The 55479-nt window shown below is 53.8% G+C and carries 61 protein-coding genes and 4 tRNA genes (2 of these 65 only partly in view); 52 read left to right on the top strand and 13 right to left on the bottom strand.

Going from position 1 to position 55479, the window contains the following annotated elements; genetic code table 11:
- The 4 genes from ABCS64_RS12265 to ABCS64_RS12250 form a co-directional block, all read right to left on the bottom strand.
- Window positions 1-5972: the 5' portion of a hybrid sensor histidine kinase/response regulator gene (locus tag ABCS64_RS12265; protein WP_418892175.1), read on the bottom strand. Its footprint begins 823 nt before the window's first position; the window shows 5972 of its 6795 coding nt (coding positions 1-5972); it begins with the start codon at window positions 5970-5972; the stop codon falls past the left edge of the window.
- Window positions 5969-6490, bottom strand: a complete 522-nt coding sequence (locus ABCS64_RS12260; RefSeq protein WP_418892174.1) for a chemotaxis protein CheW — start codon at window positions 6488-6490, stop codon at window positions 5969-5971. The genes ABCS64_RS12265 and ABCS64_RS12260 overlap by 4 nt, the downstream gene beginning before the upstream one ends.
- A gap of 31 nt (window positions 6491-6521) precedes the next feature.
- Entirely contained in the window at window positions 6522-6884 is a 363-nt protein-coding gene (locus ABCS64_RS12255) for a response regulator (RefSeq protein ID WP_418892173.1), read from the bottom strand.
- A 123-nt stretch (window positions 6885-7007) separates the two neighbouring features.
- Window positions 7008-7367: a response regulator gene (locus tag ABCS64_RS12250; protein WP_418892222.1), complete on the bottom strand. Its 360-nt coding sequence runs from the start codon at window positions 7365-7367 to the stop codon at window positions 7008-7010.
- 294 nt (window positions 7368-7661) lie between these two features.
- Between ABCS64_RS12250 and hemL the strand changes: the two genes are divergently transcribed.
- Entirely contained in the window at window positions 7662-8963 is a 1302-nt protein-coding gene (gene hemL, locus ABCS64_RS12245) for a glutamate-1-semialdehyde 2,1-aminomutase (RefSeq protein WP_418892172.1), read from the top strand.
- Window positions 8964-8979: 16 nt separating this feature from the next.
- Here hemL and corA read toward each other — a convergent pair whose 3' ends face one another.
- The 7 genes from corA to ABCS64_RS12210 all read right to left on the bottom strand — a co-directional run bounded on the left by corA (window position 8980) and on the right by ABCS64_RS12210 (window position 16441).
- Window positions 8980-10284, bottom strand: a complete 1305-nt coding sequence (corA, locus tag ABCS64_RS12240; RefSeq protein WP_418892171.1) for a magnesium/cobalt transporter CorA — start codon at window positions 10282-10284, stop codon at window positions 8980-8982.
- Window positions 10285-10510: 226 nt separating this feature from the next.
- The gene (mtgA, locus tag ABCS64_RS12235; RefSeq protein ID WP_418892170.1) at window positions 10511-11227 is read right to left on the bottom strand and encodes a monofunctional biosynthetic peptidoglycan transglycosylase; all 717 of its coding nucleotides are present in this window, start codon (window positions 11225-11227) and stop codon (window positions 10511-10513) included.
- Window positions 11224-12042, bottom strand: coding sequence for a shikimate dehydrogenase (gene aroE / locus ABCS64_RS12230; protein ID WP_418892169.1), 819 nt, complete (start codon window positions 12040-12042; stop codon window positions 11224-11226). The genes mtgA and aroE overlap by 4 nt, the downstream gene beginning before the upstream one ends.
- Before the next feature lie 38 nt (window positions 12043-12080).
- Window positions 12081-13001, bottom strand: a complete 921-nt coding sequence (locus ABCS64_RS12225; RefSeq protein WP_418892168.1) for an energy transducer TonB — start codon at window positions 12999-13001, stop codon at window positions 12081-12083.
- A 10-nt stretch (window positions 13002-13011) separates the two neighbouring features.
- Window positions 13012-15036, bottom strand: coding sequence for a ribonuclease catalytic domain-containing protein (locus tag ABCS64_RS12220; RefSeq protein WP_418892167.1), 2025 nt, complete (start codon window positions 15034-15036; stop codon window positions 13012-13014).
- 7 nt (window positions 15037-15043) lie between these two features.
- The gene (locus tag ABCS64_RS12215) at window positions 15044-15619 is read right to left on the bottom strand and encodes a YqiA/YcfP family alpha/beta fold hydrolase (RefSeq protein ID WP_418892166.1); all 576 of its coding nucleotides are present in this window, start codon (window positions 15617-15619) and stop codon (window positions 15044-15046) included.
- Window positions 15620-16441, bottom strand: a complete 822-nt coding sequence (locus tag ABCS64_RS12210; RefSeq protein WP_418892165.1) for an undecaprenyl-diphosphate phosphatase — start codon at window positions 16439-16441, stop codon at window positions 15620-15622.
- Between the two features lie 401 nt (window positions 16442-16842).
- Here ABCS64_RS12210 and ABCS64_RS12205 point away from each other — a divergent pair, with 401 nt between their 5' ends.
- Together ABCS64_RS12205 and ABCS64_RS12200 are read left to right on the top strand one after the other, a co-directional pair.
- Window positions 16843-17466: an acetate uptake transporter gene (locus ABCS64_RS12205; protein ID WP_418892164.1), complete on the top strand. Its 624-nt coding sequence runs from the start codon at window positions 16843-16845 to the stop codon at window positions 17464-17466.
- Between the two features lie 159 nt (window positions 17467-17625).
- Window positions 17626-18264 (top strand): LysE family translocator, encoded by a 639-nt coding sequence (locus ABCS64_RS12200; RefSeq protein ID WP_418892163.1) that lies wholly within the window; start codon window positions 17626-17628, stop codon window positions 18262-18264.
- A gap of 485 nt (window positions 18265-18749) precedes the next feature.
- Here ABCS64_RS12200 and ABCS64_RS12195 read toward each other — a convergent pair whose 3' ends face one another.
- A complete protein-coding gene (locus ABCS64_RS12195; protein ID WP_418892162.1) occupies window positions 18750-20021 on the bottom strand; it encodes an ATP-dependent 6-phosphofructokinase in 1272 nt (423 codons plus the stop codon).
- A 177-nt stretch (window positions 20022-20198) separates the two neighbouring features.
- Here ABCS64_RS12195 and ABCS64_RS12190 point away from each other — a divergent pair, with 177 nt between their 5' ends.
- Both ABCS64_RS12190 and ABCS64_RS12185 read left to right on the top strand, forming a co-directional pair.
- Window positions 20199-20660: a surface-adhesin E family protein gene (locus tag ABCS64_RS12190; RefSeq protein ID WP_418892161.1), complete on the top strand. Its 462-nt coding sequence runs from the start codon at window positions 20199-20201 to the stop codon at window positions 20658-20660.
- Window positions 20645-21082, top strand: a complete 438-nt coding sequence (locus ABCS64_RS12185; RefSeq protein WP_418892160.1) for a thioredoxin family protein — start codon at window positions 20645-20647, stop codon at window positions 21080-21082. Before ABCS64_RS12190 ends, ABCS64_RS12185 begins: the two co-directional genes overlap by 16 nt.
- 154 nt (window positions 21083-21236) lie before the next feature.
- Here ABCS64_RS12185 and ABCS64_RS12180 read toward each other — a convergent pair whose 3' ends face one another.
- Window positions 21237-21527 carry a hypothetical protein gene (locus ABCS64_RS12180; RefSeq protein ID WP_418892159.1) on the bottom strand — a complete coding sequence of 97 codons (291 nt, stop codon included), beginning with the start codon at window positions 21525-21527 and terminating at the stop codon, window positions 21237-21239.
- 181 nt (window positions 21528-21708) lie between these two features.
- Between ABCS64_RS12180 and ABCS64_RS12175 the strand changes: the two genes are divergently transcribed.
- The 47 genes from ABCS64_RS12175 to recG form a co-directional block, all read left to right on the top strand.
- Window positions 21709-21793: transfer RNA gene (locus ABCS64_RS12175), tRNA-Tyr, on the top strand.
- Between the two features lie 64 nt (window positions 21794-21857).
- Window positions 21858-21931, top strand: a tRNA-Gly gene (locus ABCS64_RS12170).
- A 43-nt stretch (window positions 21932-21974) separates the two neighbouring features.
- A tRNA-Thr gene (locus ABCS64_RS12165) sits at window positions 21975-22049 on the top strand.
- 44 nt (window positions 22050-22093) lie between these two features.
- Entirely contained in the window at window positions 22094-23284 is a 1191-nt protein-coding gene (gene tuf / locus ABCS64_RS12160; RefSeq protein ID WP_298048057.1) for an elongation factor Tu, read from the top strand.
- Window positions 23285-23382: 98 nt separating this feature from the next.
- A tRNA-Trp gene (locus tag ABCS64_RS12155) sits at window positions 23383-23458 on the top strand.
- A gap of 25 nt (window positions 23459-23483) precedes the next feature.
- The gene (gene secE / locus ABCS64_RS12150) at window positions 23484-23837 is read left to right on the top strand and encodes a preprotein translocase subunit SecE (RefSeq protein WP_418892158.1); all 354 of its coding nucleotides are present in this window, start codon (window positions 23484-23486) and stop codon (window positions 23835-23837) included.
- A complete protein-coding gene (gene nusG / locus ABCS64_RS12145; RefSeq protein WP_418892157.1) occupies window positions 23834-24367 on the top strand; it encodes a transcription termination/antitermination protein NusG in 534 nt (177 codons plus the stop codon). The genes secE and nusG overlap by 4 nt, the downstream gene beginning before the upstream one ends.
- A 123-nt stretch (window positions 24368-24490) precedes the next feature.
- The gene (gene rplK, locus ABCS64_RS12140; RefSeq protein ID WP_418892156.1) at window positions 24491-24922 is read left to right on the top strand and encodes a 50S ribosomal protein L11; all 432 of its coding nucleotides are present in this window, start codon (window positions 24491-24493) and stop codon (window positions 24920-24922) included.
- Between the two features lies 1 nt (window position 24923).
- On the top strand, window positions 24924-25613 hold the full coding sequence (gene rplA / locus ABCS64_RS12135) for a 50S ribosomal protein L1 (RefSeq protein ID WP_418892155.1): 690 nt from the start codon (window positions 24924-24926) through the stop codon (window positions 25611-25613).
- 288 nt (window positions 25614-25901) lie between these two features.
- Entirely contained in the window at window positions 25902-26399 is a 498-nt protein-coding gene (gene rplJ / locus ABCS64_RS12130) for a 50S ribosomal protein L10 (RefSeq protein ID WP_418892154.1), read from the top strand.
- Between the two features lie 72 nt (window positions 26400-26471).
- On the top strand, window positions 26472-26849 hold the full coding sequence (gene rplL / locus ABCS64_RS12125) for a 50S ribosomal protein L7/L12 (protein WP_418892153.1): 378 nt from the start codon (window positions 26472-26474) through the stop codon (window positions 26847-26849).
- A 291-nt stretch (window positions 26850-27140) separates the two neighbouring features.
- Window positions 27141-31424 carry a DNA-directed RNA polymerase subunit beta gene (rpoB, locus tag ABCS64_RS12120; protein WP_418892152.1) on the top strand — a complete coding sequence of 1428 codons (4284 nt, stop codon included), beginning with the start codon at window positions 27141-27143 and terminating at the stop codon, window positions 31422-31424.
- Window positions 31425-31513: 89 nt separating this feature from the next.
- Entirely contained in the window at window positions 31514-35737 is a 4224-nt protein-coding gene (rpoC, locus tag ABCS64_RS12115; protein ID WP_418892151.1) for a DNA-directed RNA polymerase subunit beta', read from the top strand.
- Window positions 35738-35905: 168 nt separating this feature from the next.
- Entirely contained in the window at window positions 35906-36283 is a 378-nt protein-coding gene (rpsL, locus tag ABCS64_RS12110) for a 30S ribosomal protein S12 (protein ID WP_418892150.1), read from the top strand.
- A 101-nt stretch (window positions 36284-36384) separates the two neighbouring features.
- Window positions 36385-36855, top strand: coding sequence for a 30S ribosomal protein S7 (gene rpsG, locus ABCS64_RS12105; protein ID WP_418892149.1), 471 nt, complete (start codon window positions 36385-36387; stop codon window positions 36853-36855).
- Between the two features lie 69 nt (window positions 36856-36924).
- Window positions 36925-39018, top strand: a complete 2094-nt coding sequence (fusA, locus tag ABCS64_RS12100; RefSeq protein WP_418892148.1) for an elongation factor G — start codon at window positions 36925-36927, stop codon at window positions 39016-39018.
- Between the two features lie 30 nt (window positions 39019-39048).
- The gene (gene tuf / locus ABCS64_RS12095) at window positions 39049-40239 is read left to right on the top strand and encodes an elongation factor Tu (protein ID WP_298048057.1); all 1191 of its coding nucleotides are present in this window, start codon (window positions 39049-39051) and stop codon (window positions 40237-40239) included.
- 53 nt (window positions 40240-40292) lie between these two features.
- Window positions 40293-40604 (top strand): 30S ribosomal protein S10, encoded by a 312-nt coding sequence (gene rpsJ, locus ABCS64_RS12090; RefSeq protein WP_418892147.1) that lies wholly within the window; start codon window positions 40293-40295, stop codon window positions 40602-40604.
- A 99-nt stretch (window positions 40605-40703) separates the two neighbouring features.
- On the top strand, window positions 40704-41348 hold the full coding sequence (gene rplC, locus ABCS64_RS12085; RefSeq protein WP_418892146.1) for a 50S ribosomal protein L3: 645 nt from the start codon (window positions 40704-40706) through the stop codon (window positions 41346-41348).
- Complete coding sequence (gene rplD, locus ABCS64_RS12080; RefSeq protein ID WP_418892145.1) at window positions 41349-41969, top strand: 50S ribosomal protein L4; 621 nt, start codon at window positions 41349-41351, stop codon at window positions 41967-41969.
- A complete protein-coding gene (gene rplW / locus ABCS64_RS12075; RefSeq protein WP_418892144.1) occupies window positions 41966-42268 on the top strand; it encodes a 50S ribosomal protein L23 in 303 nt (100 codons plus the stop codon). Before rplD ends, rplW begins: the two co-directional genes overlap by 4 nt.
- Entirely contained in the window at window positions 42268-43095 is an 828-nt protein-coding gene (gene rplB / locus ABCS64_RS12070) for a 50S ribosomal protein L2 (protein WP_418892143.1), read from the top strand. Before rplW ends, rplB begins: the two co-directional genes overlap by 1 nt.
- A 14-nt stretch (window positions 43096-43109) precedes the next feature.
- Entirely contained in the window at window positions 43110-43385 is a 276-nt protein-coding gene (gene rpsS / locus ABCS64_RS12065; protein ID WP_418892142.1) for a 30S ribosomal protein S19, read from the top strand.
- 9 nt (window positions 43386-43394) lie between these two features.
- Window positions 43395-43724 (top strand): 50S ribosomal protein L22, encoded by a 330-nt coding sequence (rplV, locus tag ABCS64_RS12060; RefSeq protein WP_418892141.1) that lies wholly within the window; start codon window positions 43395-43397, stop codon window positions 43722-43724.
- A 10-nt stretch (window positions 43725-43734) separates the two neighbouring features.
- Window positions 43735-44583 carry a 30S ribosomal protein S3 gene (gene rpsC, locus ABCS64_RS12055; protein WP_418892140.1) on the top strand — a complete coding sequence of 283 codons (849 nt, stop codon included), beginning with the start codon at window positions 43735-43737 and terminating at the stop codon, window positions 44581-44583.
- On the top strand, window positions 44567-44980 hold the full coding sequence (gene rplP / locus ABCS64_RS12050; RefSeq protein WP_418892139.1) for a 50S ribosomal protein L16: 414 nt from the start codon (window positions 44567-44569) through the stop codon (window positions 44978-44980). The genes rpsC and rplP overlap by 17 nt, the downstream gene beginning before the upstream one ends.
- Before the next feature lie 2 nt (window positions 44981-44982).
- A complete protein-coding gene (gene rpmC / locus ABCS64_RS12045) occupies window positions 44983-45171 on the top strand; it encodes a 50S ribosomal protein L29 (RefSeq protein ID WP_418892138.1) in 189 nt (62 codons plus the stop codon).
- Between the two features lie 3 nt (window positions 45172-45174).
- The gene (rpsQ, locus tag ABCS64_RS12040; RefSeq protein WP_418892137.1) at window positions 45175-45441 is read left to right on the top strand and encodes a 30S ribosomal protein S17; all 267 of its coding nucleotides are present in this window, start codon (window positions 45175-45177) and stop codon (window positions 45439-45441) included.
- 142 nt (window positions 45442-45583) lie between these two features.
- Window positions 45584-45952: a 50S ribosomal protein L14 gene (gene rplN, locus ABCS64_RS12035; RefSeq protein WP_418892136.1), complete on the top strand. Its 369-nt coding sequence runs from the start codon at window positions 45584-45586 to the stop codon at window positions 45950-45952.
- Between the two features lie 9 nt (window positions 45953-45961).
- Window positions 45962-46282: a 50S ribosomal protein L24 gene (rplX, locus tag ABCS64_RS12030; RefSeq protein ID WP_418892135.1), complete on the top strand. Its 321-nt coding sequence runs from the start codon at window positions 45962-45964 to the stop codon at window positions 46280-46282.
- 5 nt (window positions 46283-46287) lie between these two features.
- A complete protein-coding gene (gene rplE, locus ABCS64_RS12025; RefSeq protein ID WP_418892134.1) occupies window positions 46288-46827 on the top strand; it encodes a 50S ribosomal protein L5 in 540 nt (179 codons plus the stop codon).
- 7 nt (window positions 46828-46834) lie between these two features.
- The gene (gene rpsN, locus ABCS64_RS12020; protein WP_418892133.1) at window positions 46835-47140 is read left to right on the top strand and encodes a 30S ribosomal protein S14; all 306 of its coding nucleotides are present in this window, start codon (window positions 46835-46837) and stop codon (window positions 47138-47140) included.
- A 14-nt stretch (window positions 47141-47154) separates the two neighbouring features.
- The gene (gene rpsH, locus ABCS64_RS12015) at window positions 47155-47550 is read left to right on the top strand and encodes a 30S ribosomal protein S8 (protein WP_418892132.1); all 396 of its coding nucleotides are present in this window, start codon (window positions 47155-47157) and stop codon (window positions 47548-47550) included.
- A gap of 14 nt (window positions 47551-47564) precedes the next feature.
- Window positions 47565-48098: a 50S ribosomal protein L6 gene (rplF, locus tag ABCS64_RS12010; RefSeq protein WP_418892131.1), complete on the top strand. Its 534-nt coding sequence runs from the start codon at window positions 47565-47567 to the stop codon at window positions 48096-48098.
- Window positions 48099-48109: 11 nt separating this feature from the next.
- Window positions 48110-48466 carry a 50S ribosomal protein L18 gene (rplR, locus tag ABCS64_RS12005; protein ID WP_418892130.1) on the top strand — a complete coding sequence of 119 codons (357 nt, stop codon included), beginning with the start codon at window positions 48110-48112 and terminating at the stop codon, window positions 48464-48466.
- 29 nt (window positions 48467-48495) lie between these two features.
- A complete protein-coding gene (gene rpsE / locus ABCS64_RS12000; RefSeq protein ID WP_418892129.1) occupies window positions 48496-49020 on the top strand; it encodes a 30S ribosomal protein S5 in 525 nt (174 codons plus the stop codon).
- A gap of 2 nt (window positions 49021-49022) precedes the next feature.
- Complete coding sequence (rpmD, locus tag ABCS64_RS11995; RefSeq protein ID WP_418892128.1) at window positions 49023-49211, top strand: 50S ribosomal protein L30; 189 nt, start codon at window positions 49023-49025, stop codon at window positions 49209-49211.
- A complete protein-coding gene (rplO, locus tag ABCS64_RS11990) occupies window positions 49208-49642 on the top strand; it encodes a 50S ribosomal protein L15 (RefSeq protein WP_418892127.1) in 435 nt (144 codons plus the stop codon). Before rpmD ends, rplO begins: the two co-directional genes overlap by 4 nt.
- Before the next feature lie 26 nt (window positions 49643-49668).
- Window positions 49669-50994, top strand: a complete 1326-nt coding sequence (gene secY, locus ABCS64_RS11985; RefSeq protein ID WP_418892126.1) for a preprotein translocase subunit SecY — start codon at window positions 49669-49671, stop codon at window positions 50992-50994.
- A 3-nt stretch (window positions 50995-50997) separates the two neighbouring features.
- Window positions 50998-51216 carry a translation initiation factor IF-1 gene (gene infA / locus ABCS64_RS11980; RefSeq protein WP_418892125.1) on the top strand — a complete coding sequence of 73 codons (219 nt, stop codon included), beginning with the start codon at window positions 50998-51000 and terminating at the stop codon, window positions 51214-51216.
- 73 nt (window positions 51217-51289) lie between these two features.
- Window positions 51290-51403, top strand: a complete 114-nt coding sequence (gene rpmJ / locus ABCS64_RS11975) for a 50S ribosomal protein L36 (RefSeq protein WP_418892124.1) — start codon at window positions 51290-51292, stop codon at window positions 51401-51403.
- A 60-nt stretch (window positions 51404-51463) separates the two neighbouring features.
- Window positions 51464-51826, top strand: a complete 363-nt coding sequence (rpsM, locus tag ABCS64_RS11970; RefSeq protein WP_418892123.1) for a 30S ribosomal protein S13 — start codon at window positions 51464-51466, stop codon at window positions 51824-51826.
- Between the two features lie 20 nt (window positions 51827-51846).
- Complete coding sequence (gene rpsK / locus ABCS64_RS11965) at window positions 51847-52236, top strand: 30S ribosomal protein S11 (protein WP_418892122.1); 390 nt, start codon at window positions 51847-51849, stop codon at window positions 52234-52236.
- Between the two features lie 100 nt (window positions 52237-52336).
- On the top strand, window positions 52337-53311 hold the full coding sequence (locus ABCS64_RS11960) for a DNA-directed RNA polymerase subunit alpha (RefSeq protein WP_418892121.1): 975 nt from the start codon (window positions 52337-52339) through the stop codon (window positions 53309-53311).
- 28 nt (window positions 53312-53339) lie between these two features.
- Window positions 53340-53738: a 50S ribosomal protein L17 gene (gene rplQ, locus ABCS64_RS11955; protein ID WP_418892120.1), complete on the top strand. Its 399-nt coding sequence runs from the start codon at window positions 53340-53342 to the stop codon at window positions 53736-53738.
- Between the two features lie 211 nt (window positions 53739-53949).
- Window positions 53950-54339 carry a RidA family protein gene (locus tag ABCS64_RS11950; protein ID WP_418892119.1) on the top strand — a complete coding sequence of 130 codons (390 nt, stop codon included), beginning with the start codon at window positions 53950-53952 and terminating at the stop codon, window positions 54337-54339.
- 51 nt (window positions 54340-54390) lie between these two features.
- On the top strand, window positions 54391-55479 hold the 5' portion of the coding sequence (gene recG, locus ABCS64_RS11945) for an ATP-dependent DNA helicase RecG (RefSeq protein ID WP_418892118.1). Its footprint extends 972 nt past the window's final position; the window shows 1089 of its 2061 coding nt (coding positions 1-1089); its start codon is at window positions 54391-54393; its stop codon lies beyond the right edge, outside the window.

The raw sequence follows: 55479 nt of genomic DNA, 5'->3' as shown, positions 1-55479 counted from the left end.
CTGCGGTTGCCTACCCGTACCAGCAAGGCTTTGGTGACGGCGAGGGTGAGTGGGATGTAGAGCGTAAATTGTGTACCCTTGCCGCTTTCGCTGGCGATTTCGATGCGGCCGCCCAGACTCGTAATCTCACTCTTGACCACATCCATGCCAACGCCACGGCCGGAAATCTGCGAGACCTGGCGTGCGGTGGAGAAGCCAGGCAGCAGGATCAGTTGCGCCAGCTGGGCATCGTCAGGCGTTTCGTCCTGGCGAATGAGGCCGGATTCGATGGCGCGCGCACGGATGCGTTCAAGGTTCAGGCCAGCGCCGTCATCGGACAGGCTGACGATGACTTCATTGCCTTCCTGCCGGAAAGTTAGCGAGATTTCGCCGGTTTCCGCCTTGCCAGCGGCTTGCCGGACGTCCCGTTTTTCGATGCCGTGAGCAATCGAGTTGCGCAGCATGTGTTCGAGAGGCGCGGCGATTTTCTCCAGCACGCTGCGATCGATCTCGACCTGGCCGCCGGTAATTTCGAGACTGACACGCTTGCCCAGTTCTTTGGAAGTCTGCCGGACGATCCGGTACAGACGGTCGGATAGACTGCCGGCCTGCACCATGCGTACTGACAGCAGTTCCTGATGGAGCATGTGGTTGATGCGCGACTGGGCGAGCAGCGCGGCATTGGCGTTGTCGAGGTTGCGCAGCAAGTTCTGCTGGACGGTGGTGACGTCGTTGACCGACTCGGCCATCATCCGCGTGATTTCCTGGAATTGGGTGAAACGGTCGAATTCGAGCGGGTCGAATTCGGTATGCTGAGATTCGGCCAGCACATGGCGTGACTGCATCTGCGTTTCAGCCTGAATTTCGATGTCGCGCAGCTGGCGGCGCAAACGGATAACGCTTTCCGTCAGGTCGAGCAGCGAACCTTTCAGACTGCGCATTTCGCCTTCGATGCGCGTGCGCGTAATCGACAGCTCGCCGGCTTCGTTGACCAGGCGGTCGAGCAGATTGGCGCGCACGCGTAGAACCGCTTGCCGGCTCTCGGGCTCGGCGGCGGCAGAATGCGGTTCGGGGCGGGGCGCCTGTGTTGATGCAGCAGGTTGCAGCGTCGGTAATACGGGGGCTGTCGACGCCTGATGGATGGGGGTAGACACGGCTGGGGAGCGTGCAGGCGCGGTGGCGCTTTCCGCCTCGGGTGCAGGCGACTCCAGGGTTTCGCCGTGCTGCAGGCGATCAATGATTTGCCGCACATCGTCGAAGACGCTTTCGATTTCGCCAATGACGCTCCGCGCGGCGGGCAGGGTACGGCTGGCCTCTTGTACGCGGGATTCGATGGCATGCGTGATTTCGCCGAGATTCATGGCGCCGGCCATGCGGGCGCTGCCTTTCAGCGTATGGAGCAGGCGCGCCAGCAGTTGCGCGGGCTGGCCATCTTCTGGCGCGTCGTACCAGATGCGCAGCTGTTCGGAGATGCGTTGCGTCAGATCCTGCGCTTCTTCGAGGAAGATCGGCAGCAATTGCATGTCGATCTCATCCTGGCGGCGAGGCAGCGCGGCAATTGCTGCGGGCAGGATGGGCGCTTCAGTCGGCGCTTCGGGCACGGTGAACGCGGATGGCGTGATGTCGGACGCTTTGGCCGTTGCTGCCGATGGTGGCGTCAATGGCGCTGTAAACGTGGCGGGCGATACGGCAGCCGGCGAAACGGTGGATGGCGCAAATGCAGAGTGGGCTGCGAAGGCCTTCGGCGTCGCCGGTTCCGGCGTTTTTTCCGAGACACTGGGAATGTCTTCAATCTCTGGCGCCACGATATCTACGGCTTCGACCGCAAGGTCTTCCACATCGTCGTCAAGTGTCGTCGGGATTTCTTCGACGGTGATTTCCGCTTCGTCCGTATCGGGAGCCAGCGCTGCCGGCGCACCGGAATCGGTCGGATAAAGTGCGTTCAGCGCGGCGATCAGCGCCTCGGCAGGCCGGAAATCACGCTGATTGAACAGGGCATCGAGCATGGCATCGATAACCTGAACCGCCTGACGGATGAAGCCGGGTGCGTCCGGACTATTGCGCAGCGGCGAATCGTCGCGGCGCAGGAGCGTTTTTTCAAGTGCATGGCTCAGCTGGTTGAGCGCGTCGATGCCGACGGTGGCGGCGATACCGGCCAGGGTGTGCGCTGCGCGGTACATTTCGTGCGGTGTCGGCGTCGCGTCTGCGCGCTCGATGTTCGGCAGTTCACGGTAAAGGGTAGCGAGGTGCGTACTCGATTCCTCGCGGAAAATGCTTAACAGGGCGGCGGGAATATCCGGCCGGGTCGTCTTGGGCTGCGCTGCAGCGGGCGTCGGCGTCGCCTGGATTGATGTCGCGGCAGCGTGTTTGTCCGGCGGAACGGCAGGCGTTGGGGCCGCTGTTTTGGACGTTTGCGGCGCTGTAGGCGCCGCATCTTCTGCGGCGGTAGGGGTCGGCACGGCCTTGCCGGTGGCAAGCGCCAGAATGTCAGCGTAGGAAATCGGCTGGACTTTCGGCGTCGCCTGGAACTCGGCGGCGGGTTGTGTTCTTGCTGCGGGAAGGGCGGATTCCGGCGCGGCGGGTTGTTTGCCCGGTAAAGTGATGTCCGGCAGATTTTCCGGAACTGCGCGCGTTTCGGGCGGTTTTGCGGCGCGGGACGAATGCACCCGGGCGAGCGCGCGGGCAATGTTGTCGTCGTATGAGACCGGAGCAATATGTGGCTGCGGGGTGGGGGCCACGTCCGCCTTGGGCGTCGGGGTCGGGCGGATCTCGGGGGGCGTCAGGACGGGCGCCGCCGGCGCTTCGGTAATGTCGAGGTTTTCCTGTTCAGCGGAACGCGCTGGCGTTGCCAGCGTATCCGGGGCTTCCTCGACGGTAATGGCGTCATCGTCGGCAAAGGCGAGTTCGAAATCGGCATCATCTTCCGCTTCGTCGTCTGGCGTCGAAATTTCAATGGTTTCTTCAAAAGCGTCCGAGTCACTGCTTTCACCGACGAGTTCCTGCTGTGCCTCCGGTTCAGGCGGTTGGGCGGCATCCGTCGCTGCCTGCGCAATGGAGGTTTCCGCCGGGGCAAAGGTGAGTGAGGGGAGGACGTCGTCGGCTTCGGCCAAAACATCGGTGGGTTTTGTGGAATCTTCGAGGGCTGCGGACGGCGTCTCTACAGTGGCTTCGGTAATGTCCGCAGCAGTGGGGATCGCGGCCCAATCTTCGGCAGCCCCATCGGTGGGCGACGTCGAATCTTCGAGGATTGTGGGCGGTGTTTCTACGGGAACTTCGGTAACGTCCGCGATAGTGAGGGTCGCAGCCGAATCTTCGACGGACCCGTCGGTGGTCGCTGTGGAATCTTCAGGCGCTGCGGGCGGCGTCTCTACGGCCTCTACGGAGGCTTCGGTAACGTCCGTGGCAGTGAGGGTCGCAGCCTGATCGGCGGCTTCGGCCTCGGCGCGGTGCTGGTCGATAAAGCTGGTGATGGCTGTGGTGCTCAGCTTTGCGGGGGCTTCGTCCGCTTTTGCCGCAGTTGCGGTGCCTGGGGCGGCAGCCGCACCTTCCGGACGGCGCAGCCTTTCGGCCAGTTCGATGAGTGATGCGGTTTCGGGGACGGCTCCTGAATGGCTGGCGAGATGTTCGACCCATTCGTCGAAGCAGCCTTTGGCCTGTTCGAGCAGCGCTATCAGGGCGGGAGTTACTTCCTGTTCCTGGCGTAACCAGAGGTTGAGCGTTTGTTCGATCGCCCAAGCGGTTTCGCCGAGATCCTTGAGGCCGACCATGCGACCGCTGCCTTTGAGTGTGTGGAAGGCGCGGCGCACCGTCGTGAGCGCCTCGGTGTCATGTGGATGCTGGCGAACGCGCTGTGTATTTTCTCCGACGGTGGCGAGGACTTCGTGGGCTTCTTCGATGAAGATTTCCAGCAGTTCAGCGTCGATTTCCTCGGCGCTGGCCTGGGAAAGCTGCAAGGTGGCTTCCGAGGGCTGCGGTGTTTTCTCGCCCGGCGTTTGCAGCGAAGCGATCGCTTCCTGGATTTGCGGCGCGGCCGCCTGGCCTTCGTCGAGCGCGGTCAGCGCTGCATCAGCCTGACGGCTAAGCGCCGCATCGGCGACGAGTTCGGCGTCATCCTTGAGTGCGGTGAGGTTATGGCGCAGCTCCTCGCGTAATCCGGCGTCGTCGGGCTGTTCGAGCAACGCGCCGAGCAGGTTTTGTGCTTCGCGTTTTTGTTGGGCGACTTCCTGTTCGACCGTGAGGCTGTCCAGATCAAGCACCTCGTCATGTTCTTCATAAACGTCATCGTGTGCCGCTTCGCCGGGTTTTTTCTGCATCTGCTCGACGAAGGCGGCAAAATCGTTCGCACCGCTGGGAATGGCGTCGACGTAGAAACCAAGTAGCGACAGTTCGTTGGCGATACGCTGGAAGTCGCTGTCCTGCGGCTCGTAGTCGGGCTGTGCAAAACGTTCGGCTTCCTGGCGGCAGGCGCGCAGTACGTTAACGGCGCCGTCGTGGCCCAAGAGCGTGAGTGCGTTCTCTGTCTGGTGAAAAATGGCGTCCAGCGGAGGTAGACCGTCGCGTACTTCCGCGTTGCGGAAGAAGGTGTCAAGCGCCTGTTCGATCTGGCCGAGATTGCCCTGAATTTCGCGCGCGACCTGGGCGATCAGCAGGCGTTCCTGAGCCTTGCGTGACATTTCGTCAAGCAGCGGGATTTCTGCGTCCGCTTTAGGCGGCGCGCCGGCAAGGCAACCGTGAATGCGCGCAACGGTGATGTCGACCTGGTGGGCGAAGTCGTTGCCCAGGTGTGTGAAATTTTCCTGCGCATTCTGCGCCAGCAGCAGGCCGGTGGCGACTTCCATGGCCAGCGCGTCGGAATGACGCGAAGCGTCTTCGCGTAAGTTGTTGGCGGTGATGGCGAGCGCTTGCGCAAGTCGCTGGTAATCGGCGCGTCCGAGCTGATTGACCAGGTTGGCAATGGTCAGCGCGTATTCCCGGAAGGGCGGCAGTGCCTGCGGTGCACCGGCGCAGAATTTGTTCCATGCATCTTCCGCAGCGGCAATGGTTTCGTGCAGATGGCGAAGAATCGATTCTTGCGCCGCTGAGGTGACAGGCGCTTTTTCAATTTGCAGGGCTTCGCGCAACCGATAGGCACGCCGGATCTGCTCGATGGCCGGATGTGTGCTCTGGCAGATGGCGACGAGATAAAGCAGGTCGCGCATCAGGCGTTCGGCAACGTTTTTCGAGCCTTCGATCATGCGCCGGATTTGCAGGTCGATGCGTGCGCAAACTTGTTTTGCATCGATTTGCTGAGGCAGCGCGCCTTCGGAGAGCGCCGTCAGCAACGCCGTGGCGACCCACCAGAAGGCGCGTGCGGAGGCGCTTTCCTGCACGGCGTCGATATTTTTGACGGCATCCAGCATATCGGCGATGCCGTCCCGTTGCTGCGGGGCGCGTAGCCAGGCAAGCAGGCCGCGCTGAAAACGGCCGCGTTCCTGCCGCAGGTGTTCCTGGAAAGCGGTTTCCGGCATTTTCGCCGCAGTGGATGCCCGATGTGGTGGCCGAACACTAAGATCGGGGAAGAAAAGATCGGCCGGCGAGGGATGTTCGATACCGCGTGCTTTCTGGGTGGCTGCGTAGAGCGGGAACAGGCGCAGTGGCTGGTTGTTTTGTCCGGCAAGAAGGGTGTCAAGGTAACTGCCGATGCCTTGCAGCCCTTGGTAGATCAAGGCAATGTTTGCGCCATTGGCGGCCACCGTGCCGGTTTCCATGGCCTCTAGCAGGGCTTCCATCGCTTCCGTCAGTTGTCTGACGCCGTCCAGACCGACGATGACGAGCGCGCCTTGCACCTGATGCAGGTGGGTGCGGCAGTACTGGATATGCGAGAGATCGGCGTTGCCGGCGGCAGCGCTTTCCGCATAGGCATTCAGAGCGTTGGCGGCGCGTTCCAGAGACAGGTCGATTTCATTCTTGACCCAGCTCAGCGGGCCGGTATCAAATTCAGTCGAGGCATTCATGATGGGATGCCGATATCCATAAAGCGTTCGTCGGCCAGCAGGGCTTCTACCTTGAGCTGCTTCCAGTAACGCCCTTCGCGGTCGGTGTAGGCCTGCTGCGCCCAGTCTGGCGGGGTGCCGTAGTCTTGCTGCGGGGCGGGAGACAGGTCGTCAATATTGCGCAGGCCGACGATGCGGTTGACAAGCAGCGCGGCGTTGCTGCCGTGATTTGTGCCGATCAGCAGCAGACGCGCACTGGCGTTATGCGGTGTTGCTTCCTGCCCCTGAAAAACCGAGAAATCGATAACCGAATACAGGTTACCGCGAATGTTGGCCAGACCCAAAAACCAGGGTTGCGTCAGCGGCACGCCGGTCAGTTCAGGGAGCGCCACCACTTCGCCGGAATCGGAAAGATCGAGCAGCCAGTATTCCGAGCCGGAGAGAACGCCAAGCAAACTGGCCACCCCGCGCTCGCTGGAGGCGGCCAGCCGGTTGGCCAGATAAGACTGAAATTCGCTGAGGGTTCCGCGGTTGGGCATGTGCAAAAATCGATAAAAAGCGTTGGACGGTTCAGAGGGCGGCGATCTTGCTGAGCAGTTCGGTGCCGTCGACCGGTTTGGTCAGATAGATCAGTGCGCCTTGGCGCAGCCCCCAAATTTTGTCGGTTTCCTGGTTTTTCGAAGAACAAATGATGATAGGAATGTGCTTCGTCTGTTCGTTTCTGCTCAGCGTACGCGTGGCTTGATAACCATTAAGGCCAGGCATGACGACGTCCATCAGAATCAGGTCGGGAAGTTCGCTGTATGCCCGGGCGACGCCTTCTTCACCGTTTTCTGCCGTGATGACCTGATAACCGCTGCGATTGAGAATTTCCGTAAGGATGTAGCGCTCAGTGGGCGAGTCGTCGATGATCAAAATTTTTTTTACGGGCATACGTGACTCCAGAAACGTGCTTGTGTACTTGTGCCGGTGAGATGGGTCAAGAAATACGGGACTGTACGGATCTTTTTTTCAATGCGCTTGGGCGGATGATTAAATTGAATGCGTTCGATAAGCTTAGGTGGCCTGGGCAGTAAATGCGGCGACCGATTGCAGAAGACTATCTTTCGTGAAGGGTTTGGTCAGATATTGGTCGGAGCCGACCATGCGCCCGCGTGCCCGGTCAAACAGGCCGTCCTTGGAAGACAACATGATGACGGGCGTATTTCTGAAACGCGGGTTTTTCTTGATCAGCGCACACGTCTGATAGCCATCGAGGCGCGGCATCATGATGTCGCAGAAAATGACATGGGGGCGGTGATCGGCAATTTTTGCCAGTGCGTCGAAACCATCTTCTGCAAGTACGACCTGATAACCCGACTGCACTAGAAAAATTTCAGCGCTGCGACGAATCGTATTGCTATCGTCAACAATCATGACTTTGACGTCACCTGGGTTCAAGGCTTCTGCCAATTTTGTGCTCCAAGATTTCCTCGCGCTGCCCAATACGGACGCGCAGCATTGTTTTATGTGCGGATACTGGTTTATGACACTATACAACACAACGCGGGTAGATAAAACAGTGTATGCCTATCGGTTGATTGCAGGCGATGAGCGGATTGACGTTATTCGGCATCTCTTGGGCGCAGCGGGCCGCTTCCGGCCGAGCATCCGCCCGTTTCGGGTAGAATCGTTGCAATGGATTTCTGGATTTTTTGATGGAGCGCCGCCATGTCCGACCGTAATACAACCTTGTTTGAGCGCGCCCGCCGACATATTCCCGGCGGTGTCAATTCACCCGTGCGCGCTTTTCGCTCGGTGGGCGGGGCGCCGCGTTTTTTCGTCAGCGGAAACGGCGCGCGCGCCACGGATGTCAATGGTGACGAATATCTCGATTACGTCGGCTCGTGGGGGCCGCTGATTCTCGGCCATGCCCATCCGGAAGTCGTTGCCGCCGTACAGGCCGCTGCCGCCGATGGTTTGTCGTTCGGCGCGCCGACCGAAGGTGAGGTCGAACTGGCTGACCTGCTGTGCCGCCTCGTCCCATCGATGGACATGGTGCGCCTCGTCAGCTCCGGTACCGAGGCGACGATGAGCGCCATCCGGCTGGCGCGCGGCTATACGGGGCGCGACCTCCTGGTCAAGTTTGAAGGCTGTTACCACGGCCATTCCGACAGCCTGCTGGTCAAGGCCGGCTCGGGGCTGTTGACCTTCGGCAATCCCAGTTCCGGCGGCGTGCCGGCCGATGTCGCCAAGCATACGATGGTGCTTGATTACAACGACGCGGCCCAGGTCGAGCAGGCTTTTGCCGCGCATGGCAACAAGATTGCCGCCGTGATTGTCGAGCCGGTTGCGGGCAATATGAATCTCATCGCCCCCGATCCTGCATTTCTGACGACGCTGCGCGCGTGTTGTACGCAGTATGGCGCCGTGCTGATTTTCGACGAGGTGATGACCGGGTTCCGTGTCGGGCTGGAATGTGCGCAAGGCCGCTATGGCGTAACGCCGGACATGACCACCCTCGCCAAGGTCATCGGTGGCGGTATGCCGTTGGGCGCATTTGGCGGCCGACGTGACATTATGGAAAAAATCGCGCCGCTGGGGCCGGTTTATCAGGCGGGCACCTTGTCCGGCAATCCCTTGGCCGTGGCGGCAGGTTTGGTGACGCTGCGCCTGATCCAGGCGCCCGGTTTTTATGCCGATCTGAGCCGGAAAACGGCGGATTTATGTTCGGGGCTAAGCCAGCTTGCCCGGAAGCACGGTCAGGTATTTTCGGCACAGTCGGTCGGCGGCATGTTCGGCCTCTATTTCCGCGCCGAGTGCCCGCAAAATTACGCCGACGTGCTCGAATGCGATACTGCGGCCTTCAGCCGTTTCTTCCACGCCATGCTGGCGGCAGGCTATTATTTTGCGCCGTCTGCCTATGAGGCGGGCTTCGTTTCGGCGGCGCATACAGATGCCGATATTGCCGCCACGCTGGCGGCGGCCGACGCGGCGTTCGGCAGGTTATCCAGCGCGGGGTGCTCTGCCTGAGCCGGCACGGACAGGCTTAACGCAGCCAGCCTTTCCGGTTAAAAAACCAGAAGGGAATGGCGATGGAGCAGATCATCAGCAACAGGGCGAAGGGATAGCCGTACTCCCATTCCAGTTCGGGAAACCAACCCTTGAAGTTCATGCCGTAGATGCTGGCGATCAGCGTCGGCGGCAGCATGGCGACCGAGGCGACGGAAAAGATTTTGATGACCTTGTTCTGGTTGATGTTGATAAAACCGACCAGCGCATCCATCAGAAAGTTGATTTTTCCGAACAGGAATGAGGTATGGCCGTCCACTGATTCGATGTCACGCAAAATCTGGCGGGCGTCCTCGACCTGGTCGGCGTTCAGGATTTTGCCGCGCATCAGAAAGGAAACGGCGCGCCGAGTATCGTGCACATTGCGCCGAATGCGGCCATTGAGATCTTCTTCTCCGGCGATATCGGCGAGAATCTTGGCGGCGTCGGCATCGCTCAGTTCGTTGCCCAGCACGTGCTGGCCGGCCTCACCGAGCGAGGCGTAAATGTCTTCGAGTGCATCGGCGGAATATTCGACATCGGCCGCATAGAGATCGAGCAGCACATCCTTGCCGTCGGTGACGTAGCCGGGCTGGGTGCGCGCGCGCAGCCGTTGCAGGCGGAAGACCGGCAGTTCTTCGGGGCGAACGGTGAAGAGCACATCCTGATGCAGAATCAGCGCAACGGCGACGTTGCGCGATTCTTCTTTGGTGTCGAGCAGGAAATCCGAGTGCAGGTGGATTTCGCCGCTGTCCATGACGTAGAAACGCGCGCTGGCTTCCAGGTCGGTCAGATTGCTCGGATTGGGCAGAACCACACCGAAGAAGCGACCGACCCAGGCGCGGATTTCCGGCGTTGGCGCGACCAGATCGACCCAGATCGGCTTGAGCGACTTCAAGTCATACGGCGTGTTGACGTTGATCTGGTTGAGGCGGCCGTTACGCAGCTCGAATGCCGTGACGGAGGTCTTTTCATTGCGCAGGTGGCTCTCGCAGATCAGGTCTTCGCGGATGTCGTCGGAGAGAATTTCGAGAATGGCCTCGCCGCGTTCGGCGCGCACTTCGTTCCATACCAGCAGCCGGTCTTCGGGCGCCAGAGCCTCAATGGCGGCAGCGATATCGGCCAGTGACATCCGTTCGAGCAAGGCATGCAGGCGTTCGGCGTATTGTCCGTATTCCGGGGTTTCGGAGGGTTCCGGCGAATACGGATCCTGTCGCGGTTCAGAGTTTTCGGCGAGCTTTTGCTGGGCCAGCAGTTCCGAAATGGCCTCCAGATCATTGATCGACAGTTTTTCTTCGCTCATCGGAGCCTCCTCTATCGCCAAGTCGCCAAAGGCGAAGTGGAATCCATGAAGCGGCGTTTCTGCGCCCGCCCCTGTGCGGTGGGCTGCCCGCAGCGTTATTTCAGGTTCCACGGTAGTTGGATCGGCGGCGATTTTAGCATGTATGTAGGGCGCATACGCTGGGCCCTGTTGACCGGCGGTGGCCTGAAACGCCCGTAAATCGCGGGCTTCCGCGCGGCCGCCGCGCCTAAGGAATCGGCGCGGCGGACATATGCCGGCGGATGGATTCGCTGCGTGCGGCCAGCATCGGCGATGTGCGGTGTGTGTTGAAATAGCGTGGTCGCGGCACCATGGCGGCCAGCCGCGCCGCCTGTTCCGCCGAAAGTTGCGTGGCGGAAACGCCAAAGTAGTGCCAGGCGGCCGCTTCCGCGCCGAAGATGCCGTTGCCCCATTCGATAACGTTGAGATAAACCTCCAGGATGCGGCGCTTGCTCCACGTCGTCTCGATCATCAGCGTGATGACGGCTTCCTGGGCCTTCCGCCACAGCGTCTTATCCGGCGTCAGCAGCAGATTCTTGGCCAACTGCTGGCTGATCGTCGAGCCGCCGGCGACGATTTTCCCCCGCCGCCGGTTGCGCGCCAGCGCCTTTTCGATGCCGTCCCAGTCGAAGCCGTCGTGCTGCATGAAGCGGCTGTCCTCGGCGGCGATCAGCGCGCGTTTGAGGTGCGGCGAAATACGTTCGTAATCAACCCAGCCTTGCTGCAATGTCGCCTTGGGATCGTTGGCGCGCAGCGCGTCGAGTCGGAGTTCCATGAAGCGCGTCATGTCAGGGTTGATCGTGCGCCACCAGAGCACCCAGCCGAACAGCCAGCCTTCGTAGAGCAGCACGAGCGTCAACACGGCGAGCAGCGCGCGTTTGAACCAGCGGACAAGGGTAAGCAGGCGTGTCGTGCCGCGGCTCATTGCGCCGCCAGCAGCTGTGTCATGACGGGACGGCAGTCCGGGCGCACGCCGCGCCAGACAAAGAAAGATTCCGCCGCCTGACTGACCAGCATGCCCAGGCCGTCGGCATAGCGCGCCGCGCCCTGCTGTTCGGCAAAGGCGCGAAACGGCGTTTGCGCCAGCCCGTACATCATCGCGTAAGCCAGACTGCCGGCGGCGAACAGCCCGATGGGCAACGGCGGCATGAGGGCGTTCAGACTCGCCGACGTCGCGTCGATGACCAGGTCGAACGAGTGCCCGTCCAGTTCGTCGTAGCCGCAGCCGGTGATGGCGCCCTGCGCGGCAAAACGTTCGGCCAGCGCCTTGGCGTTGGCGACGGTGCGATTGGCGATGGTCAGGGCGCGCGGGCGCTGCTCAAGCAGCGGGCCGCAGACGCCGCGCGCCGCGCCGCCAGCACCGAGCATCAGGATGCGCGAGCCGGCGAGGAAGACGCCGAGGTGGTCGATGAGATCGCGCACGAGACCGGCGCCGTCCGTGTTGTCGCCGAGAATTTCGCCGTTGCAAAAGCTCAGCGTATTGACTGCGCCGGCCAGCGCCGCGCGCGGCGTCAGGCGCGTGGCAAGCCGCCAGGCCGCCTGCTTGAACGGTACGGTGACGTTGGCGCCCTTGCCGCCGGCGGCGATGAATGCCCGTACAGCGCCCGCGAAATCGTCGAGCGGCGCGAGAATGGCCTCATACCGGAGATCCTGCCCGGTCTGTTGGGCAAAGGCGGTATGGATGCGCGGCGATTGGCTGTGGCGGATGGGGTTGCCGAAAACACAGTATCGATCGGTCATGGCAGTCTGGAGCCGGCGCCTGGCGGCAAGCTTCCGCGTTATTGGGCTTCCCGCGACTCGAGCTGGTTGCCGCGGGTAAAGGTCAGCGTGCGGGCGAAGCCAAAGTTATCGAAGCGCTCGTCTGCGCCTTGCGGAATCGGGCCGTAGGGGGCGCCCATGGTGACAATGCGCTGGGCGGCTTTGTCCAGGACGGGGCTGCCCGAAGATTTGCGGATTTCAACCTCTTGGTAGAGCGCGCCGTCTTCCCGCTTGAGAACGACCCAGACAGTGACCGAGCCATAGACTTTGCCCTTGGCGGCCGAGGGGTAGTTCAGCGTGCCGATGCGTTCGACCTTGCGCTTCCAGGCGTCGAGGAAAGCGGCCTGCGGATAGTAGCTGGCGCGCGTGCCGACGGTTTTTAAGCGTGGGCGTTTGTTGTAGGCGTCGACGCTGCGGGCGATCTCGCCTTGCAGTTTGGCCATTTCCAGCGCGCGGTTAGCCAGGTCGCGGCCGCTGATCGGCGCGGCGGCCGGCGTCGAAGGCGCTTCCGCTTCTTTTTCCGTCTTGGCCGGCGGCGCAATCGGCTTGCTGCGTGTGCGCGTCAGCAAACGTTGCTGGCGCGCTTCCAGTTCCTGGACTCGTTGCTGGGCCTGCTCCATGTCGTCGCCGGTTTTTTCTTCGCTTGAGGCGGGGAGCGGCGTTTTAGCGCGGCGGTCCTGGTCGGTATCGCCGCCACCATCAAGGTTGGTCTGCGCCAGTGCCTGGGCGTCGGTCGGCCGCCGTGCGGATTTGCTGTTGACCAGAATGATTTCCAGCGCATTGTTGCGGAAGGCGCGTGAAGCTTCCGGGTAGGTGAAGTTGACCGCCAGCGCCAGGGCGTGCAGGACAAATGATGCGCCAATGCCAAACCATAGGTACGGGTTGGCGCCTGGCTGCTGCCAGGGCGGTGTGAACGTGGGTTCTTGAGGCGCGGTTTTCATATCGTTCACTTCAGACGTCTGCGGTTTCCATGAGGAGTACGGGAGGTTTTTGCTGCTCCCATGTCGTTTGTTCGGGTGACGGTGGGTCGTCTATCGTACTACCCGTGTCGTGTTCGTCTTGTCTCGCGCCGTTGGATGGCGTTTCCAGGGTCTCGCGGTAGCGGCAGGTCAGCGCCAGCGTTAGCAGGTCACTGGAGTCGATGTCGAGGCGAACGCGGCTGCCGGGCGGAAGCGCCGGTAGCGAAGCGATGCGCTGGAGCAGCGGCAGGCCGTCGAGTTTGACGAGTTCGTCGCGGCGCACGGTGGCGTCGATCGTCGTGCGCGCTTCCTGATGCAGCCAGCGTAGGCACCAGTAGCGTTCCATAGTGCGCTGGAAATCGGCATAGGCGGCATAGGTCAGTTCGAAATCGCGCAAGGCGGCATAGAGGAGATCGGATTTGGGCTTGAACGGCGGCGGATCGCCGCGCAGGCAGGCGATCAGCTGCCACTGGTTGAGCAGATCGACGTAGCGGCGCAGCGGCGAGGATGACCAGGCGTATTGTGCGACGCCAAGTCCTTCGTGCGCCTGTGGCGCCGTGGTCAAGCGGACTTTGCCGGCGCTTTGCGCGCGGTAGATGGCGGCAATGCCATTGTCTGCGAACAGGTTTCCCCATAGGCTGTTAGCGACGATCATCAGTTCGGAAACCAGCGTGTCGAGCGGGCTGCCGCGCGGCCGCTCGGTGATTGTGACGCGGCAGGCCTGCGCATCGGCGAGGTCGCCTTCGATGTGGAACGAATAATCGCGATCTCCCTGTGCGGCGGCGGTTTTTCCGCGCCGCGCCAGACAAGCCTGCGCCAGTTGCCAGAGTATGCTCAGCTCGCTGGCGAAAGGAAAGTCGTCCAGCCCGGTGGCGAGCATCTGCGCATTGAACAGGGGTTCCAGATCGTGATGCCGCAGATTGGCGACGACAGGTACGCGCTCGATGCGCGATTCGTGCGCCGTAATCGAGAAATCCTGTGCAACGGTGAGATACAACGAGAGCGTCGGGCAGTCGTGCCCCTGGCGCAACGTAAAGCGTTCAACCAGCGCATTGGGCAGCATGGTGATCTTGTCGCCCGGCATATAGACGGTGGAGAGGCGTTCGCGCGCCAGCGCGCCGAGCGGCGAATCGGGCGCGAACCCCAGACCCGGCGCGGCGATGTGAATGCCGACGCGCCAGCCGCCTTCCGCCAAGGGCGTCAGCGAGAACGCATCGTCGATTTCGGTGGTCGCCGCATCGTCGATGGAAAAGGCGCGCACATCCGCGCGCGGCAGCGTTTCCGCCAGGGCGGCAAGTGAGGCATCGACGGCCTCAATTTCGGGCTGTGCCGCAGGGAAGCCGACGCCGCGCGGGAAATATTCACGAAGAAAACGGCGCAGATGGTAGGCGTATGGCGAGGGAATTGCGCCGCAACGCGCCAGCAAGCATGTCGGTGACAGTCCGGTCCGGGCGCAGGCGGCTTCGAGTGCCTTGGTTTCGCTGCGGTTGCGGTCGGGCTGGTAGAGCAGCATATCGAGCAGCGGCGGGAATTCGGGAGGCAAGGTGAAGGCGGTGAGCTCGTCCGCCATGCGTTCGATGGCCAGCGCCTGCTGGCGTTTCTTTTCCAGACCGGCAAGCGCGGCGGCCAGGATGTCCGGTGGCGCCTTGCGGAAGCGTCCTTTGCCTTTGCGGTGGAAATAGATCGGCGCGGCATGCAGGGCAAACAATAATGCCGCGGCTTCGGTGGCGCTGGCCTTGCTGCCGTTATCACCAAAGTATTCGTCGGCCAGTTCGGCAAAGGTAAATTCGCCTTCGCCCGCGCATTCCCAGAGAAAGGGCGTATCGATGTCGGCGGCCAGCGCCTCGGCTTGGCCCAGCAGTTCGCCCGGCGCGGGCGTCTGGAAGCGCAGCAGAACGTTGGCCGCTTTGACCTTGAGGCGCTTGCCGGATACCGCTTCGACCTGCAACGAAGTGTCGTTGTCGGTCATGACGGTGGCGGTCTTGAAACTGCCGTCCTCTTCGAACAATACGTACATCGGAAAATTATAACCCGCAGAATTCAAGGAGTTGCGGCACCATTTCAGGGAAACGGGTGAAGCTGTGGTCGCCGCCTTCAAAGACGGCCTGCTTGCATCCCTCGTAGCGTTGGACGGCTTTACGGTAGTCGAGCACCTCATCGCCGGTTTCGACCATCAGGAAGTAGCGTCCGGGCGTAATTTTAGGTGCTTCGAGCGCGCGAAGCTGGGCAAGATGCGCTTCGGTGAATTCAAAGGGGGCGCCGGTGTGCAGGTTGGTTTGCGGGCCGAGGTATTTTTCCAGCGAAGCCGGCGCGGCGACGGCCGGATTGATCAGCGCAGCGCGCAGCAGATGTTTTTCCGCCAGCCAGGTGGCGTAATAGCCGCCGAGCGAGCTGCCGATCAGCGTTAAGGGGCCGACGCGGCTTTCGATGATCGCTTCGGCCTGCGCGATGGCTTCGTTGGGTACGGTCGAAAGCGCCGGGCATATCAGCCGGTAGCCCTGACCGCGTGCCTTGAGAGCGTTGGACAGTTCGCGGACTTTCCAGGATGCGGGGGAGGAAGCGAAGCCATGCAGGTAGAGAATCGAAGACATTGAGGACATTTAGGCGCTCCAGGCAATCAGGTCGAGTTGCCAGGTCAGCAGCACGATGCAGCCAAACGCGATGCGATACCAGGCAAACGGAGTGAAGTCGTGGCTGGAGATAAAGCGTAATAACCAGCGCACACAAAGAAAAGCGGAAACAAAGGCGCTGATAAAGCCAACGCTCCACAAGCCAATGTCGTCCAGGCGCACCAGCGCCCAGTCCTTGTAAAGTTTGTACAGCGTCGCGGCGAACAGCGTCGGAATGGCGAGAAAAAAAGAGAATTCGGCGGCGGCGCGGCGCGATAGCCCCAGAAACAGGCCGCCGATAATCGTCGCTCCCGATCGTGACGTCCCAGGGATCAGCGCCAACGCCTGCATGCAGCCCAGCTTGAGGGCGTCAGTGGGCGAGAGGTCGTCGACCGATTCGATGCGTACGCGATGCGGGCGGCGTTCTGCCCACAGGATGATGAATGCCCCGATGATAAACGCCAGTGCCACCGGCAGCGGCTGGAAGAGATAAGCCTCGATCGTTTTCTTGAAGAGCAGGCCGAGAATGGCGAGCGGCAGAAAGGCGATGAACAGGTTGAGCGCAAAGCGCTGGGCGGCGCGTTCGCGCGGCAGGCCGGTAAGCACCTGGGCGATTTTTACGCGGTATTCCCAGCAGACGGCAAGAATGGCGCCCGACTGGATGACGACCTCAAATAGTTTGCCGCGCGCGTCGTTGAAACCGAGCAGATCGCCGGCAAGGATCAGATGGCCGGTCGAGGAGACCGGCAGGAATTCGGTCAAACCTTCGACAATGCCAAGAATCAGCGCTTGAATGAGCGAGACAAGTTCCACAAAAAATCCACGAAAGATCCGGAAAATCCGGCGGCGCCCGAGAAAACGGCTGCGGGCTTGGAGAGAATTCCCCCATTGCTTTAGCTGTCTTGCCGGCACAAGGTGATATGCAGCGCCGGCGGCAGGCTTCGGGGAATTCGGGAAGGTGAGAATTCTAGCAGGCGGGTGCTTTCCCGTGGCCTTTCCCGCGCCCCTTTCTGACTGCGGAAAACCGAGATTGAAACGGGCATTTTCACTATGTGAGAATGCGCGGCCGTTCTTTATCTCGACGGAATTTGGAAAGATGCCCTCCGCCCGTCAATCCGCAACCGGCCGTGTCTGATATCTGCGCATGACCGTGAGTGGAGCGCCCATGGGCGGTTCGACAATATTGCTTGACACTTATGCTTAGGAGAGTGCCAATGAGTACCGCAGGTTCCGCAGAAACACAGCATGTCAAAATCGCCGTTGCTAACCCGACGGCATTGGGGCTGTTCGGCCTGGCGATGGTGACATTCGTCGCCGCGTCGCAAAAGCTGGAAATTACCACCGGCTTGTCTTTCGTGATCGTCTACGCCATTTTCCTCGGCGCGACCGCGCAGTTAATCGCCTGCATTCTCGACTTTCTGCATGAGAACATCTGGGGCGGCACGGTGTTTGGCGCGTATGCCTTCTTTTGGTATGCCGTGGCGACGGCCTGGATGATGAAAATGGGCGTGTTCGGCCCGGAACTGGCGGCAGCGTGTGATACCAAGCAGCTGGGCTTTGCCTTCCTCGGCTACCTGATTTTCTCGGTGATGATGACGCTAGGTGCGATGGAGGTCAGCAAGCTGATTTTCATTACGATGGTCATGATCGACATTCTGCTGGCGGCGCTGGCGCTGAATGCCTTCGGCGTGGCCCCGCATACGACCCACGTGATCGGCGCATACGCGGAGCTGGCGACTTCGCTGCTCTCGTTCTACGGCGCCTCGGCGGTGGTGCTCAATACGTTCTTTGGCCGGCCGTTCTTGCCTGTCGGCAAGCCGTTCGGGATTTTCAAGTAAGCAGCCAATCGGTTTTTGACGAAGCGATGTCTTGCAATCTGCAAGACCGTGGAGTGCCGTGAATTGATGCGGCGCAGCGGGGTTTTTGACGGCGGGCGGAAGCGTCCGCCGTTTGTTTTTTGCCGTAAGGCCGTAATTTTCAGCGAGGAGCGCCGGGAGATGCTTGTCAGCATGGATCAATGTGCGGCGTTTCTGGCGGCGGCGGTGTTGATTACGCTTTCGCCCGGTCCGGATAACCTGATGGTCATCAGCCTGGGCATGTCGCGCGGGCGAGCGCAGGGTACGGCATTCGGCCTGGGCTGCGCGCTGGGGTGCCTGAGCCATACGCTGCTGGCGGCGCTCGGCGTTAGCGCACTGATCGCCGCATCCCCTGCCGCTTTTGGCGCATTGAAACTGTGCGGCGGCGGGTATCTGGTCTGGCTGGGCATTCAGGCGTTGCGCCATCGCGGTAGCGTGGGTGCCGCGCAAACCCAATCATTATCGGGCGCGGCGGATTCCGTCGCGCGCTTTTTTGCCAAAGGCGCGCTGGTCAATGCGATCAACCCGAAGGTGGTGATCTTTTTTCTTTCGTTTCTGCCGCAATTTGTCGACGCCGGGCGCGGTCAGGTTGCCGCCCAGACGGCCGTGCTGGGCGGGCTGTTTACCGCGCAGGCCTGCGTGATTTTCGGCTTGCTCGGCTATTTTTCCGGCGCATTTGGGCAGTGGCTTGGTCGCCATGCGCGCGCCGGCGTCTGGCTGCACCGCGTCTCGGGCGTGATTTTTCTCGGCCTGGGCGCGCGTTTGTTATTGCTGCCTTGACGGGACGCCCGCAGCCCCTGGAAACAAGGAAGAAAACATAAAATGCCCTGAGGTCCTTTAAATACAAGGGACTCAGGGCATCAAAAAACATAAACTGGAAAAATAGCGGCTTTCTTTGCAAAAATAGGCGTGCCGTACGGGATGTCCTGTCTGCGGCGCGCCGCCTTGTTTTTTGGCAAAGTCGCGCCGCTATTGAGGTATCTCAGAAGCGCTGCCCGGAAACCCGCGTCAATAGGGCATCTCAGAAGGGGCGCTCTGAAGTCCTTATAAACAGGGCGTCTCCGGGCAGGGCGCCTGCCAGCCCTTTATTGATACGGGTTTTAGAGGCGCCTGCCCGGAGTGCCTCCGAAGCGCCTTTATCCACGCGGGTTTCCGGGCGGGCGCCTGGAGATGCCCTGTTTACGCGGGCTCCGGAGGGGCTTGTGGGAAAGCATTCAGCGCTGTTCGCTGATCCGCCGTTTTATCAACGCGCCCACGCGAACGGCTCAGCCGGGGAAGGCGGCAAAGTTTTGTCCCGTCGTTGCCAGCACAGCGTGCCATTCCGGGCTGTTTAAGTCCATCTGCTTTTTCTGGCTGGTCAACAGTTCGGTGGGGACATGTGTGAATACGTCGTGCTGATGGCCGATGACCAGTCCGGTTTTGCCCGCCATGGCGGCGTGAACGGCGTTGCGCGCAAAGAAGTCGCAGAGAACGCCGTCTTCCGGGCAGGCAGGGACGCTGCGGATGAGGTAGCTGGGGTCGATATAGCGCAGGGTGAACGGGATGCCTTTCTGTTTGAAATAGGCATCAATGCGTTCGCGCAGGAACAGGCCGATATCCTTGGATTTGAGGTTGCCGGAGGCATCGTATTCGTCCTTGCCGCCGGTGATGAGGTGCTGCCCGGCGCCTTCGGCAACGAGAATGACCGCGTGCGCGCGCTTGAGAATCCGCTTTCTGAGCGCTTCCAGAAAGCCGTTTTCGCCGTCAAGGACGAACGGCACTTCCGGCACCAGCGTGAAATTGACTTCCTGGCTGGCGATGGTGGCGCCGGCAGCGATGAACCCGGCGTGGCGCCCCATGATTTTGACCAGTGAAATGCCGTTATGTACGCTGTGCGCTTCAGTGTGCGCGCCCATCAGCGCCTGTGTGGCCTCCTGGACGGCGGTGACGTAGCCGAAGGTGCGCGAGACGAAGGCAACGTCGTTGTCGATGGTTTTCGGTACGCCGACAACGGAAAGCGCGTAGCCGCGCTGGCGGGCTTCGTTGAGCAGCGCAAGTCCGCCGCGTTGTGTGCCGTCGCCGCCGACGACGAAGAGAATATTGATCTTGCGCCGAATCAAGTTGTCGACAGCAATGCTGGTGTCGACCGGGCCACGCGAGGTTTTCAGCGCCGAACCACCATCTTTGTGGATGTCGTCAACAAACTCTGGTGTTAATGGAATAGGCTCAGCACCGCGCCACGGATCGAGGCCCTGATAGCCGCCGACAAAGCCGAGAATTTCGCGCACACCGTAGCCGTGGTACAGCTGTCGAACCAGTGAGCGGATCACATTGTTCAACCCCGGACAAAGGCCGCCGCAGGTGACGATAGCAGCACGAGTGGTTCGTGCGTCGAAGAACAGTTTTTCGCGCGGACCGGCGATTTCGAGGCGGATATCCTCGGCCGGCGGTGCGTTGGGCGTGATGATGGGTGAGGAGAGCACGCGCGCTTGATCGCTGACGAAATACGTGAGCGGTGAGGGAAAGCGTGCGGTTCCGAGGACGGGAATGTCGTTCATTATCGTGTCGGTGGGTCGGGCTGTCGAAGTGGGAGGAGTGAAGAGTGACAAAATAGACAAAGCCAATGCTGCGGCTGTTATGAAGGCGCTTAGTATCTCCTGGCGGCGTTCGCTGGGTCAAACATCCGCTGTTCTGGTTGCCGAAGAGGGCTTGAACGTTCGGCTAAAATAGTGCGCATGAAGCCATTGCCCGTCATTTTGATGTATCCGGTTCGCCAGGCGTCGTGCGGCTTTTTGGCGGCGGCGCTGGCCTTGCCAGCACACGCGGCGTGGCGGGAGATCGAACGCTTTGAGGATGGCGTGCGCATCTATGTCGATGATGCGGCCGCCGTGCAGCGTGATGACAATCAGGCGATTTTGCGACATCTGGTTCGCTGGAATGAGCCGCAAAACGATGAGGCATCTGATGCGGAGATTCGAGAGGGCGTAGCGTTGCCGGTTTATCTGTCGACGCTTGTGCAGACGCAGTACGATTGCCGCAGCAGGCTGTTCAAATACCTGTCGTCATGGTCTTTCGCCGGAGCAATGGGCGATGGTGTCCGGGTCACAGCTGATGAAGATGCTGCTGGGCGCTGGGAGCCGGTATCTGACGGGTCGATGGAAGAAAAGTTGTGGAAAATCGCTTGCGCTATCAGGTAGAAGAAGATCAGGCGGCGCGTGAGGATGGGCTTGCGGCGCCAGGGGCGTCTGCGCAGGTGGATACGGAGTTCCGGGTGATTTGCCTGTGCGCGGAATGGTGCGGGACATGCCGCGAGTATCGGCCGGTGTTTACCGAGGTCGGTCAGGCGTTCCCGCATATGTTTTTCCGCTGGCTGGATATTGAAGACGAGGCTGACGCCGTGGGCGATCTGGATGTCGAAAATTTTCCGACGCTGTTGATTGCCCGTAAACAATGGGTGTTGTACTTTGGCGCGATGCTGCCGCAACCCGGTCATTTGCGGCATTTACTGGAAGTATTTGGCAGACAGTCTTTGGCGGATAGTCAGGAATATGCGCTTTTCAGCTCCAGTGCGCGCGCTTGGCAAAATGACGCCGATTTGCAACGGTTATGCGTCATTTAAATACACGCCGAGAATGCTGTGAAATTTGGATGGGTGTAGCTGTCTGGATGAAATCAGGCGCTTGTACAATTCGGTCCCTTTGTTCCGTTCGTACCGCCGTCTGCCGCTATGCGGATATCCGGGCTACCTGCTTGTGCGGATCTGTTCGCCGTTTTCAGTAAATAAGCCAGAGCAGAGGGAGGAATGCGGCATGAATAAATTGCCAAATGAGTCTTTGCCTGCTTATGTGCGCAAAAAGAAAAGCGGTGAATCCGATGGCCAGTGCGGTTTCGGGCCAGGGTAGCGGCTCGTTGCGCAGGCCAAAATAGGGCCACGCAAGAGACAGTACAGCGATAACGGCTGCGCTCTGTAGGGCCAGTTGGCGGAATAAAAAAGAAGTGTTAGCGCCAGTGCCGGTCGTTTCTGGCAGTTCATCGTTACGAAAGGGCGACTTGTGTGCGGTCAATGAAATTCCTTGATGAAGTCAATGTGCGGCAGGTTGCAGAATACAGGAGAACCGCTATTCGGCAGAAGCCAAAAGATATGCATTAAATATTTTGATACGAAATCAATTGTTCATAATGTGCTTGTGAGTATAAGTGTTTGACAAACTCTGACTCTTGTCCCAAAATAAGCGATTCCGGATAGGAGGGATACCCAAGCGGTCAACGGGAACAGACTGTAAATCTGTCGGCTCTGCCTTCGAAGGTTCGAATCCTTCTCCCTCCACCAAAGATGCTGTCTCAATATAGCGGCAAAGGCAACGGTTTTAGCGGGTTGATGGTTTTTTGTTTTTGCGGGTGTAGCTCAATGGTAGAGCCGAAGCCTTCCAAGCTTAAGACGAGGGTTCGATTCCCTTCACCCGCTCCAGGCGATCAGCGGTGTTGAAGGCAATGGGTTAGTGGTGTTAGTTGCCCATGTAGCTCAGTGGTAGAGCACTCCCTTGGTAAGGGAGAGGTCGGCAGTTCAATCCTGCCCATGGGCACCACAGTTTTGCATTGTGGTTTCTTATTTTTTAGTGAGGTATCGGCTATGGCAAAGGCGAAATTTGAGCGGACGAAGCCGCACGTGAATGTTGGGACGATTGGTCACGTGGATCATGGTAAGACGACGTTGACGGCGGCGATCACGACGATTCTGTCGAAGAAATTTGGAGGAGAGGCCAAGGGCTACGATCAGATTGACAACGCGCCGGAAGAAAAGGCGCGCGGGATCACCATCAACACTTCACACGTTGAATACGAAACCGAAAATCGTCACTACGCCCACGTTGACTGCCCGGGGCACGCCGACTACATCAAAAACATGATCACGGGCGCGGCCCAGATGGACGGCGCCATCCTCGTAGTTTCTGCAGCGGACGGACCCATGCCGCAAACACGGGAACACATCCTGCTTGCCCGTCAAGTCGGCGTTCCCTGTATCATCGTTTTTCTCAACAAGTGCGACATGGTCGATGACGCCGAGCTCCTTGAACTCGTCGAAATGGAAGTGCGCGAGCTACTCTCCAAATACGAATTCCCGGGCGACGACATCCCCATCATCAAAGGCAGCGCACTGAAAGCCATAGAAGGCGACACCAGCGATCTCGGGGAAGGCGCCATTCTAGCCTTGGCTGCAGCACTCGACAGCTACATCCCCGCGCCTGAACGCACCATTGACAAACCCTTCCTGCTCCCGATCGAAGACGTATTCTCCATTTCCGGACGAGGCACCGTCGTGACCGGGCGTGTCGAACGCGGCATCATCAAAGTTGGCGAAGAAATCGAAATTGTCGGCATCAAACCCACCCAGAAAACCACCTGTACCGGTGTTGAAATGTTCCGCAAACTGCTCGATCAAGGCCAGGCGGGCGATAACGTGGGCGTTCTTCTGCGTGGCACCAAGCGAGAAGAAGTTGAACGCGGGCAAGTGCTTGCCAAGCCGGGCACCATCACCCCGCATACGCACTTTACGGGCGAAGTCTATGTCCTCTCCAAGGAAGAAGGTGGCCGTCACACCCCCTTCTTCAACAACTACCGTCCGCAGTTCTACTTCCGGACTACAGATGTTACGGGTGCCATCACCCTGCCGGAGGGCACTGAAATGGTGATGCCGGGCGACAATGTTGCCATGACGGTCAAGCTGATCGTGCCGATCGCCATGGAAGAAGGCTTGCGCTTTGCTATCCGCGAAGGCGGTCGTACCGTTGGCGCCGGCGTAGTAACCAAGATTATCGAATAACAGTCATCGGGGCGGTCGCTGGTGCTACCGCCCCTTCGTTCTTTGGGAAAAATATGCAAAAAAGCGTTTCGGAGTTGAAACGCTTTTATCTCTGTTGCAGGGGCATAGCTCAATTGGCAGAGCGTCGGTCTCCAAAACCGAAGGTTGGGGGTTCGAGACCCTCTGCCCCTGCCATTTTTATATCTGTGGCTGACTATTGATGGCCGATAAAATCAAGTTTGTTTTAGCGCTTCTCCTCTTGGTTGCTGGCATTGCAGGTTTTTACCTGCTATCGGATCAGGCAATGATTTTGCGTGTGCTGGCTGTTTTGGTAGGTTTGGGCGCTTCCATAGTCGTTGCTTGGCAAACTGTGCCCGGGCGCCAGTTTTTTGATTTTGCCAAAGAGTCGGTTAATGAGGCAAAAAAAGTTGTTTGGCCGACACGAAAAGAGACTCTGCAGATGACGGGGCTGGTTTTCGCCTTTGCTGTTGTCATGGCCACTTTTTTGTGGATGGCCGATAAGGGAATCGAATGGGTGCTGTATGACCTCATTCTTCAGTGGAGGAAGGTATGAACAAACGTTGGTATGTCGTTCATGCCTATTCCGGTTTTGAGAAGAGTGTCCAGCGCGCTTTGTCTGAACGAGTTGCTAGACATGGAATGCAGGCCTCTTTTGGACGTATTTTGGTGCCGGTTGAAGAGGTTGTTGAATTGCGCTTAGGGCAAAAAAGCATTACTGAGCGTAAATTTTTTCCAGGTTATGTGCTTGTCGAAATGGAGATGAATGACGAAACCTGGCATTTGGTGAAAAGTACGCCAAAAGTGACAGGTTTTGTTGGGGGGAGTGCGAATAAGCCGACGCCAATTTCTGAAAAAGAAGTCGAAAAAATTCTGCAGCAGATGCAGGATGGTGTTGAAAGGCCGCGTCCCAAGGTATTGTTTGAACCGGGTGAAGTTGTGCGTATCAAAGAGGGGCCGTTTGCGGACTTTAATGGTTCGGTTGAGCAGGTTAATTATGAAAAAAATCGCTTGCGCGTCTCCGTCACAATTTTTGGTCGTGCAACCCCGGTGGAATTGGAGTTTGGCCAAGTCGAAAAGGGCTGATTTTTGAAAAATGTTTTCTGCTGCTTGTATATGGCGGCAGAGCATCAAAGTGTGGCCGCGGCCGCAAATTTTTTAGTGGGGAGCGTTTTTTAGCGCGTTTTACCCAAATTTTGGAGTTATATCGTGGCAAAAAAAATTGCTGGATTTATCAAATTACAAGTGCCGGCGGGTAAGGCGAATCCTTCTCCGCCTATTGGTCCTGCGCTTGGTTCGCGCGGTCTCAATATTATGGAATTCTGTAAAGCTTTTAATGCGCAAACGCAGGGTGTCGAGCCGGGTTTGCCGATCCCTGTGGTCATTACGGCTTATGCGGATAAAAGTTTTACCTTCATTATGAAAACGCCGCCGGCGACGATTTTGATTAAAAAGGCCGCCGGTATCCAGAAGGGGAGTTCCAAACCACATACCGATGTGGTTGGTAAGTTGACGCGTGCGCAATGCGAAGCAATCGCTACCCAGAAAATGCCCGATCTGACGGCGGCCGATATGGATGCGGCTGTTCGCACGATTGCAGGCAGTGCCCGCTCAATGGGTATTACCGTGGAAGGACTGTAATATGGCCGCGTTGACAAAAAAACAAAAAGTGCTGCAGAGCAAGATTGACCGCAGCAAAATTTATTCAGTGGCCGAAGCGCTGAATCTGGCTAAGGAATGCGCGACTGCCAAATTTGATGAGTCAGTTGATATTGCCGTAAGCCTTGGTATTGATCCGCGCAAGTCCGATCAGGCGGTACGCGGTTCTGTTCTTCTTCCCGCAGGAACGGGCAAGACTGTGCGCGTTGCGGTATTTGCTCAAGGGGACAAGGCAGAAGACGCGAAAACGGCGGGCGCAGATATTGTCGGTTTTGATGACTTAGCCGCCGAAGTTAAGGCAGGCAATATTAATTTTGATGTGGTGATTGCAACGCCCGATACGATGCGTGTCGTCGGGCAGCTCGGCCAAATCCTTGGCCCGCGCGGTCTCATGCCAAACCCAAAAGTTGGAACTGTCACTATGGATGTGACAAGTGCAGTGCGCAATGCCAAAGCTGGCCAAGTCCAATATCGTGCGGATAAAGGAGGCATCGTCCATGGCACGATTGGTCGCGCCTCGTTCAGTGTCGAGCAGCTCGAGCAAAATCTTAAAGCTTTGGTCGATGCGCTAATCAAGGCGAAGCCCGCGTCATCCAAAGGGCAGTATTTGAAGAAAATTTCTGTGTCGAGCACGATGGGACCGGGTGTTCGTGTCGATACGGGTTCGTTGTAAGCAATAAGACGGTGGAGTTTGTTATGCAAGCAAGCTTCACCCAGGACTTTGGGCCGTCCGCTAGTGATCATTACTTCTGATGGTTGGCAGACGGATCGTCAAAGACCGCAGGTGTCCAAGGTTTTTCCAAGAACTTAAGCGTGTAAGCGGCCTGCGTAGACGGTGTATCCCGAACAAGATGGTTTGACGGCAGTTTGTATGTTGCTGGCGCCTCTGGTTCAGGTCGCCGTGGGGGCGGCGGATATCGTTGATATTCGCCGTAAATTGACTTGAAAGGAGGAAAGACCCGTGGGTCTCAATCTTGATGATAAAAAAGCTGTCGTGGCAGAGGTGTCGGCGCAGGTGTCCAATGCGCAGACGATCGTTGTCGCCGAGTACAGTGGAATCGCGGTGGGTAGTCTTACCAAGTTGCGTGCGCAGGCCCGTAAGTCTGACGTTTATCTGCGTGTGCTGAAAAATACCTTGGTACGCCGTGCCGTCGAAGGCAGCCCTTTTGCCGATCTTGCCGCACATCTGACGGGGCCGTTGATTTACAGTATTTCTGCTGATCCCGTGGCGGCGGCCAAGGTACTCAACGAGTACGCAAAAGCTGATCCCAAGCTGGTATTAAAAGCCGGGTGCTATGCGGGCAAAGTGCTCGATAAAGCTGGCGTACAGGCGTTGGCGTCAATCCCAAGCCGCGACGAACTGCTGGCCAAACTGCTGGGCGTGATGAAAGCGCCGGTTGCAGGGTTTGCTGTTGCGCTTGGCGCGTTGGCCAAGCAACGCGAGGGTGCTGCGGCTTAATGTGCAGTTAGATTGGCAAGTTTGAAAACATCTCAAATTGCTTTTTTGTATCCGATTTAGGAGTGTCTGATTATGGCAATTAGTAAGGAAGAAATTCTGGAAGCCGTTGGTAATATGACGGTTATGGAACTGAACGACCTGGTCAAGGCGTTCGAAGAAAAATTTGGTGTTTCTGCCGCCGCGATGGCTGTTGCGGCGCCGGGCGCTGGCGGTGGTGCGGCTGCTGCGGCAGAAGAACAGACCGAGTTCACTGTTGTTCTAGCGGCGGTGGGTGACAAGAAAGTCGAAGTCATCAAGGTTGTGCGTGCAGCGACCGGATTGGGGCTGAAGGAAGCTAAAGATCTTGTTGACGGCGCGCCGAAACCCGTTAAGGAAGGTGTTGCCAAGGCAGATGCTGAAGCGCTCAAGAAGCAACTTGAAGACGCTGGTGCCAAGGTCGAAATCAAGTAATCGCCAGGTTTTTTTGGCTGGGCTGACTGCTCTTGAGGCGGTCGGCCCTTTTGTGCTTTTCCGGAAATAGAATTTTTACCCCCTCGTTTCTGGCCATTCCAAGACTTGGCCACATTGTTATCAGCGTATAAATACAAGCATGGGATATTGTTTTGATGGATGCCGTCTAGGTTGCTGATAACCTGGTCGATCGTGCGTCTGCTTATATTTATTTGTTGCCAAACTTTCCGGATTACCTCGCTCCGGAATGTCGATTGCTAGAGGAATTTGTTCTTGAAGCTCGGAGCTACCATGACCTACTCCTATACCGAGAAAAAACGTATTCGCAAGAGTTTTGCCAAGCGCGCCAACGTGCTGGATGTACCCTTCTTATTAGCGACACAGCTGGAGTCTTTTACTGACTTCCTGCAAGCTGCAGTACCTTCGGAGCGACGCAAAAATCAGGGTTTGCAGGCAGCATTCACTTCGATTTTTCCCATCGTTAGCCACAGCGGAAATGCACGGCTTGAGTTTGTCAGTTATACGCTGGCCGAACCGGCCTTCGATGTCAAAGAATGTCAGCAGCGCGGCCTGACTTTTGCCTCGGCGCTGCGTGCCCGGGTGCGTCTGGTCATCATGGATCGCGAAGCGCCCGATACGATTAAAGAAGTCAAAGAGCAAGAAGTGTACATGGGTGAAATTCCGCTCATGACGACGACGGGCTCTTTCGTTATCAATGGTACGGAGCGTGTAATTGTTTCGCAATTGCACCGTTCGCCAGGGGCCTTTTTTGAACATGATCGCGGCAAAACGCATAGTTCGGGCAAGTTGCTCTTTTCGGCGCGCGTCATTCCTTATCGCGGTTCCTGGCTGGATTTTGAGTTCGATCCGAAAGATATCCTGTTTTTCCGTGTTGACCGCCGTCGCAAAATGCCCGTCACCGTGCTGCTCAAAGCAATTGGGCTGACGCCGGAGCAAATTTTGCGCGAGTTTTTTGAATTCGATACTTTCTATCTGAGCCAGAAAGGTATCGAGTTTTCTTTGGTGCCTGAGCGGTTGCGTGGTGAAGTGGCGCGTTTCGATTTCAACGACAAATCGGGTAAAACTATTGTCGCCAAGGATAAGCGTATTACCGCCAAACATATTCGCGAGCTTGATGCCGCCAATATTCACCAGATTGCCGTGCCGGAAGATTTCATTATCGGCCGTGTCGTTGCGCAGAATGTCATCGACCGAGAAACCGGCGAAATTCTTGCCAATGCAAACGATGAGATTACGGAGACACTGCTTGCTACGCTGATCGATGCGGGTGTCGACCAGTTGCAGACCCTGTACATCAATGATCTCGACCGCGGCGCCTTTATCTCGCAGACACTGCGTTCAGACGAGATTTCATCGAAACAGGCGGCGCGCGTTGCTATCTATCGCATGATGCGTCCGGGTGAGCCGCCCACTGAGGATGCTGTTGAAAATCTGTTCAATGGCTTGTTCTATTCCGACGAGCGCTATGACTTGTCTAGTGTAGGGCGCATGAAATTCAACCGCCGCGTTGGGCGCCAGGATGTCATTGAATACAAAGTGATGGTCAAGAGTGTCCCGGCTAAACACGATGCCGTGGTGCAGGCGATTGTCGATGTGGCAGGCGGATCAACAGAGGCCGTCGAACAGTGGCTGGGTGAGCTGGTTTATGGCATGCGCGCCGTTGCCGAAAACCTGACGTTGGAAGAAGCGACCTCATTGCTGACGCAGCTCAAATCACTGGGCGTGGTTGGGGGGGTGAGCGAACAGCTGACGTTGTCGCCGCGCGATATTGTCGAAGTCATCAAGATCCTGGTCGAACTGCGTAATGGTCGCGGCGAGATCGACGATATTGATCATTTGGGCAATCGCCGCGTGCGTTCGGTTGGTGAACTGGCCGAAAACCAGTTCCGCGCTGGCTTGGTTCGCGTCGAGCGCGCGGTGAAAGAGCGTTTATCGCAGGCCGAGTCGGATAACCTGATGCCACATGATCTGATCAATGCCAAGCCGATCAGCGCAGCCGTGCGCGAGTTTTTTGGGTCGAGCCAGCTTTCGCAGTTTATGGATCAGACCAATCCGCTGTCCGAAATTACGCACAAACGCCGGATTTCAGCGCTGGGCCCAGGCGGCCTGACCCGGGAACGGGCAGGTTTCGAGGTGCGTGACGTACACCCGACACATTATGGTCGCGTTTGCCCGATCGAAACACCGGAAGGGCCGAACATTGGCCTCATCAACTCCCTGGCACTCTATGCGCGCACCAATGCCTACGGTTTTCTGGAAACAGCCTATCGTAAGGTGATTGATGGCAAGGTGACTGACCAGATCGAGTACCTGTCGGCGATCGAGGAGGGTAATTTTATCGTTGCACAGGCCAACGCTGCGCTGGATGCGGAAGGCCGTCTGGTGGATGAACTCGTCACCTGTCGTGAGAAGGACGAAACCATCCTGGCCGAACCTTCGCGCGTAGACTATATGGACGTTGCGCCGGAACAAATCGTTTCTGTGGCGGCGTCGTTGATTCCTTTTCTTGAACATGACGATGCGAACCGCGCCTTGATGGGCGCCAACATGCAGCGTCAGGCGGTGCCATGCCTGCGCCCGGAAAAGCCGGTGGTCGGTACGGGTATTGAACGTACTGTCGCCGTTGACTCTGGCACGGCCGTGCAAGCTTTGCGCGGCGGCCAGGTCGATTATGTCGATGCCTCACGGATCGTTGTGCGTGTTAATGATGAGGAAACGGTGCCGGGCGAAGTCGGCGTCGATATTTATAACCTCGTCAAATACACACGTTCAAACCAGAATACCAACATCAACCAACGACCGCTGGTGCGCGTGGGCGATGTAATTACGCAGGGCGACGTCGTGGCCGACGGCGCGTCGACCGACAAAGGCGAACTGGCGCTTGGCCAGAACATGCTGATTGCCTTTATGCCCTGGAATGGCTACAACTTTGAGGATTCGATCCTGATTTCCGAGCGCGTCGTGGCGGAAGATCGCTTTACGTCGATTCATATCGAAGAGCTGACCGTCGTTTCCCGCGATACCAAGCTCGGACCTGAAGAAATTACCCGCGATATCGCCTCTCTGGGCGAGGCGCAGCTGTCCCGCCTGGACGATTCCGGCATTGTCTATATCGGCGCCGAGGTTAACGCGGGCGATGTTCTGGTTGGCAAGGTGACGCCCAAGGGCGAAACGCAGTTGACGCCGGAAGAAAAACTACTGCGCGCCATTTTCGGCGAAAAGGCTTCGGATGTAAAAGATACCTCACTGCGAGTACCGTCCGGCATTTCCGGCACAGTCATCGACGTACAAGTTTTCACTCGAGAAGGCATCGAGCGCGACAAGCGTGCGCAATCGATCATCGATGATCATCTGCGCGGCTACAAGCTTGATCTGGCCGACCAGTTGCGTATCGTCGAACGCGATGCCTTTGCGCGTGTCGAGCGCTTGCTCATCGGCAAGGCAGCCAATGGCGGCCCGAAGCGTTTGGCTAAAGGAACGCTCATTACCAAAGAGTATCTTGATGGCATCGAGATGCATCATTGGTTTGATATCCGCATGGTGGATGAAGAGGTCGCGCAGCAGCTTGAGTCTTTGCGCGATGGCCTGGAGCAGACACGCAAGGACTTCGATATCGCTTTTGAGGAAAAACGCAAGAAGCTGACGCAGGGTGACGAACTGCCGCCGGGCGTGCAGAAAATGGTCAAAGTGTATGTGGCCGTTAAACGCCGTTTGCAGGCCGGCGACAAGATGGCTGGGCGCCATGGTAATAAAGGCGTCGTTTCTCATATCGTGCCAGTCGAGGATATGCCCTATATGGCCGATGGCCGTCCGGTTGATGTGGTGCTCAATCCGCTGGGGGTTCCTTCGCGGATGAATATCGGTCAGGTTCTGGAAGTACATTTAGGGCTGGCCGCCAAAGGCTTGGGGTTCCGGATTGGCGAAATGCTGCGCCGTCAGGCGAGCGCCAAAGAACTCCGTGAATTCCTCGATAAGGTGTATAACACCAACGGCAAACCAGAAGATCTGACGCAGTTGAGTGATGACGAGATTGTCGAAATGGCCGGCAACCTGGAAGCGGGGGTGCCGTTCGCAACCCCGGTGTTTGACGGCGCTCACGAGAAAGAGATCAAGGAAATGCTGCGTCTCGCCGGTATGCCGGAATCTGGTCAAATGACGTTGTTCGACGGGCGCACGGGCGAGCAGTTCGATCGTCCGGTGACTGTAGGCTATATGCACGTTCTCAAGCTTCACCACCTTGTCGATGACAAGATGCATGCGCGCTCGACCGGGCCATATTCCTTGGTGACGCAGCAGCCGTTGGGCGGCAAAGCCCAATTCGGCGGTCAGCGTTTCGGCGAAATGGAAGTTTGGGCGCTCGAAGCTTATGGCGCCTCGTATGTCCTACAAGAAATGCTGACTGTCAAGTCGGACGATGTTAACGGGCGCACCAAAGTCTATGAAAACATTGTCAAAGGCGACCACAAGATCGATGCCGGCATGCCGGAATCATTCAATGTACTGGTCAAGGAAATCCGCTCGCTGGCAATCGACATTGATCTGGATCGCTATTGATTGAGTGAATCGTAAATTGTGGGAAAAAACCGACCACGTTCCCTTTTTCAGATTTCGTATTTCACTCAAAACCGGAGGTTTGGGAAAAAATGAAAGCACTGCTTGATTTATTCAAACAGGTTACACAGGAAGAACAGTTCGACGCAATTACCATTGGTCTGGCTTCGCCGGAAAAAATTCGTTCCTGGTCTTACGGCGAAGTCAAGAAGCCGGAAACCATCAATTACCGGACGTTCAAGCCGGAGCGCGATGGCCTGTTCTGCTCCAAGATTTTTGGTCCAACCAAGGATTACGAATGTTTGTGCGGCAAGTACAAGCGCTTAAAACATCGCGGCGTCATTTGTGAGAAATGTGGCGTCGAGGTGACGCTGTCCAAAGTGCGCCGGGAGCGTATGGCGCATATCGAGCTGGCATCGCCCGTTGCGCATATCTGGTTCCTCAAGAGCCTGCCTTCGCGGCTTGGCATGGTGCTGGATATGACCCTGCGCGATATCGAGCGCGTACTGTATTTCGAGGCCTTTGTCGTTTGCGACCCGGGGCTGGTGCCCAATTTGCAGCGTGGGCAACTGCTGACTGAAGAGCAGTACCTCGAAATGATGGAAGAATATGGCGATGAGTTTCAAGCCATGATGGGCGCCGAAGGCATCCGTGAGTTGTTGTGCTCGATCGATCTTACCGGTGAAATCGAACGCTTGCGCGCCGAACTAGAAACAACATCGTCGGAAACCAAGAGCAAAAAATTTTCCAAGCGCCTGAAAGTTCTTGAAGGATTCAAGAAATCCGGGATCAAGCCCGAATGGATGATTCTTGAAGTGTTGCCGGTGCTACCGCCGGATCTGCGTCCGCTCGTGCCACTGGATGGCGGCCGCTTCGCAACCTCCGATCTCAATGATCTCTACCGTCGTGTCATCAACCGTAATAATCGCCTGAAGCGGTTGCTTGAACTGAAAGCGCCGGAGATCATCGTGCGCAACGAAAAGCGCATGCTGCAGGAAGCCGTTGATTCGCTGCTTGATAACGGGCGGCGCGGTAAGGCCATGACGGGCGCCAACAAACGGCCGCTAAAATCGCTGGCGGATATGATCAAGGGTAAAGGCGGGCGTTTCCGCCAGAATCTGCTTGGCAAACGCGTTGACTATTCTGGCCGTTCGGTGATCGTCGTCGGCCCACAGCTCAAACTGCACCAGTGTGGCCTGCCCAAATTGATGGCACTTGAGCTATTCAAACCATTTATCTTCAACAAGCTTGAATTGATGGGGCTGGCGACGACGATCAAACAGGCGAGAAAAATGGTTGACATGCAAGAGCCAATCGTTTGGGACATTCTTGAAGAAGTGATCCGCGAGCACCCGATTCTGCTCAACCGTGCGCCGACGCTGCACCGCTTGGGGATTCAGGCGTTTGAGCCTACTTTGATCGAAGGCAAAGCCATTCAGTTGCATCCATTAGTTTGTGCGGCGTTTAACGCCGACTTTGATGGCGACCAAATGGCTGTACACGTGCCGCTTTCCCTTGAGGCGCAGATGGAAGCCCGGACGCTGATGCTGGCCTCAAACAACGTGTTGTCGCCCGCGAACGGCGACCCGATCATCGTACCGTCGCAGGATATCGTGTTGGGCTTGTACTACGCCACGCGCGAATGTATCAACGCCAATGGCGAAGGAATGGCCTTTGTCGACCTCGCCGAGGTATCGCGTGCGCTTCAAACGGGTGTACTGGATTTGCATGCAAGGATTTCGGTACGCATCAAAGAGTATGAGAAAGACGCCGATGGTAATTGGCAGGAGAAGCTGACCCGTTATCAGACGACGGCTGGGCGTGCATTGCTCTCAGAGATTTTGCCCAAAGGCTTGCCGTTCAGTGTGATCGACAAGCCGCTTAAAAAGAAGGAAATTTCGAAGCTGATCAATGCTGCTTTTCGGCGCTGCGGCCTTAAGGAGACGGTAGTTTTTGCCGACAAGCTGATGCAAAACGGGTATCGTTTGGCGACCCGTGCCGGAATTTCGATCTGCTCGGACGACATGCTCGTACCGCCCCAAAAATACGAAATCATTGCAGCGGCCGAGAAGGAGGTAAAGGAGATCGAAGGGCAGTACACCAACGGCTTGGTCACTGATGGAGAGCGTTACAACAAGGTGGTCGACATCTGGGGGCAAACCGGGGATCGTGTTGCCAAGGTGATGATGGAGCAGCTGGGCAGTGAAGAGGTCGTCGATTATCAGGGCAAAAAGGTCAAGCAAGAGTCCTTCAACTCGATTTACATGATGGCGGACTCCGGTGCGCGCGGCTCGGCGGCACAAATCCGCCAGTTGGCGGGGATGCGCGGTCTGATGGCCAAACCGGACGGCTCCATCATCGAAACACCGATTACGACCAACTTCCGTGAAGGGCTGAACGTACTTCAATACTTCATTTCGACGCACGGCGCCCGTAAAGGGCTGGCCGATACGGCGCTAAAAACTGCGAATTCGGGTTATTTGACCCGCCGTCTGGTGGATGTCACCCAGGATCTGGTGGTGACGGAAGAAGACTGTGGTACCGAAAGGGGCGTGACCATGCGTGCCTTGCTCGAAGGCGGAGAGGTGGTCGAGTCGCTGGGTGACCGGGTCCTTGGCCGTGTGACCTTGCATGATATTGCCCATCCAGAAACCGGTGAAACCGTGATCGAGGCGGGCACGCTGATTACTGAGGACTTATGCGAACTGATCGGTAAGTTGGGGATTGATGAAATCAAGGTGCGGACACCCCTGACCTGTGATACGCGCTATGGCTTATGTGCCAAGTGTTATGGTCGCGATCTTGGACGCGGTACGTTGGTCAATGTTGGTGAATCAGTGGGCGTCATTGCCGCGCAGTCGATTGGCGAACCGGGAACACAGTTGACCATGCGGACGTTCCATGTGGGCGGTGCAGCATCGCGTGCAGCCGCAGCTAGCCAGGTCGAATCCAAGAGTGCTGGTATCGTGCGTTTCATGGCTTCGATGCGCTATGTGACCAGTGATAAGAACGAAAAAATCGTCATTACCCGTTCCGGTGAAATCGCGATTACTGATGACAATGGGCGCGAGCGCGAGCGACATAAAGTGCCCTATGGTTCCACCTTGCAGGTAACCGATGGTCAGCAGATCAAAGCAGGTACCAAGCTGGCGACCTGGGATCCGCATACGCGCCCAATTATTGCCGAATATGCCGGACAGGTTCGCTTTGAGAATGTCGAGGAAGGGGTGACGGTTGCCAAGCAGATCGATGAGGTCACAGGGCTTTCGACGCTTGTAGTCATTGATTCTAAGAGTGGAGGTAAAGGCCAAAGTAAAGGGCTGCGGCCACAGGTCAAGCTGTTTGATGCCCAAGGTGAAGAAGTCCGTATGCATGGCAGCGAGCAGCCGGTCACAATCACATTCCAAGTTGGTGCGATCATTACGGTGGCCGACGGGCAACAAATTTCAGTGGGCGATGTGATGGCGCGTCTGCCACAGGAATCGGCTAAAACCCGTGATATTACGGGCGGTCTGCCACGTGTTGCTGAGCTGTTCGAGGCGCGCACCCCCAAGGATGCTGGCATTCTGGCGGAGAATACCGGGACGGTTTCCTTCGGTAAGGATACGAAAGGTAAGCAGCGTCTGATCATCACCGATTTTGAGGGTGTGCCGCACGAGTACCTGATTCCGAAGGACAAGAACGTCATGGTGCACGACGGTCAAATCGTCAATAAGGGTGAGATGATTGTCGATGGTGCGCCTGATCCGCATGACATCCTTCGTCTGCAAGGGCCGGAGGCGCTTGCTGTCTACATTACCGATGAGGTGCAGGACGTTTACCGTTTGCAGGGCGTCAAGATCAATGACAAACATATCGAGGTCATCGTGCGGCAAATGTTGCGCCGTGCACTGGTTGTCGATCCGGGTGATACTAAGTTTATCCGTGGTGAGCAAGTCGAGAAGGCGCATCTGTTTGACGAGAATGACGCACTGCCGCCAGGTAAGTTGCCCGCAACCTATGAACCCATATTGCTGGGGATTACTAAAGCTTCGCTATCGACCGATTCGTTTATTTCCGCAGCTTCGTTCCAGGAGACGACACGCGTACTGACCGAAGCGGCAATCATGGGTAAACGTGATGAATTACGCGGTCTCAAGGAGAATGTCATCGTCGGCCGCCTGATTCCTGCGGGTACTGGGCTTGCCTACCATCGGATGCGCAAGAATCAGGCTTTAGCAGAGTCGTCATTGAGTGATGTCGTCGAAAGTCATATCGCTTCTGAATCTTCTGAAAAAGAAGCGCCACTGGATGTTGCAGGTGCTTCTGTTGGTTGACTTGGCAAGGCTTAGCTCATAGAATGCGCTTCTTTTTTCATAGTGCAAACATAGCGTGTGTTGTATGCACTGTTTTTGAGTATATCAATGCGGGCTCTACCCTGCGTTGGGCTGTGTAACGCTTAGTTTTTTGTCATGGCGTTACGGTTTGGATAGGAATCAAAAGGTATGCCAACCATCAATCAACTGGTTCGTAAGCCGCGGATGGCTGTGATCAGCAAGAATAAAGTACCGGCGTTGGAATGTTGCCCACAAAAACGTGGCGTATGTACGCGTGTTTATACGACGACGCCGAAAAAACCGAATTCAGCCTTGCGCAAGGTGTGCAAGGTGCGTCTGACCAATAGTTTTGAAGTGATTTCATATATTGGCGGCGAAGGGCACAATCTTCAGGAACACTCGGTGGTCTTGATTCGTGGTGGTCGTGTTAAAGATTTGCCGGGTGTGCGGTATCACACGGTTCGTGGCTCCCTGGATACCCAGGGTGTAAAGGATCGTAAACAGGCTCGTTCTAAGTACGGAACGAAACGTCCAAAAGCGGCGTAACCGCCGTTTAGTAAGTAGCTGCTCTATTGGGTAGCTGTGAGGGCTGGTGTCAACATTAATTTTGCGCCGGTCTTCAGCTGAATTTATAGTGAAAGGTCAATATGCCTCGTCGTCGTGAAGTTCCTAAGCGCGATATTTTGCCGGATCCTAAATTCGGTAATGTCGAAGTTTCTAAGTTCATCAATACCATTATGCTAAGTGGCAAGAAGTCGGTTGCCGAGCGTATCGTTTATGGTGCATTCGATATTATTGCTTCTAAGGCCGGTAAAGACCCCATTGAAGTGTTTGGTTTGGCAATGAATAACGTCAAGCCGCTGGTTGAGGTCAAGAGTCGTCGCGTTGGTGGTGCTAACTATCAGGTTCCGGTGGAAGTGCGTCCGAGTCGCCGTATGGCGCTAGCTATGCGCTGGTTGCGCGAGTTTGCCCGTAAACGTTCGGAAAAATCCATGGATCAGCGCTTGGCGGCAGAAATGCTGGAGGCTGCAGAAAATCGTGGTGGTGCGGTGAAAAAGCGCGATGAAGTGCATCGAATGGCGGATGCTAACAAAGCATTTGCACACTTCCGTTTTTAATATTTTTATAGCTAATAGCTGGTGGCAGATGGCTGCCAGTAAACGTTCTTTATCAATGAAGGCTTAAACGTGGCACGTAAAACCCCTATTGAGCGCTATCGTAATATTGGTATCAGCGCGCATATTGACGCCGGCAAAACAACGACAACCGAGCGAATTCTTTATTACACCGGCGTAAACCATAAACTTGGCGAAGTGCATGATGGCGCGGCAACCATGGATTGGATGGAGCAGGAACAGGAGCGGGGTATCACCATTACCTCTGCCGCGACGACCTGTTTCTGGAAGGGTATGGATATGCAATACCCTGAACATCGGTTCAATATCATTGATACGCCGGGGCACGTTGACTTTACGATCGAGGTTGAGCGTTCGATGCGTGTGCTTGATGGCGCTTGCATGGTGTACTGTGCGGTGGGGGGGGTGCAGCCTCAGTCAGAAACTGTATGGAGACAGGCTAATAAATACAAAGTGCCCCGTTTGGCCTTTGTCAATAAGATGGATCGGCAAGGGGCTGACTTTTTTAAGGTTGTCGAGCAGATGATTTCACGTCTGAAGGCAACCCCTGTGCCTATCGTTATTCCAATTGGTAAAGAAGATTCTTTTGCTGGCGTTGTCGATCTAATTAAGATGAAAGCGATCATCTGGGATGAGTCATCCCAGGGGATGAAGTTCGAACACCGTGATATTCCTGCCGATTTGCAAGGCTTGGCGGAAGAATGGCGCAGCAAGATGGTCGAGTCGGCGGCCGAGGCCTCTGAGGATTTGATGGATAAATACCTCGAGAGTGGCGACTTGACTGAAGCGGAAATCCTGCAAGGGCTTCGTGCGCGCACCATCAATTGCGAAATTCAGCCGATGCTATGTGGTACAGCATTCAAGAACAAAGGTGTGCAGCGGATGCTTGATGCGGTTATTGAGTTGTTGCCTTCTCCGGTCGATATTCCACCCGTGGTAGGTGAAGATGAGAATGGACAGCTAGTATCGCGTAATGCGGATGATAATGCGCAATTTTCTGCGCTGGCTTTCAAGTTGATGACTGACCCATATGTAGGGCAGTTGACGTTTATCCGTGTTTACTCAGGGGTGCTCAAGTCGGGAGATACGATTCTTAATCCGGTAAAGGGGCGCAAGGAACGTATCGGGCGTTTACTGCAGATGCATGCCAATAATCGTGAAGAGGTTAAGGAAGTTTTGGCCGGTGACATTGCTGCCTGTGTTGGCTTGAAAGAAGTAACGACGGGCGACACGCTTTCTGAACCGAGTGCGCCAGTTACGCTCGAACGCATGGAATTCCCTGAGCCAGTAATTCATATTGCTGTTGAGCCAAAGACCAAAGTCGATCAAGAAAAAATGGGAGTTGCGTTAGGTCGGTTGGCGCAAGAAGACCCGTCGTTTCGCGTGCGTAGTGACGAAGAGTCGGGGCAGACTATTATTTCTGGCATGGGCGAATTGCATCTTGAGATTATCGTTGATCGCATGAAGCGTGAGTTTGGTGTAGATGCGAATGTGGGGGCGCCACAAGTCGCTTATCGTGAGTGCATCAAGAAAGCAGTTGAACAAGAGGGTAAGTTCGTCAAGCAGTCTGGTGGTCGCGGGCAGTATGGTCACGTTTGGATCAAACTGGAACCGAATGAAGCAGGTAAAGGCTACGAATTTGTCGATGCCATCAAAGGTGGTACAGTGCCGCGTGAATATATTCCTGCTGTCGATAAAGGCTTGCAGGATGCGATTAAGGGTGGCGTGCTGGCGGGTTTCCCTGTCGTTGATATTAAATTTACCTTGTTTGATGGCTCATATCATGATGTCGACTCAAACGAAAATGCTTTCCGTATGGCCGCTTCTGCGGCCTTTAAAGAGGGGATGAAAAAGGCTCAGCCGGCTTTGCTTGAGCCAATGATGTCGGTCGAAGTGGAAACGCCTGAAGAGTATATGGGTAATATTATGGGCGACCTTTCTGGACGGCGTGGTATCGTGCAAGGAATGGAAGACCTGCCAGGCGGCATTAAGGCAATTAAAGCGGAAGTCCCATTGGCTGAGATGTTTGGTTATGCAACGACGGTACGCTCGCTTTCACAAGGGCGGGCAACGTATTCTATGGAATTCAAACATTATGTTGAGGCGCCAAAAAATGTCGCCGAGGCTGTGATTAACAAGAAGTAATAGTAACTTTGATTATTGAGGATATAGAAAATGGCAAAGGCGAAATTTGAGCGGACGAAGCCGCACGTGAATGTTGGGACGATTGGTCACGTGGATCATGGTAAGACGACGTTGACGGCGGCGATCACGACGATTCTGTCGAAGAAATTTGGAGGAGAGGCCAAGGGCTACGATCAGATTGACAACGCGCCGGAAGAAAAGGCGCGCGGGATCACCATCAACACTTCACACGTTGAATACGAAACCGAAAATCGTCACTACGCCCACGTTGACTGCCCGGGGCACGCCGACTACATCAAAAACATGATCACGGGCGCGGCCCAGATGGACGGCGCCATCCTCGTAGTTTCTGCAGCGGACGGACCCATGCCGCAAACACGGGAACACATCCTGCTTGCCCGTCAAGTCGGCGTTCCCTGTATCATCGTTTTTCTCAACAAGTGCGACATGGTCGATGACGCCGAGCTCCTTGAACTCGTCGAAATGGAAGTGCGCGAGCTACTCTCCAAATACGAATTCCCGGGCGACGACATCCCCATCATCAAAGGCAGCGCACTGAAAGCCATAGAAGGCGACACCAGCGATCTCGGGGAAGGCGCCATTCTAGCCTTGGCTGCAGCACTCGACAGCTACATCCCCGCGCCTGAACGCACCATTGACAAACCCTTCCTGCTCCCGATCGAAGACGTATTCTCCATTTCCGGACGAGGCACCGTCGTGACCGGGCGTGTCGAACGCGGCATCATCAAAGTTGGCGAAGAAATCGAAATTGTCGGCATCAAACCCACCCAGAAAACCACCTGTACCGGTGTTGAAATGTTCCGCAAACTGCTCGATCAAGGCCAGGCGGGCGATAACGTGGGCGTTCTTCTGCGTGGCACCAAGCGAGAAGAAGTTGAACGCGGGCAAGTGCTTGCCAAGCCGGGCACCATCACCCCGCATACGCACTTTACGGGCGAAGTCTATGTCCTCTCCAAGGAAGAAGGTGGCCGTCACACCCCCTTCTTCAACAACTACCGTCCGCAGTTCTACTTCCGGACTACAGATGTTACGGGTGCCATCACCCTGCCGGAGGGCACTGAAATGGTGATGCCGGGCGACAATGTTGCCATGACGGTCAAGCTGATCGTGCCGATCGCCATGGAAGAAGGCTTGCGCTTTGCTATCCGCGAAGGCGGTCGTACCGTTGGCGCCGGCGTAGTAACCAAGATTATCGAATAACAGTCATCGGGGCGGTCGCTGGTGCTACCGCCCCTTCGTTCTTTGGGAAAAATATGCAAAACCAGAAAATTCGCCTGCGTTTGAAGGCTTTTGACTATCGACTGATTGATCAGTCGGCGCAAGAAATTGTTGAAACTGCTAAGCGTACAGGGGCTGTTGTTCGAGGGCCTGTGCCTTTGCCGACAAGGACCCAGCGTTTTGATATTCTGCGTTCGCCGCATGTGAATAAAACTTCGCGTGATCAGTTCGAAATTCGTACACACATGCGTTTGATGGATATCATTGATCCGACAGATAAAACAGTTGATGCATTGATGAAACTTGATCTCCCCGCAGGGGTGGATGTTGAAATTAGATTGCAGTGAGTGGGATTTGTAGTTATAATCCCACCCCTTCGGTTGGGGTAATTCCCTTGTGTTTGTAGTACTTACCGGCCAATCGCAGCCGGGAAGAGGAGAATAATCATGAGTTTAGGCCTTGTTGGGCGCAAGGTCGGCATGACGCGTATTTTTACCGATGATGGCTTGTCCATTCCGGTGACAGTGCTTGATGTGTCGAATAATCGTATTGCCCAAGTTAAAACACCTGAAAATGATGGTTATGCCGCGATTCAAGTAGTGCATGGTAAGCGCCGTCCTTCTCGAGTAGGCAAACCGTTGGCAGGGCATTTTGCTAAGGCTGGGGTTGAGGCGGGTAGTGTGCTCAAGGAGTTTATTGTTGGTACTGATGACCTTGGCCGCTTTAAGCCAGGTAACCAAGTCAGCGTCGATATTTTTAGTGTTGGACAGAAAATTGATGTGACGGGTCGTTCAGTCGGTAAAGGTTTTCAAGGTGGTATCAAGCGTCATAATTTTGGTTCTCAGCGCGCCTCTCATGGTAACTCGGTATCGCATAATGCTCCTGGATCTATTGGTATGAATCAAGATCCTGGGCGCGTTTTCCCGGGTAAAAAAATGTCTGGTCATATGGGTGATGCCAAGCGAACGCAACAAAATCTTGAAGTGATTCGTATTGATGTTGATCGCCAATTGTTGTTAGTTAAGGGTGCTGTTCCCGGCTCAAAAGGCTCGAGTCTGATCGTGCGCCCTGCGGTTAAAGCGGGGGCATAAATGGAGCTCAGGTTGATTGATGATCTGGGTCAGGAGTCTGGTCGTATGCAGGCTTCCGATGACTTGTTTGCTCGTGAATATAACGAAGCGCTGGTGCACCAAGTGGTTGTGGCCTATCAGGCCAATGCGCGCAGTGGCAATCGAGCACAAAAGGATCGTGGTCAGGTTAGGCACACCACGACCAAACCTTTTCGTCAAAAAGGTACTGGCCGCGCGCGCGCCGGTATGTCTTCTTCGCCTTTATGGCGTGGCGGCGGGCGAATTTTTCCGAATTCTCCGGATGAAAATTTTAGTCAGAAATTAAATAAAAAAATGTATCGTGCTGGAATGGCGTCAATTCTTTCTCAGCTGGTACGTGAGGATCGTTTGTCAGTAGTTGATTCTTTTGTTATTGGTGTGCCCAAAACTAAGGTTTTTGCACAAAAAGTTAAGAATATGGGTTATGGTCCGGTGTTGGTCGTAACTGATAGTCTTGACGAGAATATCTACTTGGCGTCGCGTAATTTGCCGAATGTGTTAGTGCTGGGTGTCAATGAGGCAGACCCTGTGTCGTTAATTCGTTTTCCAAAAGTGCTGGTAACTAAAAAGGCGGTGGCCAAGTTTGAGGAGATGTGGGGATGAATCAACAGCGTTTGATGCAAGTATTGCTAGCGCCCCAGATTTCTGAGAAGGCGACTTATATTGCTGATAAGAATGGACAGATAATTTTCCGCGTTATTGCTGATGCAAGTAAGCCTGAAGTTAAGGCGGCGGTTGAGTTACTGTTTAAAGTAGTTGTTAAATCAGTGCAGATTGCCAATATAAAAGGTAAGCAAAAGCGTTTTGGTCGTGGCACAGGTGTGCGTAGAAATTGGAAAAAAGCTTATGTTAATCTGATGCCTGGCCAAGAGATCAATTTTGTCGATGGGGGGGCTGCATAATGGCGCTCGTCAAGGTTAAACCGACATCGCCAGGGCGTCGCGCTGTCGTCAGGGTTGTTACGCCAGGTTTGCATAAGGGGAAAGGGTACGCACCTTTGCTTGAATCGCAGTCAAAGAAAGCGGGGCGTAACAATAATGGGCATATTACGACGCGTCATCAAGGTGGTGGGCATAAGCAACATTACCGGATTATTGATTTTAAGCGAAATAAAGATGGCATTCCTGCTGAAGTTGAGCGTTTAGAGTACGACCCAAATCGTACGGCAAATATTGCTTTGCTACTTTATGCGGACGGGGAGCGGCGATATGTGATTGCCGCTAAGGGGTTGGTTGTTGGTCAGCAGATTCTGAGTGGCGCTGATGCTCCAATTAGACCTGGCAATGCATTGCCTATTCGTAATATTCCCGTTGGTACAACGATTCATTGCGTGGAAATGATTCCTGGTAAAGGTGCCCAGCTGGCACGTTCTGCGGGAGCGTCTGTGCAGTTGTTGGCGCGCGAAGGTGTGTATGCCCAACTTCGTTTACGATCAGGAGAAGTGCGTCGTGTACATGTGGAATGCCGTGCGACAGTGGGTGAGGTTGGTAACGAAGAGCATAGTCTGCGCTCAGTTGGTAAGGCTGGCGCTAATCGCTGGCGTGGTATTCGCCCGACCGTTCGTGGTGTGGTGATGAACCCAATTGATCACCCGCATGGTGGTGGGGAAGGAAAGACTTCTGCTGGTAGGGATCCGGTAAGTCCATGGGGTGTTAAAACTAAGGGTTATCGTACGCGTAGTAATAAGCGTACGAATTCGATGATCGTGCAGCGTCGTCACAAACGTTAAGAGGTAAAAATACTATGGGACGTTCTGTCAAAAAAGGCCCGTTTGTCGATGCTCATTTGATCAAAAAGGTCGACGCTGTGCGTGCGACCAGCGATAAGCGGCCGATTAAAACGTGGTCACGCCGGTCAACGATTTTGCCGGATTTCGTAGGCCTGACTATTGCTGTTCATAACGGCAAGCAACATATTCCGGTTTATGTTACGGAAAATATGGTGGGCCATAAACTTGGTGAGTTCTCTTTGACTCGTACTTTTAAGGGTCATACTGCCGGAAAAAAGGCGAAGAAGTAGGGGATATATATGGAAACTCGTGCTATTTTGCGCGGCGTCCGCTTGTCCGACCAAAAAGGGCGTTTGGTGGCTGACCAGATTCGTGGTTTGTCGGTAAGTAAGGCGCTGGATATTCTTACTTTTAGTTCGAAAAAAAGTGCTGGTATTATCAAAAAAGTTTTAGAGTCGGCGATTGCTAATGCTGAACATAATGACGGCGCTGATATTGATGAACTGAAGATTAAATCAATTTATGTTGAAAAAGGTATGGTTCTTAAGCGTTTTACCGCTCGTGCTAAAGGGCGTGGCAATCGGATCAGTAAACCGACCTGTCATATTTTCCTGACCGTTGGGAGCTAAAGGAAGAATAATGGGACAAAAAATACACCCGACTGGTTTTCGTTTGGCGGCAACGCATGACTGGTCTTCGCGTTGGTATGCAAATAGTAAAGAGTTTGCCAGCATGCTGAATCAGGACGTACAGGTTCGTGATTTTCTTAAAGAAAAACTAAAACACGCTTCTGTTGGCCGAGTTCTAATCGAACGTCCAGCAAAAAATGCTCGTGTAACGATTTTCTCCGCGCGTCCAGGTGTTGTGATTGGTAAAAAAGGCGAAGAGATTGAAAATCTTCGTTCGGCTTTGCAAAAAATTATGGGCGTACCAGTACATATTAGTATTGAAGAAATACGCAAACCAGAGCTTAGTGCCCAATTGATTGCTGATTCGATTACACAGCAGCTCGAAAAGCGGATTATGTTTCGTCGGGCTATGAAGCGCGCAATGCAAAATGCGATGCGTCTTGGCGCTCAGGGTATAAAGATTATGAGTTCTGGGCGTCTTAATGGTGCGGAAATTGCTCGATGCGAGTGGTATCGCGAAGGCCGAGTTCCACTTCATACTTTACGTGCAGATATTGATTATGCGACTTCGGAAGCGCTGACAACATACGGAATTATTGGTGTTAAGGTTTGGGTTTATAAAGGTGAAACACTTGACCGAAATGAACGTTCAGCGTTGGTGCCGGAAGTAGCTGAAGAATCTGCGCGAAAAGCACGTCGTGCTGTGAAGTTGCCAGGCGATGGCGATGCAAAACCGCGGACGCAAACTATAAAAATGAAATCTGGTACAAAGAAAGAGGATGTTTCACCATACGATGAGACAAAACTGCCGGCAAGGCGCGTAAGAAAGGCGGGAACCGAAGATGCTGCAGCCAACTAGAAGAAAATATCGCAAGGAGCAGAAGGGGCGTAATACTGGTTTAGCGACGCGTGGCGTCAAAGTCAGTTTCGGAGATTTTGGTCTTAAGGCCACTGAACGTGGTCGTCTTACGGCGCGCCAAATCGAGGCAGCGCGTCGTGCTATGACGCGCCATATTAAGCGTGGTGGTCGTATCTGGATTCGCATTTTCCCAGACAAGCCGATTTCAAAAAAACCTGCAGAGGTGCGTATGGGTAACGGCAAAGGTAACCCTGAGTATTATGTTGCCGAAATCCAGCCCGGTAAGGTTCTTTATGAAATGGATGGTGTTGACGAGGCTTTGGCGCGCGAGGCGTTTGCGCTAGCGGCCGCCAAATTACCTATTTCGACGACTTTCGTCACACGCATGGTAGGGTAAATATGAAAGCTAGCGAACTCAGGGTAAAAAATATTGATGAGTTGCACAAAGAGTTACTTGATTTGCTCAAAATGCAATTTAATCTGCGTATGCAATCAGCGACTCAGCAGCTAAATAATCACAGTCAGCTCGCTAAGGTGCGCCGCGATATTGCGCGTGTTCGCACTCTGATCCATGAAAAGGCGGAATAAGTCATGAGTGAAAAAAAAATGATTAAGCGCATGCTGATCGGGCGCGTAGTAAGTGACAAGATGGAAAAAACAGTAACGGTACTGGTCGAGCGTCGTGTCAAACATCCAATGTATGACAAAATTATTGTGCGCTCTAGTAAGTATCATGCGCACAATGATGCCAATATGGCAAAAATTGGCGATCTTGTTGAAATTCAAGAGAGTCGCCCTTTGTCGAAAACAAAAGCTTGGTTTGTAGTCAGATTAGTAGAAAAGGCCGTTATGATTTAGGCCTTGCTATTTTTTATTATTAGAGATAAAATCTACTTTTCAGACTTTCCCTTTGAGAAGGGGTAGGCCTTCTCTCAACACGGGATCCAAGACTGGCCGCAAATTGCTAAAAAGTGTGCGGCACAAGTTGGAGAGTTAAATAATGATTCAAATGCAAACGATTTTAGACGTCGCGGATAACACCGGCGCGCGTTCAGTAATGTGCATTAAAGTGCTTGGCGGTTCCAAGCGCCGGTATGCTGGCATTGGAGATGTTATCAAGGTTAGTGTTAAGGATGCTGCTCCACGTGGCCGTGTCAAAAAAGGTGATGTTTATAGTGCCGTTGTTGTGCGTACAGCTAAGGGCGTTCGTCGTCAAGATGGTTCGCTGGTTAAGTTTGATGGTAATGCGGCTGTGCTTCTCAATAATAAACTAGAACCGATTGGTACGCGTATTTTTGGGCCTGTGACACGCGAGTTGAGGAGTGAGCGGTTTATGAAAATCGTATCGCTGGCGCCGGAAGTTTTGTAAGGAGCGGCCATGGAAAAAATTCGTAAAGGCGATGAGGTAGTGGTTATTGCCGGTAAAGATAAGGGTAAGCGGGGCATAGTGCTTCGCTATGTCAAGGTTGGGTATGTTGTGGTAGAAGGGGTCAATCGTGTTAAAAAGCATACCAAGCCAAATCCGGTTAAAGGAGTTGTTGGCGGTCTTTTAGAAAAAGATATGCCAATACATGTCTCAAATATTGCTATTTATAATCCTTTGACTAAAAAAGCAGATCGGGTTGGATTTAAGTGGATTGATGATGGCAAAAAGAAAGTGCGTATTTTTAAATCCGGTGGTGAAGTTTTGGGGGCGTAAGGATTATGGCGCGTTTACTAGATCACTATAAAAATCATATAGTGCAAGATCTAATAAAAAAATTTGGGTACAAATCGGTTATGGAAGTGCCTCGCATTACCAAAATAACCTTGAATATGGGTGTTGGTGAGGCTGTGGCGGATAAAAAAATTCTTGAATTTGCCGTAAATGATATGGCTAAAATTTCAGGGCAAAAGCCAGTTATTACTAAGGCGCGTAAATCAATTGCCGGTTTTAAAATCCGCGATGGCTATCCTATTGGTTGTATGGTGACGCTGCGTAGTTTGCGTATGTACGAGTTTATTGATCGCTTGGTAACAATTGCTTTGCCCAGGGTGCGTGATTTTCGCGGTATTTCAGGTAAGGGTTTTGACGGGCGTGGTAATTATAATATGGGCATTAAAGAGCAAATTATTTTCCCTGAAATTGAATACGATAAAATTGATGCGTTGCGTGGAATGAATATTAGTGTAACAACGACTGCGAAAACTGATGAAGAAGCAAAGGCTTTATTGGTTGCGTTTAAATTTCCGTTTAGAAATTGAGGAAAAGATGGCGAAACTTGCATTAATCAATCGAGAAGCTAAGCGCCGTAAGATGGTTGAAAAATTTAAGATTAAGCGAGCGGCCTTAGATGCGGTGATTCATGATAACAGTCGTAGTGAGGAAGAGCGTGATAATGCGCGCTTAAAATTACAGAATTTACCCCGTAACTCCAGTCCAGTTCGTTTGCGTAATCGTTGTCAGCTAACAGGTCGTCCGCGTGGCGTTTTTCGTAAGTTTGGTTTGGGGCGCGGTAAATTGCGCGATTTTGTGATGCGCGGTGAAGTCCCGGGTGTAACTAAGGCCAGCTGGTAGGTGGGAGGAAGGTTATGAGTATGAGCGATCCGATCAGTGATATGCTGACACGTATCCGCAATGCCCAGATGGCAAATAAGGCATCTGTTGTTATGCCGTCTTCGAAACTCAAATTAGCCATCGTCAAAGTATTAGAGGAAGAAGGATATATAGATGGCTATTCAGTTCGTGAGCAAGATAAAAAATCAATTCTCGAAATTGGCTTGAAATATTATGCAGGTCATCCAGTGATTGAGCGTATTGACCGTGTTTCAAAGCCTGGCTTGCGAATTTATAGAGGGGTTAACGATATTCCTCGTGTAATGAATGGTTTGGGAGTTGCAATTGTGTCAACTCCTAAAGGGGTAATGACTGATCGCAAAGCCCGCGCTGCTAATGTTGGTGGCGAAGTGTTGTGTGTTGTTGCTTAAGCTGAGGGGAAATTATGTCCCGCGTTGCTAAAAATCCAATAATTTTACCGTCGGGAGTAGAAGTTACTTTGGGACGGGAAAAAATTTTTGTTAAAGGGCCGTTGGGTTTTATTGAAATGGATGCTAATCCTGCGGTCAAAATTGAGAAAGAAGGCACATCGTTGTTGTGTAGCCCTAGTGATGGGTCTGTAAGCGCTAATACTTTGTCTGGAACGATACGGGCAATTCTCGCTAATATGGTGACAGGTGTTAGTCAAGGATTTGAGCGTAAATTAGTTTTGCATGGTACGGGGTACCGTGCTCAGGTACAGGGTGATACGTTAAATTTGATGTTAGGGTTTTCTCATCCCGTGGTATATAAGATGCCTGTTGGTATTAAATGTGAAACGCCTTCGCAAACTGAAATCCTTATTAAGGGAGTTGACAAACAGTTGGTCGGTCAGGTGGCAGCAGATGTTCGGGCATATCGAAAACCTGAGCCATATAAAGGTAAGGGTGTTCGCTATTTTGACGAAGTTATTATTCTTAAAGAAACCAAGAAGAAGTAAAGGTGCGTTAAATGGTTAAAAAAAATCAAGCGCGCTTGCGTAGAGCTCGCCAAACTCGGCTTAAAATTGCAGAGCTAAGGGTGTTGCGTTTGTCGGTGCATAGAACAAATCTTCATATTTATGCCCAAATTTTTTCGTCCTGTGGTTCTAAGGTTTTAGCTTCAGCATCAACCCTTGATTCAGAAGTTCGTAAAAATATTGCGAATGGTGGAAATGCAAAAGCGGCAACGGTTGTTGGTAAATTGATTGCCGAGCGCGCAAAAAAAATAGGAGTTGAGCATGTGGCCTTTGATAGAGGAGGATTTCAATATCATGGGCGAATTAAAGCGCTAGCTGAGGCTGCGCGTGAAGCTGGGCTTAAATTCTAAGCCAGTCAAAAAGATCGGAGTAAAGCTTTATGGCAAAACCACAAAGTAAAAAAACGCAACAGGTCGATAAGCCGGATGATGGCCTGCGTGAGAAGATGGTTTCGATTAATCGAGTGACCAAAGTTGTGAAAGGTGGGCGGATTCTTGGTTTTGCGGCACTGACTGTTGTCGGTGATGGCGATGGGCGTGTTGGCATGGGTAAAGGTAAGTCGCGTGAAGTTCCTGTAGCTGTGCAAAAGGCAATGGAAGAGGCTCGTCGTCGTATGGTCCGAATCAGTCTTAAGGGGGGGACTTTACATCATGCGCTTGTTGGTCGTCATGGTGCTTCAGTTGTTATGATGCAACCTGCTCCTGAAGGGACAGGGATTATTGCAGGAGGGGCTATGCGTGCGGTGTTTGATGTTTTGGGAATGACCAATGTTGTTGCTAAAGCGCATGGCTCGACGAATCCTTATAATATAGTCCGCGCTACGATCAATGGTTTAATGACGATGAATACCCCCGCTGAGATTGCCGCAAAACGTGGCAAGTCCATAGAAGAAATTATGGAATAGAAATGGCTGAAAAAAAAATCAAAGTAACTCTTGTTAAGAGTCTAATCGGTACGAAACAATCGCATCGTGCTACCGTGCGTGGTTTAGGATTGCGTCGCCTAAATAGTAGCGCTGAGTTACAAGATACACCGGCGATTCGTGGTATGGTTTATAAAGTCGCTTATCTCGTAAAGTGTGAGGTTGTAAGATGAAACTCAATACTATTCAGCCCGCAAATGGTGCAACTCATGCCAAACGGCGTCTTGGCCGGGGCATTGGTTCTGGTTTGGGGAAAACTGGTGGGCGTGGCCATAAAGGTCAGAAATCTCGTGCAGGAGGTTTCCATAAGGTAGGGTTTGAAGGTGGTCAGATGCCATTGCAGCGTCGTCTGCCGAAACGTGGTTTTATTTCTTTGACTAACTCGCGTAATGCTGAAATTCGTTTGTCAGAAATTGATGCTTTACCTATTGATGAAATTGACTTGTTGGCGCTTATGCAAGCCAACCTAGTTTCACAGCATACATTATCAGCTAAAGTAATATTGTCTGGAAAGATTATGCGCAAGGTGACACTCAAAGGTATTGGTGTGACTAAGGGCGCAAAGGCCGCGATTGAAGCGGCTGGTGGTTGTATTGTGGAATAGATTTTATTTTTTAATAGTGATATCTCTTGGCTACTAATTTTCCGCAAATCAACAAAGGAAGTAAATACGGCGATCTTAAGCGCCGTCTTTTCTTCCTACTTGGCGCTTTAATCGTATATCGTATTGGCGCGCATATTCCTGTGCCTGGAATTAATCCTCAGGTACTCAGTGAATTGTTTGGTAATCAGCAAGGCGGTATTTTGGGAATGTTCAATATGTTTTCGGGCGGCGCCTTACGGCGTTTTACGATTTTTGCGCTCGGAATCATGCCGTATATTTCTTCTTCAATTATCATGCAGTTAATGACGCATGCTAGCCCGCATCTTGAAGCGCTCAAAAAAGAAGGGGAGGCAGGTCGGCGTAAGATTACTCAATATACTCGTTATGGTACGGTTGTATTGGCCTTGTTTCAAGGTATTGGTATTGCCGTTGCGGTCGAATCACAACCGAATTTGGTGCTTAACCCGGGATTAATGTTTCGCTTTGTTACTGTAACAACTTTGCTAACAGGCACAATGTTTTTGATGTGGTTAGGAGAACAGATTACGGAACGTGGTTTAGGAAACGGAATTTCTATCATTATTTTTTGTGGGATTGCAGCAGGGTTGCCCAGTGCAATTGTTGGGATGCTTGAGTTGGTTAAGAATGGAGCCATGCATCCCCTCTCAGCTTTATTTATTTGCGTTTTAGTTGTTGTTGTGACTGGCTTTGTTGTTTTTATTGAACGTGGTCAGCGAAAAATTTTAGTGAATTATGCTAAGCGACAAATTGGAAATAAACTATATGGTGGCCAGGCATCTCACTTGCCGCTTAAATTAAATATGTCTGGTGTTATTCCGCCAATTTTTGCTTCATCTATTATTCTCTTTCCTGCAACGTTGGCTGGGTGGTTTGGTTCTGGCGATTCGATGCGCTGGCTTAGAGACTTGGCGGCTGGCTTATCTCCAGGACAGCCTGTTTATGTAATTTTATATGCAGTGGCAATTATATTTTTCTGTTTTTTCTATACTGCATTGGTGTTTAATCCTAAAGAAACTGCAGACAATTTGAAAAAAAGTGGTGCATTTGTACCAGGCATTCGCCCAGGTGAACAGACGGCCCGATATATCGATAAAATTTTGATGCGTTTGACCTTGCTTGGTGCAACTTATATTACGATTGTGTGTTTGTTGCCAGAGTTTTTGATTCTTAAATGGAATGTGCCATTTTATTTTGGCGGAACTTCGTTGCTAATTATTGTTGTGATTACGATGGATTTTATGACGCAAGTTCAGTCATATCTTATGTCACAGCAGTACGAGAGTCTTCTTAAAAAAGCAAATTTTAAAGGGACTGGCTTGTCAGCCAGATAACACATGGCAAAAGAAGATCTGATTGAAATGCAGGGGGAAATAATTGAGAACCTGCCGAATGCAACATTTAAGGTAAAGCTAGAAAATGGTCATATTGTTTTAGGATTTATTTCGGGGAAAATGCGCATGCATTACATTCGGATTTTACCTGGCGATAAAGTTACGGTTCAGTTGACGCCTTATGATTTAACTCGAGCTAGAATTGTTTTTCGAGCTAAATAAAGAATTTGTACGTAATTAATTATGCAGGGCCGAGATCCACTGTATGTCTCAACACTAAGAATAGGAGTAAATTATGAAAGTATTGGCCTCTGTTAAACGTATTTGCCGTAAATGCAGAATTATTAGACGACACGGTGTTGTGCGAGTGATTTGTTCTGATCCGAGACACAAACAGCGTCAGGGGTAATCATTCTGCTTGAATGATTAAGAATGTATTTGTTAGTTTTGTTTATTTTGGGGTAAATCAATGGCCCGGATTGCAGGAGTAAATATTCCCAACCACCAACATGCTGAAATTGCATTAACTGCAGTTTATGGTATTGGCCGTAGTCGTGCACGACAAATTTGTGATGCTATAGGTATTGTGCGCTCGACCAAAGTCAAGGACTTGACGGATGCAGAAATGGATCGTTTGCGTGAGCAAGTTGCAAAATATACCGTTGAAGGCGATTTGCGGCGTGAAGTAACGATGAGTGTCAAGCGTCTAATGGATCTTGGATGTTACCGTGGTCTTCGGCATCGCAAAGGTTTGCCTGTTCGCGGCCAACGGACGCGCACTAATGCACGGACGCGCAAAGGCCCGCGTAAAGCTATTGCTGGCAAAAAATAGGAATAGGGACTTGATATATCATGGCTAAAACGGCAACGAAGGTTCGTAAAAAAGTAAAAAAGAACATCGCTGAAGGTGTGGCTCATATTCATGCATCGTTTAATAATACGATTATTACGATTACTGATCGTCAAGGTAATGCTTTGGCATGGGCAACCTCTGGAGGAGCAGGATTTAAAGGTTCGCGCAAAAGTACACCATTTGCAGCACAGGTAGCTGCTGAAGCTGCTGGAAAAATAGCTGTTGAATATGGCGTTAAGAATCTGGAGGTTCGTATTAAAGGCCCTGGACCAGGACGCGAATCTTCTGTTCGGGCGCTTAATGCGCTTGGGATGAAGATTTCTATGATTACTGACGTGACGCCAATTCCACACAATGGTTGTCGGCCTCCTAAAAAACGTCGAATCTAGAGAGAAATCGCAGTGGCTTGGACTGCTAAAAAGTTTCAATCTGAGATTTTTAATCAGAAGTGATTGCGAGCCATTTGGGCGGTTAGTTAAAGGATGAGACATGCAAGATAGTGGACTTTTAAAACCACGTATTATTGATGTGCAGAGTTTGTCTCCAGTGCACGCTAAAGTAGTCATGGAGCCTTTTGAACGGGGGTATGGTTATACACTGGGTAATGCTTTGCGCCGTATTCTGCTTTCATCAATGCCTGGATATGCCGCAACAGAGGTTGTGATTGATGGTGTACTACATGAATATTCGACCATTGATGGTGTTCAGGAAGATGTGGTCGATATTCTTTTAAACCTCAAAGGAGTCGTTTTTAAGCTGCATCATCGTGATGAAGTTGTTTTGCAGCTTACAAAAGAAGGTGAAGGCGTTGTTCATGCTGGCGATATTGTGCTTTCTCATGATGTTGAAATTATTAACCCTGATCATGTCATTGCACATATTTCACCAGGCGGAAAGTTGTCTCTTGAGCTGAAAGTAGAAAAAGGCCGTGGTTATGTGCCGGGAAATATTCGTCGTATTGGTGATGGTGGTAGAAATATTGGCAAACTGATTCTTGATGCCTCATTTAGTCCTATACGTCGTGTTAGCTATTCAGTAGAAAATGCACGTGTTGAACAACGTACCGATCTTGATAAGCTGATTATGGAAATTGAAACCAATGGTGTACTTGAGCCTGAGGAATCAGTTCGTATAGCAGCACGCGTATTGATGGAGCAATTGTCTGTTTTCGCTGATCTGGAAGGTACTGCGTTGCCAGTTGAGCATCAAAAATCTATTCAGATTGATCCTTTGCTACTGCGCCCGGTGGATGATCTTGAGTTGACAGTTCGTTCAGCAAATTGCCTAAAAGCCGAGAATATTTACTATATTGGCGACTTGATTCAGCGTACTGAAAATGAGCTTTTGAAAACACCGAACCTGGGTCGTAAATCACTTAATGAAATTAAAGAAGTACTAGCTGCCCGTGATTTGTCATTGGGTATGAAACTCGAAAATTGGCCGCCGGCGGGCCTTGACAAATAACCGCCCAGGCAAAAAGGAAGGAATCGATATGCGTCACCGTTTGGGGCTTCGTAAACTTAATCGCACCAGCTCGCATCGCTTGGCCATGCTGAGAAACATGACTGTTTCTTTGCTTCGCCATGAAACAATCAGAACAACTTTACCTAAAGCAAAAGAACTGCGTCGTGTTGCCGAGCCGATTATTACTTTGGGTAAAAAACCAAGTCTGGCAAATCGACGCCTGGCTTTTGATCGTCTGCGTGATCGTGAGATTGTGGTCAAACTGTTCGATGAATTGGGACCGCGCTATGCTGCACGCAATGGCGGCTACCTGCGTATTCTTAAGTGTGGTTTTCGCGATGGCGACAATGCGCCGATGGCTTTGGTGTCTTTGCTGGATCAACCCGAAGTTGTTAGTGAGGATACCGCTGAATCACAAGCCGACTAATCTTTAAATGCTTTTAAAGCCCCGGCAGGAGAGATCTTCCCGGGGCTTTTTTATACGCATAGAAAACGACACAGGCCGACGATATTGTCAGTAAAATCTTTAAAAATTTTCGCATTCCCGGCTGAAATAGCGTGCCTTCTTTGACTCGTTTCTTCGATGCCTGACTAATGTATTTTAATGGTAATTTCCGTGACCAGAAATGGAAGAGACAATGGAAAAAACAATAGTTTCTACCGCTTGCGCCCCTTCGGCTATTGGCGCCTATTCACAAGCCGTCAAAGTCGGTGATACCGTGTATCTGTCCGGCCAGATTGGTTTGGATCCGGCAAGCATGGAAATGGTTGAAGGTATTGATGCGCAAATTGTCCGTGTCTTCGAGAACTTGAAAGCCGTTGCTGAGGCAGCGGGAGGATCGTTGTCCGATATCGTCAAGGTCAATGTCTATTTGACCGATATGGAATATTTTGCCAAGGTTAACGAGACGATGTCCCGTTACTTTGCTGTTCCTTTTCCGGCGCGGGCGGCCGTGGGGGTGGCCGCGTTGCCACTAAAGGCGCTGGTTGAGGCGGATGCCGTAATGGTGCTCCCGATGCGCGCGTAATAACGGCAAAGCGTTGGTGTCTGCGCTGGCGCATGATCTGCGCAGCGACGCATGACCGACCCTGTTCAAATTACGATGGCGGCTGATGAAATCATTGCCTCGCCGGCAATCAAGGCCAAGCTGCGTAAGCTTGGACTGATCCGGCGCGATGATCTCATCCTGCATTTGCCGGCGCGTTATGAAGATGAAACTGTAATCACGCAGATTGCGGCGGCATCCAATGGCATGACAGTTCAGGTCGAGGCCATCGTGCTTGATGTTTCCGTGCAATTTCGCCCGCGCCGTCAGTTGGTTGCGCGTGTTGCCGATGCCAGTGGCGAACTGTACATACGTTTCCTAAATTTTTATGGGAACCAAGTTAAACAACTCGAGAAAGCGCGCGACGAAAAAGCACCGTTGCGATTGTTCGGAGAAATTCGTTTAGGGTTTTTCGGCGCGGAAATGGTGCATCCACGCTATCGGCTGGCAAGCCAGACGGTACTTCCTGATGCACTGACGCCGGTCTATCCGACGACCGCCGGTTTGTCACAAGCGATATTGCGCAAACAAATTCTGTCGGCGCTGAAAAGTGCCGACCTGTCCGAACTGATTGACCCCACCTGGCGGGATGCCCATGATTTCCCGGCATTTGACCAGGCAGTACATTTCCTGCACCAACCGCCGCCAGAAACCGAGCCATCTGCCTTGCAACGGCACACACATCCGGCCTGGCGGCGTATCAAGTTCGACGAACTGCTGGCGCAGCAGATTTCCCTGCGGCGAGCCTATCGGGCACGGCGAAGTACAGGGGCGCCGGCTCTGGTCAGCCCAGGCCATCTTGCCGATCGGCTATTGGCGGCTTTGCCTTTTGCGTTGACCCGTGCGCAAAAGCGCGTCATGGCCGAAATCAGTCATGACCTGGCGCAAACCCACCCGATGCAACGCCTTCTGCAAGGCGATGTCGGGAGCGGGAAAACCATACTGGCGGCGCTGGCTGCATGTCAGGCGATCGAAGCCGGCTATCAGGCGGCCTTTATGGCGCCGACAGAAATTCTGGCCGAGCAGCATTATCTAAAACTCAATGAATGGCTGACGCCGCTCGGCATCCAGGTCGTATGGCTGTCCGGCCGTCTCAAAAAATCAGTCAAGCAGGCGCGGCAG

Origin of the sequence: Dentiradicibacter hellwigii (genome assembly GCF_041770905.1) — a bacterium.
Lineage (GTDB): Bacteria > Pseudomonadota > Gammaproteobacteria > Burkholderiales > Rhodocyclaceae > Propionivibrio > Propionivibrio hellwigii.
The sequence above is the reverse complement of the archived record's forward strand: the minus strand, read 5'-3'. Positions and strand labels throughout refer to the sequence as shown.

What these genes read in the sequence shown, in the direction of transcription:
- ABCS64_RS12260 (WP_418892174.1), bottom strand. Translation starts at nt 6,490, where the DNA reads ATGCCCAACCGCGGAACCCTCAGCGAATTTCAGTCTTATCTGGCCAAC.
- ABCS64_RS12255 (WP_418892173.1), bottom strand. Translation starts at nt 6,884, where the DNA reads ATGCCCGTAAAAAAAATTTTGATCATCGACGACTCGCCCACTGAGCGC.
- ABCS64_RS12250 (WP_418892222.1), bottom strand. Translation starts at nt 7,367, where the DNA reads ATGATTGTTGACGATAGCAATACGATTCGTCGCAGCGCTGAAATTTTT.
- hemL (WP_418892172.1), top strand. Translation starts at nt 7,662, where the DNA reads ATGTCCGACCGTAATACAACCTTGTTTGAGCGCGCCCGCCGACATATT.
- corA (WP_418892171.1), bottom strand. Translation starts at nt 10,284, where the DNA reads ATGAGCGAAGAAAAACTGTCGATCAATGATCTGGAGGCCATTTCGGAA.
- mtgA (WP_418892170.1), bottom strand. Translation starts at nt 11,227, where the DNA reads ATGAGCCGCGGCACGACACGCCTGCTTACCCTTGTCCGCTGGTTCAAA.
- aroE (WP_418892169.1), bottom strand. Translation starts at nt 12,042, where the DNA reads ATGACCGATCGATACTGTGTTTTCGGCAACCCCATCCGCCACAGCCAA.
- ABCS64_RS12225 (WP_418892168.1), bottom strand. Translation starts at nt 13,001, where the DNA reads ATGAAAACCGCGCCTCAAGAACCCACGTTCACACCGCCCTGGCAGCAG.
- ABCS64_RS12220 (WP_418892167.1), bottom strand. Translation starts at nt 15,036, where the DNA reads ATGTACGTATTGTTCGAAGAGGACGGCAGTTTCAAGACCGCCACCGTC.
- ABCS64_RS12215 (WP_418892166.1), bottom strand. Translation starts at nt 15,619, where the DNA reads ATGTCCTCAATGTCTTCGATTCTCTACCTGCATGGCTTCGCTTCCTCC.
- ABCS64_RS12205 (WP_418892164.1), top strand. Translation starts at nt 16,843, where the DNA reads ATGAGTACCGCAGGTTCCGCAGAAACACAGCATGTCAAAATCGCCGTT.
- ABCS64_RS12200 (WP_418892163.1), top strand. Translation starts at nt 17,626, where the DNA reads ATGCTTGTCAGCATGGATCAATGTGCGGCGTTTCTGGCGGCGGCGGTG.
- ABCS64_RS12195 (WP_418892162.1), bottom strand. Translation starts at nt 20,021, where the DNA reads ATGAACGACATTCCCGTCCTCGGAACCGCACGCTTTCCCTCACCGCTC.
- ABCS64_RS12190 (WP_418892161.1), top strand. Translation starts at nt 20,199, where the DNA reads ATGAAGCCATTGCCCGTCATTTTGATGTATCCGGTTCGCCAGGCGTCG.
- tuf (WP_298048057.1), top strand. Translation starts at nt 22,094, where the DNA reads ATGGCAAAGGCGAAATTTGAGCGGACGAAGCCGCACGTGAATGTTGGG.
- secE (WP_418892158.1), top strand. Translation starts at nt 23,484, where the DNA reads ATGGCCGATAAAATCAAGTTTGTTTTAGCGCTTCTCCTCTTGGTTGCT.
- nusG (WP_418892157.1), top strand. Translation starts at nt 23,834, where the DNA reads ATGAACAAACGTTGGTATGTCGTTCATGCCTATTCCGGTTTTGAGAAG.
- rplA (WP_418892155.1), top strand. Translation starts at nt 24,924, where the DNA reads ATGGCCGCGTTGACAAAAAAACAAAAAGTGCTGCAGAGCAAGATTGAC.
- rplL (WP_418892153.1), top strand. Translation starts at nt 26,472, where the DNA reads ATGGCAATTAGTAAGGAAGAAATTCTGGAAGCCGTTGGTAATATGACG.
- rpoB (WP_418892152.1), top strand. Translation starts at nt 27,141, where the DNA reads ATGACCTACTCCTATACCGAGAAAAAACGTATTCGCAAGAGTTTTGCC.
- rpoC (WP_418892151.1), top strand. Translation starts at nt 31,514, where the DNA reads ATGAAAGCACTGCTTGATTTATTCAAACAGGTTACACAGGAAGAACAG.
- rpsL (WP_418892150.1), top strand. Translation starts at nt 35,906, where the DNA reads ATGCCAACCATCAATCAACTGGTTCGTAAGCCGCGGATGGCTGTGATC.
- rpsG (WP_418892149.1), top strand. Translation starts at nt 36,385, where the DNA reads ATGCCTCGTCGTCGTGAAGTTCCTAAGCGCGATATTTTGCCGGATCCT.
- tuf (WP_298048057.1), top strand. Translation starts at nt 39,049, where the DNA reads ATGGCAAAGGCGAAATTTGAGCGGACGAAGCCGCACGTGAATGTTGGG.
- rpsJ (WP_418892147.1), top strand. Translation starts at nt 40,293, where the DNA reads ATGCAAAACCAGAAAATTCGCCTGCGTTTGAAGGCTTTTGACTATCGA.
- rplC (WP_418892146.1), top strand. Translation starts at nt 40,704, where the DNA reads ATGAGTTTAGGCCTTGTTGGGCGCAAGGTCGGCATGACGCGTATTTTT.
- rplD (WP_418892145.1), top strand. Translation starts at nt 41,349, where the DNA reads ATGGAGCTCAGGTTGATTGATGATCTGGGTCAGGAGTCTGGTCGTATG.
- rplW (WP_418892144.1), top strand. Translation starts at nt 41,966, where the DNA reads ATGAATCAACAGCGTTTGATGCAAGTATTGCTAGCGCCCCAGATTTCT.
- rplB (WP_418892143.1), top strand. Translation starts at nt 42,268, where the DNA reads ATGGCGCTCGTCAAGGTTAAACCGACATCGCCAGGGCGTCGCGCTGTC.
- rpsS (WP_418892142.1), top strand. Translation starts at nt 43,110, where the DNA reads ATGGGACGTTCTGTCAAAAAAGGCCCGTTTGTCGATGCTCATTTGATC.
- rplV (WP_418892141.1), top strand. Translation starts at nt 43,395, where the DNA reads ATGGAAACTCGTGCTATTTTGCGCGGCGTCCGCTTGTCCGACCAAAAA.
- rpsC (WP_418892140.1), top strand. Translation starts at nt 43,735, where the DNA reads ATGGGACAAAAAATACACCCGACTGGTTTTCGTTTGGCGGCAACGCAT.
- rplP (WP_418892139.1), top strand. Translation starts at nt 44,567, where the DNA reads ATGCTGCAGCCAACTAGAAGAAAATATCGCAAGGAGCAGAAGGGGCGT.
- rpmC (WP_418892138.1), top strand. Translation starts at nt 44,983, where the DNA reads ATGAAAGCTAGCGAACTCAGGGTAAAAAATATTGATGAGTTGCACAAA.
- rpsQ (WP_418892137.1), top strand. Translation starts at nt 45,175, where the DNA reads ATGAGTGAAAAAAAAATGATTAAGCGCATGCTGATCGGGCGCGTAGTA.
- rplN (WP_418892136.1), top strand. Translation starts at nt 45,584, where the DNA reads ATGATTCAAATGCAAACGATTTTAGACGTCGCGGATAACACCGGCGCG.
- rplX (WP_418892135.1), top strand. Translation starts at nt 45,962, where the DNA reads ATGGAAAAAATTCGTAAAGGCGATGAGGTAGTGGTTATTGCCGGTAAA.
- rplE (WP_418892134.1), top strand. Translation starts at nt 46,288, where the DNA reads ATGGCGCGTTTACTAGATCACTATAAAAATCATATAGTGCAAGATCTA.
- rpsN (WP_418892133.1), top strand. Translation starts at nt 46,835, where the DNA reads ATGGCGAAACTTGCATTAATCAATCGAGAAGCTAAGCGCCGTAAGATG.
- rpsH (WP_418892132.1), top strand. Translation starts at nt 47,155, where the DNA reads ATGAGTATGAGCGATCCGATCAGTGATATGCTGACACGTATCCGCAAT.
- rplF (WP_418892131.1), top strand. Translation starts at nt 47,565, where the DNA reads ATGTCCCGCGTTGCTAAAAATCCAATAATTTTACCGTCGGGAGTAGAA.
- rplR (WP_418892130.1), top strand. Translation starts at nt 48,110, where the DNA reads ATGGTTAAAAAAAATCAAGCGCGCTTGCGTAGAGCTCGCCAAACTCGG.
- rpsE (WP_418892129.1), top strand. Translation starts at nt 48,496, where the DNA reads ATGGCAAAACCACAAAGTAAAAAAACGCAACAGGTCGATAAGCCGGAT.
- rpmD (WP_418892128.1), top strand. Translation starts at nt 49,023, where the DNA reads ATGGCTGAAAAAAAAATCAAAGTAACTCTTGTTAAGAGTCTAATCGGT.
- rplO (WP_418892127.1), top strand. Translation starts at nt 49,208, where the DNA reads ATGAAACTCAATACTATTCAGCCCGCAAATGGTGCAACTCATGCCAAA.
- infA (WP_418892125.1), top strand. Translation starts at nt 50,998, where the DNA reads ATGGCAAAAGAAGATCTGATTGAAATGCAGGGGGAAATAATTGAGAAC.
- rpmJ (WP_418892124.1), top strand. Translation starts at nt 51,290, where the DNA reads ATGAAAGTATTGGCCTCTGTTAAACGTATTTGCCGTAAATGCAGAATT.
- rpsM (WP_418892123.1), top strand. Translation starts at nt 51,464, where the DNA reads ATGGCCCGGATTGCAGGAGTAAATATTCCCAACCACCAACATGCTGAA.
- rpsK (WP_418892122.1), top strand. Translation starts at nt 51,847, where the DNA reads ATGGCTAAAACGGCAACGAAGGTTCGTAAAAAAGTAAAAAAGAACATC.
- ABCS64_RS11960 (WP_418892121.1), top strand. Translation starts at nt 52,337, where the DNA reads ATGCAAGATAGTGGACTTTTAAAACCACGTATTATTGATGTGCAGAGT.
- rplQ (WP_418892120.1), top strand. Translation starts at nt 53,340, where the DNA reads ATGCGTCACCGTTTGGGGCTTCGTAAACTTAATCGCACCAGCTCGCAT.
- ABCS64_RS11950 (WP_418892119.1), top strand. Translation starts at nt 53,950, where the DNA reads ATGGAAAAAACAATAGTTTCTACCGCTTGCGCCCCTTCGGCTATTGGC.